At 66.8% G+C, this 57,671-nt stretch carries 59 protein-coding genes (2 of these 59 running past the window's edge); 28 read left to right on the plus strand and 31 right to left on the minus strand.

Annotation, left to right across the window (positions count from 1 at the left end; genetic code table 11):
- The 6 genes from ON40_RS29865 to ON40_RS29890 form a co-directional block, all read right to left on the minus strand.
- A protein-coding gene (locus tag ON40_RS29865) for an alpha/beta fold hydrolase (protein ID WP_040828208.1) crosses the window boundary here: on the minus strand, positions 1-140 show its 5' end (the start). The gene continues 874 nt to the left of window position 1, outside the view; only the first 140 of its 1,014 coding nucleotides appear in the window; the start codon lies at positions 138-140; its stop codon lies beyond the left edge, outside the window.
- Positions 141-220: 80 nt separating this feature from the next.
- Positions 221-1,240 (minus strand): alpha/beta fold hydrolase, encoded by a 1,020-nt coding sequence (locus ON40_RS29870; protein WP_040828209.1) that lies wholly within the window; start codon positions 1,238-1,240, stop codon positions 221-223.
- Between the two features lie 72 nt (positions 1,241-1,312).
- On the minus strand, positions 1,313-1,594 hold the full coding sequence (locus ON40_RS29875; protein WP_051193764.1) for a DUF2516 family protein: 282 nt from the start codon (positions 1,592-1,594) through the stop codon (positions 1,313-1,315).
- Positions 1,595-1,688: 94 nt separating this feature from the next.
- Complete coding sequence (locus tag ON40_RS29880) at positions 1,689-2,366, minus strand: hypothetical protein (protein WP_040828211.1); 678 nt, start codon at positions 2,364-2,366, stop codon at positions 1,689-1,691.
- Positions 2,363-2,899: a helix-turn-helix domain-containing protein gene (locus ON40_RS29885; RefSeq protein WP_051193732.1), complete on the minus strand. Its 537-nt coding sequence runs from the start codon at positions 2,897-2,899 to the stop codon at positions 2,363-2,365. The genes ON40_RS29880 and ON40_RS29885 overlap by 4 nt, the downstream gene beginning before the upstream one ends.
- 95 nt (positions 2,900-2,994) lie before the next feature.
- A complete protein-coding gene (locus tag ON40_RS29890; protein ID WP_040828457.1) occupies positions 2,995-4,257 on the minus strand; it encodes a DUF445 domain-containing protein in 1,263 nt (420 codons plus the stop codon).
- A gap of 356 nt (positions 4,258-4,613) precedes the next feature.
- On the opposite strand from ON40_RS29890, the gene ON40_RS29895 reads away from it, so the two are divergent.
- From ON40_RS29895 to ON40_RS29935, 8 genes are all read left to right on the plus strand, one after another.
- A complete protein-coding gene (locus ON40_RS29895) occupies positions 4,614-5,324 on the plus strand; it encodes a TetR/AcrR family transcriptional regulator (protein ID WP_051193765.1) in 711 nt (236 codons plus the stop codon).
- 364 nt (positions 5,325-5,688) lie between these two features.
- The gene (locus tag ON40_RS29905; protein ID WP_083896028.1) at positions 5,689-7,254 is read left to right on the plus strand and encodes an ABC1 kinase family protein; all 1,566 of its coding nucleotides are present in this window, start codon (positions 5,689-5,691) and stop codon (positions 7,252-7,254) included.
- Between the two features lie 18 nt (positions 7,255-7,272).
- Positions 7,273-8,538 carry a saccharopine dehydrogenase family protein gene (locus ON40_RS29910; protein ID WP_040828213.1) on the plus strand — a complete coding sequence of 422 codons (1,266 nt, stop codon included), beginning with the start codon at positions 7,273-7,275 and terminating at the stop codon, positions 8,536-8,538.
- A gap of 65 nt (positions 8,539-8,603) precedes the next feature.
- Positions 8,604-9,239 carry a class I SAM-dependent methyltransferase gene (locus ON40_RS29915; protein WP_040828214.1) on the plus strand — a complete coding sequence of 212 codons (636 nt, stop codon included), beginning with the start codon at positions 8,604-8,606 and terminating at the stop codon, positions 9,237-9,239.
- A 165-nt stretch (positions 9,240-9,404) separates the two neighbouring features.
- Complete coding sequence (locus ON40_RS29920; protein WP_040828215.1) at positions 9,405-10,082, plus strand: ESX secretion-associated protein EspG; 678 nt, start codon at positions 9,405-9,407, stop codon at positions 10,080-10,082.
- Positions 10,083-10,149: 67 nt separating this feature from the next.
- A complete protein-coding gene (locus tag ON40_RS29925; RefSeq protein ID WP_040828216.1) occupies positions 10,150-10,998 on the plus strand; it encodes a polyphosphate kinase 2 family protein in 849 nt (282 codons plus the stop codon).
- 185 nt (positions 10,999-11,183) lie between these two features.
- The gene (locus ON40_RS29930; RefSeq protein ID WP_245568051.1) at positions 11,184-11,972 is read left to right on the plus strand and encodes a DsbA family protein; all 789 of its coding nucleotides are present in this window, start codon (positions 11,184-11,186) and stop codon (positions 11,970-11,972) included.
- Positions 11,969-12,535: a vitamin K epoxide reductase family protein gene (locus ON40_RS29935; protein WP_040828217.1), complete on the plus strand. Its 567-nt coding sequence runs from the start codon at positions 11,969-11,971 to the stop codon at positions 12,533-12,535. The genes ON40_RS29930 and ON40_RS29935 overlap by 4 nt, the downstream gene beginning before the upstream one ends.
- A 30-nt stretch (positions 12,536-12,565) precedes the next feature.
- Here the strand turns inward: ON40_RS29935 and ON40_RS29940 are convergent, their stop codons facing one another.
- The gene (locus ON40_RS29940; protein WP_040828218.1) at positions 12,566-13,696 is read right to left on the minus strand and encodes a S1C family serine protease; all 1,131 of its coding nucleotides are present in this window, start codon (positions 13,694-13,696) and stop codon (positions 12,566-12,568) included.
- A 135-nt stretch (positions 13,697-13,831) separates the two neighbouring features.
- Positions 13,832-14,569: a ZIP family metal transporter gene (locus tag ON40_RS29945; RefSeq protein ID WP_040828219.1), complete on the minus strand. Its 738-nt coding sequence runs from the start codon at positions 14,567-14,569 to the stop codon at positions 13,832-13,834.
- Between the two features lie 101 nt (positions 14,570-14,670).
- On the opposite strand from ON40_RS29945, the gene ON40_RS29950 reads away from it, so the two are divergent.
- Together ON40_RS29950 and ON40_RS29955 are read left to right on the plus strand one after the other, a co-directional pair.
- Positions 14,671-15,723, plus strand: coding sequence for an NAD(P)-dependent alcohol dehydrogenase (locus ON40_RS29950; RefSeq protein ID WP_040828220.1), 1,053 nt, complete (start codon positions 14,671-14,673; stop codon positions 15,721-15,723).
- Between the two features lie 276 nt (positions 15,724-15,999).
- On the plus strand, positions 16,000-16,620 hold the full coding sequence (locus ON40_RS29955; RefSeq protein WP_040828221.1) for a DUF8020 domain-containing protein: 621 nt from the start codon (positions 16,000-16,002) through the stop codon (positions 16,618-16,620).
- Positions 16,621-16,808: 188 nt separating this feature from the next.
- Here the strand turns inward: ON40_RS29955 and ON40_RS29960 are convergent, their stop codons facing one another.
- The 6 genes from ON40_RS29960 to aceA all read right to left on the minus strand — a co-directional run bounded on the left by ON40_RS29960 (position 16,809) and on the right by aceA (position 24,003).
- Positions 16,809-17,711, minus strand: a complete 903-nt coding sequence (locus ON40_RS29960; protein WP_040828222.1) for an esterase/lipase family protein — start codon at positions 17,709-17,711, stop codon at positions 16,809-16,811.
- A 139-nt stretch (positions 17,712-17,850) separates the two neighbouring features.
- Complete coding sequence (locus ON40_RS29965) at positions 17,851-18,048, minus strand: antitoxin (protein WP_040828223.1); 198 nt, start codon at positions 18,046-18,048, stop codon at positions 17,851-17,853.
- A gap of 98 nt (positions 18,049-18,146) precedes the next feature.
- Positions 18,147-18,785 (minus strand): hypothetical protein, encoded by a 639-nt coding sequence (locus ON40_RS29970; protein WP_040828224.1) that lies wholly within the window; start codon positions 18,783-18,785, stop codon positions 18,147-18,149.
- 64 nt (positions 18,786-18,849) lie between these two features.
- Positions 18,850-21,177, minus strand: coding sequence for a 5-methyltetrahydropteroyltriglutamate--homocysteine S-methyltransferase (metE, locus tag ON40_RS29975; protein WP_040828225.1), 2,328 nt, complete (start codon positions 21,175-21,177; stop codon positions 18,850-18,852).
- A 274-nt stretch (positions 21,178-21,451) separates the two neighbouring features.
- Entirely contained in the window at positions 21,452-22,324 is an 873-nt protein-coding gene (locus ON40_RS29980) for a 3-hydroxybutyryl-CoA dehydrogenase (protein ID WP_040828226.1), read from the minus strand.
- A gap of 386 nt (positions 22,325-22,710) precedes the next feature.
- Positions 22,711-24,003 carry an isocitrate lyase gene (aceA, locus tag ON40_RS29985; protein WP_040828227.1) on the minus strand — a complete coding sequence of 431 codons (1,293 nt, stop codon included), beginning with the start codon at positions 24,001-24,003 and terminating at the stop codon, positions 22,711-22,713.
- A gap of 515 nt (positions 24,004-24,518) precedes the next feature.
- On the opposite strand from aceA, the gene ON40_RS29990 reads away from it, so the two are divergent.
- From ON40_RS29990 to ON40_RS30005, 4 genes are all read left to right on the plus strand, one after another.
- Positions 24,519-25,652, plus strand: a complete 1,134-nt coding sequence (locus ON40_RS29990; protein ID WP_040828228.1) for a lipase family protein — start codon at positions 24,519-24,521, stop codon at positions 25,650-25,652.
- A gap of 98 nt (positions 25,653-25,750) precedes the next feature.
- Positions 25,751-26,302, plus strand: a complete 552-nt coding sequence (locus tag ON40_RS29995) for a hypothetical protein (RefSeq protein WP_040828230.1) — start codon at positions 25,751-25,753, stop codon at positions 26,300-26,302.
- A gap of 69 nt (positions 26,303-26,371) precedes the next feature.
- The gene (locus ON40_RS30000; protein WP_040828232.1) at positions 26,372-26,992 is read left to right on the plus strand and encodes a nucleotidyltransferase family protein; all 621 of its coding nucleotides are present in this window, start codon (positions 26,372-26,374) and stop codon (positions 26,990-26,992) included.
- A gap of 13 nt (positions 26,993-27,005) precedes the next feature.
- A complete protein-coding gene (locus ON40_RS30005; RefSeq protein WP_051193734.1) occupies positions 27,006-28,007 on the plus strand; it encodes an XdhC family protein in 1,002 nt (333 codons plus the stop codon).
- A 3-nt stretch (positions 28,008-28,010) separates the two neighbouring features.
- On the opposite strand, the gene ON40_RS30010 is transcribed toward ON40_RS30005, so the two are convergent.
- Positions 28,011-28,400, minus strand: a complete 390-nt coding sequence (locus ON40_RS30010) for a hypothetical protein (protein ID WP_218008890.1) — start codon at positions 28,398-28,400, stop codon at positions 28,011-28,013.
- A 188-nt stretch (positions 28,401-28,588) separates the two neighbouring features.
- Here ON40_RS30010 and ON40_RS30015 point away from each other — a divergent pair, with 188 nt between their 5' ends.
- Entirely contained in the window at positions 28,589-29,362 is a 774-nt protein-coding gene (locus tag ON40_RS30015) for a COG4705 family protein (RefSeq protein WP_051193735.1), read from the plus strand.
- On the opposite strand, the gene ON40_RS30020 is transcribed toward ON40_RS30015, so the two are convergent.
- From ON40_RS30020 to ON40_RS30040, 5 genes are all read right to left on the minus strand, one after another.
- Positions 29,359-30,183: a class II fructose-bisphosphate aldolase gene (locus ON40_RS30020; RefSeq protein WP_040828235.1), complete on the minus strand. Its 825-nt coding sequence runs from the start codon at positions 30,181-30,183 to the stop codon at positions 29,359-29,361. The genes ON40_RS30015 and ON40_RS30020 overlap by 4 nt on opposite strands.
- A 46-nt stretch (positions 30,184-30,229) precedes the next feature.
- The gene (locus ON40_RS30025) at positions 30,230-31,180 is read right to left on the minus strand and encodes a hexose kinase (protein WP_245568052.1); all 951 of its coding nucleotides are present in this window, start codon (positions 31,178-31,180) and stop codon (positions 30,230-30,232) included.
- Between the two features lie 5 nt (positions 31,181-31,185).
- Positions 31,186-32,337 carry an N-acetylglucosamine-6-phosphate deacetylase gene (locus ON40_RS30030; RefSeq protein WP_040828464.1) on the minus strand — a complete coding sequence of 384 codons (1,152 nt, stop codon included), beginning with the start codon at positions 32,335-32,337 and terminating at the stop codon, positions 31,186-31,188.
- Between the two features lie 127 nt (positions 32,338-32,464).
- Positions 32,465-33,391, minus strand: coding sequence for an ROK family protein (locus tag ON40_RS30035; RefSeq protein WP_040828465.1), 927 nt, complete (start codon positions 33,389-33,391; stop codon positions 32,465-32,467).
- Positions 33,392-33,401: 10 nt separating this feature from the next.
- Positions 33,402-34,358 (minus strand): SIS domain-containing protein, encoded by a 957-nt coding sequence (locus ON40_RS30040; protein ID WP_083896032.1) that lies wholly within the window; start codon positions 34,356-34,358, stop codon positions 33,402-33,404.
- Positions 34,359-34,481: 123 nt separating this feature from the next.
- Between ON40_RS30040 and ON40_RS30045 the strand changes: the two genes are divergently transcribed.
- From ON40_RS30045 to ON40_RS30065, 5 genes are read left to right on the plus strand one after another with little or no spacing between them, the layout of a single operon-like run.
- Complete coding sequence (locus ON40_RS30045) at positions 34,482-35,726, plus strand: extracellular solute-binding protein (protein ID WP_040828236.1); 1,245 nt, start codon at positions 34,482-34,484, stop codon at positions 35,724-35,726.
- Positions 35,723-36,634 (plus strand): carbohydrate ABC transporter permease, encoded by a 912-nt coding sequence (locus tag ON40_RS30050; protein WP_245568053.1) that lies wholly within the window; start codon positions 35,723-35,725, stop codon positions 36,632-36,634. The genes ON40_RS30045 and ON40_RS30050 overlap by 4 nt, the downstream gene beginning before the upstream one ends.
- Positions 36,631-37,542, plus strand: coding sequence for a carbohydrate ABC transporter permease (locus ON40_RS30055; RefSeq protein WP_040828242.1), 912 nt, complete (start codon positions 36,631-36,633; stop codon positions 37,540-37,542). Before ON40_RS30050 ends, ON40_RS30055 begins: the two co-directional genes overlap by 4 nt.
- Positions 37,539-38,330: a DeoR/GlpR family DNA-binding transcription regulator gene (locus ON40_RS30060; RefSeq protein WP_040828244.1), complete on the plus strand. Its 792-nt coding sequence runs from the start codon at positions 37,539-37,541 to the stop codon at positions 38,328-38,330. Before ON40_RS30055 ends, ON40_RS30060 begins: the two co-directional genes overlap by 4 nt.
- 56 nt (positions 38,331-38,386) lie before the next feature.
- Positions 38,387-38,830: a DUF4254 domain-containing protein gene (locus ON40_RS30065; protein WP_040828245.1), complete on the plus strand. Its 444-nt coding sequence runs from the start codon at positions 38,387-38,389 to the stop codon at positions 38,828-38,830.
- Between the two features lie 415 nt (positions 38,831-39,245).
- Here ON40_RS30065 and ON40_RS30070 read toward each other — a convergent pair whose 3' ends face one another.
- Positions 39,246-40,787: an ATP-dependent DNA ligase gene (locus ON40_RS30070; protein WP_040828246.1), complete on the minus strand. Its 1,542-nt coding sequence runs from the start codon at positions 40,785-40,787 to the stop codon at positions 39,246-39,248.
- Positions 40,788-40,880: 93 nt separating this feature from the next.
- Between ON40_RS30070 and ramB the strand changes: the two genes are divergently transcribed.
- Entirely contained in the window at positions 40,881-42,290 is a 1,410-nt protein-coding gene (ramB, locus tag ON40_RS30075) for an acetate metabolism transcriptional regulator RamB (protein WP_040828247.1), read from the plus strand.
- Positions 42,291-42,531: 241 nt separating this feature from the next.
- Entirely contained in the window at positions 42,532-44,178 is a 1,647-nt protein-coding gene (locus ON40_RS48430; RefSeq protein ID WP_169541920.1) for a serine/threonine-protein kinase, read from the plus strand.
- A 13-nt stretch (positions 44,179-44,191) separates the two neighbouring features.
- On the opposite strand, the gene ON40_RS30085 is transcribed toward ON40_RS48430, so the two are convergent.
- The 3 genes from ON40_RS30085 to ON40_RS30095 form a co-directional block, all read right to left on the minus strand.
- Complete coding sequence (locus ON40_RS30085) at positions 44,192-44,653, minus strand: DUF4189 domain-containing protein (protein WP_083896034.1); 462 nt, start codon at positions 44,651-44,653, stop codon at positions 44,192-44,194.
- Between the two features lie 114 nt (positions 44,654-44,767).
- Positions 44,768-45,370, minus strand: coding sequence for a TetR/AcrR family transcriptional regulator (locus ON40_RS30090; RefSeq protein ID WP_169541921.1), 603 nt, complete (start codon positions 45,368-45,370; stop codon positions 44,768-44,770).
- Positions 45,371-45,396: 26 nt separating this feature from the next.
- Positions 45,397-45,816, minus strand: coding sequence for a hypothetical protein (locus ON40_RS30095; RefSeq protein ID WP_169541922.1), 420 nt, complete (start codon positions 45,814-45,816; stop codon positions 45,397-45,399).
- A 116-nt stretch (positions 45,817-45,932) separates the two neighbouring features.
- On the opposite strand from ON40_RS30095, the gene ON40_RS30100 reads away from it, so the two are divergent.
- The gene (locus ON40_RS30100) at positions 45,933-46,472 is read left to right on the plus strand and encodes a carboxymuconolactone decarboxylase family protein (protein ID WP_040828250.1); all 540 of its coding nucleotides are present in this window, start codon (positions 45,933-45,935) and stop codon (positions 46,470-46,472) included.
- 38 nt (positions 46,473-46,510) lie between these two features.
- On the opposite strand, the gene ON40_RS30105 is transcribed toward ON40_RS30100, so the two are convergent.
- Positions 46,511-47,368 (minus strand): SDR family oxidoreductase, encoded by an 858-nt coding sequence (locus ON40_RS30105; protein ID WP_040828251.1) that lies wholly within the window; start codon positions 47,366-47,368, stop codon positions 46,511-46,513.
- Positions 47,369-47,487: 119 nt separating this feature from the next.
- Here ON40_RS30105 and ON40_RS30110 point away from each other — a divergent pair, with 119 nt between their 5' ends.
- From ON40_RS30110 to ON40_RS52180, 4 genes are all read left to right on the plus strand, one after another.
- On the plus strand, positions 47,488-47,889 hold the full coding sequence (locus tag ON40_RS30110; RefSeq protein ID WP_085997831.1) for a winged helix-turn-helix transcriptional regulator: 402 nt from the start codon (positions 47,488-47,490) through the stop codon (positions 47,887-47,889).
- Positions 47,890-48,254: 365 nt separating this feature from the next.
- Positions 48,255-48,482 carry a hypothetical protein gene (locus ON40_RS30115; RefSeq protein WP_245568054.1) on the plus strand — a complete coding sequence of 76 codons (228 nt, stop codon included), beginning with the start codon at positions 48,255-48,257 and terminating at the stop codon, positions 48,480-48,482.
- A gap of 106 nt (positions 48,483-48,588) precedes the next feature.
- Positions 48,589-48,753: a hypothetical protein gene (locus ON40_RS52175; RefSeq protein ID WP_157186464.1), complete on the plus strand. Its 165-nt coding sequence runs from the start codon at positions 48,589-48,591 to the stop codon at positions 48,751-48,753.
- The gene (locus ON40_RS52180; protein ID WP_157186465.1) at positions 48,750-48,902 is read left to right on the plus strand and encodes a hypothetical protein; all 153 of its coding nucleotides are present in this window, start codon (positions 48,750-48,752) and stop codon (positions 48,900-48,902) included. Before ON40_RS52175 ends, ON40_RS52180 begins: the two co-directional genes overlap by 4 nt.
- 96 nt (positions 48,903-48,998) lie before the next feature.
- Here ON40_RS52180 and lpdA read toward each other — a convergent pair whose 3' ends face one another.
- Positions 48,999-50,402, minus strand: coding sequence for a dihydrolipoyl dehydrogenase (lpdA, locus tag ON40_RS30120; RefSeq protein WP_040828254.1), 1,404 nt, complete (start codon positions 50,400-50,402; stop codon positions 48,999-49,001).
- 103 nt (positions 50,403-50,505) lie between these two features.
- Here lpdA and ON40_RS30125 point away from each other — a divergent pair, with 103 nt between their 5' ends.
- Positions 50,506-52,569 carry a prolyl oligopeptidase family serine peptidase gene (locus ON40_RS30125; RefSeq protein ID WP_040828255.1) on the plus strand — a complete coding sequence of 688 codons (2,064 nt, stop codon included), beginning with the start codon at positions 50,506-50,508 and terminating at the stop codon, positions 52,567-52,569.
- 1 nt (position 52,570) lies between these two features.
- Here the strand turns inward: ON40_RS30125 and ON40_RS30130 are convergent, their stop codons facing one another.
- The 5 genes from ON40_RS30130 to ON40_RS30150 form a co-directional block, all read right to left on the minus strand.
- Complete coding sequence (locus ON40_RS30130) at positions 52,571-53,431, minus strand: alpha/beta hydrolase family protein (RefSeq protein ID WP_040828256.1); 861 nt, start codon at positions 53,429-53,431, stop codon at positions 52,571-52,573.
- Positions 53,432-53,456: 25 nt separating this feature from the next.
- Positions 53,457-55,130, minus strand: a complete 1,674-nt coding sequence (locus ON40_RS30135; RefSeq protein WP_051193738.1) for an NAD-binding protein — start codon at positions 55,128-55,130, stop codon at positions 53,457-53,459.
- Between the two features lie 29 nt (positions 55,131-55,159).
- Complete coding sequence (locus ON40_RS30140; RefSeq protein ID WP_245568055.1) at positions 55,160-55,792, minus strand: TetR/AcrR family transcriptional regulator; 633 nt, start codon at positions 55,790-55,792, stop codon at positions 55,160-55,162.
- 397 nt (positions 55,793-56,189) lie between these two features.
- Positions 56,190-57,242: a 4-hydroxy-2-oxovalerate aldolase gene (gene dmpG / locus ON40_RS30145; RefSeq protein WP_040828258.1), complete on the minus strand. Its 1,053-nt coding sequence runs from the start codon at positions 57,240-57,242 to the stop codon at positions 56,190-56,192.
- Positions 57,243-57,256: 14 nt separating this feature from the next.
- Positions 57,257-57,671, minus strand: the end of a protein-coding gene (locus ON40_RS30150; protein WP_051193739.1) for an acetaldehyde dehydrogenase (acetylating). Its footprint extends 512 nt past the window's final position; 415 of the gene's 927 nt are visible here — the last part of the coding sequence; its start codon lies beyond the right edge, outside the window; the stop codon is at positions 57,257-57,259.

The raw sequence follows: 57,671 nt of genomic DNA on the forward strand, positions 1-57,671 counted from the left end.
GGAACGACCTCCGGCGCGGGGTGCGGATCCAACGATACGGTCCGATACTTCCGCGAACGCGATTGTCCGCGATGGGCCGCGACCAGCGCATCGGCGCCGGAACGGAGTCCGGCCACCGCCTCGGGCAGCTTCGCCAGCATGAGCACTCCTTTGTGTCCTCTCGCACACTACCGCGCTAACCGCGGCGCTTGCTAGTGCAAGCACCGCAATCGAACTCCGGCTACGCCGTGGCCTCCCGCACCGTGAACGCACCGCCCAGCACCCGGTCGAGCTCGGCATTGAACGCCTCGGCCGCCTCGACATTGCCCAGATGCCCGGTCGGCAGGACCTCGAGGCGATCGAGCGAACCGGTTTCGGCGAGCATCTCCGCGATCCGCTCGGCATGCACCCGAGGCGTCAGATCGTCGGCGCTTCCGGCGATGACGGTGGTCGGCACGGTCAGCGCCGTCGCCGAACGCCCCAGCGCCAGATCCGCCAGCAACGCCCCGTACAGCGCCCGCACCCGCGTCGGACAGGACCGCACGATGGACAGCGCGAACTCGGCCACATCACCGGTCGAGGCCAGGCTCATCACCTGACGCCGGAAGATCCACCGCACCGGCGCGATCGGCGGGAAGACGAGCGGTGCGCTGAGCAGGAACTTCCCGATCGGAAGCAGTAGCGGCAACGGCAGCGCCCGCAGCGGCGGTACGACGCTCGTCTCCGCGATCAGATCACCGGCGGCGGTGTTGGTCAGCAGCACCGCGGCCGCGCGAGCGGCCACCTGGCCCGGATACCGCCCGGCCCACGCCTGGATCGTCATCCCGCCCAGGCTGTGCCCGACGAGCACGGCCCGCTGACCGGGACGCAACACCGCGTCCAGCACCGCGGACAGATCGTCGGCGAGCAGTTCGGTGCTCAGCGCGCTGGTGCCCAAGGCGCTTCCGCCGTGGCCGCGCTGGTCGTAGGCGATCACCCGGTATTGTCCGGCGAAGGCGTTGATCTGCGGGTTCCAGTACTCGATACAGCAGGTCCAGCCGTGCACGAGCACGATGACGTCGCCGTTGTCGGGCCCGTAGGAATGCACCCGCAGGGCGGTCCCGTCCGGTGCGGTGACCGGTACGACCGCACACGGGGCGCTCGGTGGATCGAAGGCTTGCTCGCCGTAGGTCCGGGCGCGCAGACCGGCGCGATGGGTGCGCATCAGCCCGCGGACGAGATCAACCAGACCCGCGATCGGGGTAGGCAACGTTGCCTGCATCGGAACACTCCCTTGTGTGTTACTTACCGATACAGTAACGCCACCGAGGGAGTGCTTGCTAGTGCAAGCGCTCTACCAGCGCGGACCGCGCTGCACTTCGTCCACCTTCGGCCGGACATCGGCCAGATATACGCCGGTAGCGACGACACCCGCGATGAGCCCGAACATCCCCAGGCTGAACCAGCCCAGCAACGGCAACCCGACCACGGCCGTGGCGACGGCCAGAATCGTGACCCAGATCGGCTTGGTGAGCTTGTCGACCGCCGTGAACGCGTCACGACGCTGACGGATGGCGTGGACCAACGCGAACAGGCAGGCACCCAGTGCGGCGATCTGAATCACCAACATGGTCATGCCGATCAGGGAGTACACACCCTCAATGATAGGAGAAACGCCCCCGCGCAGCCTGACGGTGCGCGGGGGCGTACTCGGAAAACGAGCGCGACGACTACTGCTTGGCGGTGGTCGCGGCTTTCTTCGCGGGCGCCTTCTTGGCCGGGGCGTTCTTGGCGGGAGCCTTCTTGACCTCGGCCTCGTCGGCAGCAGGGGCCTCGTCGACCGGAGCGGCGGGCTCGTGGGTCACCTGGACGACCTCGGCGTCGACGACCGGCTCGGCCTCGGCCTGCTCCTCGGTGCTGCCCAGCAGGCCGCGGGCCTGATCGGACACCTTGCCGAAGACGTCCTCGGCGCGGGTGACGACATCGGAGTAGATGCCCTCGACCTTCTCGAAACGCTCCTCGAAGGCCGGGTTGGCGCGCAGCCGATCCACGGTCTCCTCACCGCGCGAGGCCAGATCCTGGTACAGGTCCACCAGCTGGTGGTAGTACTGGTCGACAGCCTTGCGCAGCTCCTCGGCGGTGAGCCGTTCACGCAGATCGGCCAGATCCTCGGGCAGTTCGTTGGGCAGGCCGGTCAGCCGCTGCCGCAGCGTCTCGAACTGTTCCTGGGCGTCGGCGGGGAGGTTCGCGATGCGCTCGCGGGCCTCGTCCACGCGGCCGGTGACATCGACGGTGGCGGCGCGCTCGCGCACCTTGCCCACCAGGTCGTTGACGGCGGCGTAGAGGGCATCCCCGGCGCCGACGGTCGCGTAGAGCGGTTTGGTCACGGTGAGTGTTGCTTCGGTCATGGTTCGTTCTCCTGGCGTGGCGGAACGGCGGTGGTAGTGCTCGGAACGGCGTTGTCCCTGGTCCCCCCGGGAACGCCCCCCTCGGATTCCGTTGCGTCCCCTGCGAATTCGTTCCCCGCGTTCTCGCGGCAGAACGATTCGTAGATGTCCAGCAGCACCTGCTTCTGCCGCTCGGTGATCACCGAATCGGCCAGCAGTGCGTCCCGGACCGGGCTGTGCGGCCTCTGTTCGAGGTAGCCGGCCCGTATGTACAAGACCTCCGAGGACACCCGCAGACCCTTGGCGATCTGCGCGAGTACCTCGGCGGACGGGTTCCGCAGTCCGCGCTCGATCTGACTGAGATACGGATTGCTGACCCCCGCCAGCTGTGCGAGCTGTCGCAGCGAGACCTGCGCGGCCTCTCGCTGCGACCGGATGAAGCTCCCGATGTCGTGCGCCGCGCTGGCTACGCGGGCCACCTTCTCGCCGAGATCCGCGGACGTCTCCACGGACTCCTCGACTTTCTGCTCGGGACCCTCGGGATCCTGTGCCATCACTCACCTTCCGGCGGTTGTGCGGTCAATTCTAGGACAGGGTGCTAACTCTTGCAAGCACCTCTGTTAGCACTCGTTCGTGAATGCGGCCGGACCTAACCCGACCAGCCGGGGAACAGTAGATGCGACGCGGCGTAGATCACCAATCCGGCGAGCGATCCGACCACCGTGCCGTTGATCCGGATGAACTGCAGATCGCGCCCGGCCTGCAATTCGATCTTGCGACTCGCCTCGTCGGCGTCCCACCGGGCCACGGTATCGCTGATCAGCGTGGCGATTTCGGAGCCGTAGTTCGACACCAGATAGCGCACCCCGCGCTCGAGCCAGCCGTCCACCTTCGTGCGCATCTCGGTCTCGTCGACCAGACGCTGCCCGAGCTGCTGCACGTTCTCGGAGATCTTGCGCCGCAACGTGCTGTGCGGATCGTCGGCCGATTCCAGGATCAACCGCTTGGCCGCCCGCCACGTCGCGCGGGCCATTCCGGTGATCTCCTCGCGGCCCATGATCTCGGCCTTGATCCGTTCGGCCTTCGCGATCATCGCCTCGTCGTGTTGCAGATCGTCGGCGAACTGTTCGAGGAAGCGATTGGCCGCCAGCCGCACCTCGTGATCGGGCTGCGAGCGGATCTTCCAGGTGAATTCCACCAATTCCCGGTAAATCCGTTCGGACAACATGATATTCACGAATTTCGGCGCCCAGGACGGCGCTTCGGTGTTCACGATCCGATCGAGGGTCTCCTGACTGCCCAGCGCCCACTGGTGCGCGCGCTCGGCCAGCAGGTCCAGCAGCGGAGCCTGCCGGTTCTCGGCCAGCAGTTCGGTCAGCACCCGGCCGATCGGCGGACCCCACTGCGGGTCGGCGATGCGCTTGACGATGGTCTGGTCGATGACCTGCTCGACGTCCTCGTCCCGCAGCCCATCGATGGCCGCGCGCAGAATCGTCGAGGATTCCTCCGACACCCGCGCGGCGTGTGCCGGATCGGCCATCCAGCGCCCCAACCGCAGCGAGATCTGCGCCGAATCCACCTTCGCCACCACGGTTTCCGGGGACAGGAAATTCGTCCGCACGAAATTGCCGAGGCTCTCGCCGAGCTGATCCTTCTTCTTCCGGATGATCGCGGTGTGCGGAATGGGCAGCCCGAGCGGATGCCGGAACAGCGCGGTCACCGCGAACCAGTCCGCGAGCGCGCCGACCATGCCCGCCTCCGAGGCCGCGCGCACATACCCCACCCAGTTGCCGCCCGCACCGCGCGAGCCGATCCAGCAACACACCAGATAGACGATCGTCGCCGCGGCGAGGAAGGCCGTGGCGACGAACTTCATCCGGCGCAGATCGCGACGTTTGCCGGAGTCGTCCATCAGGTCGGCGAATGAGGCGGGTGAGTCCCGCCGGTCCGGTCCGGCTGTGGTGTATCCCACTCCGCGAGTCGGTCCGGACGCCCCGTCGGGACCGCTCGGAGCGGGTGCCGCGGGCAGGGTGAGCGAGGTGCCGGTAACGCCTGTCCGCACCGGATCCGGGCCCGTGGACACTGCATCGGCCCCGCGTGAGGCACTGCCGGGAGATTGCTCCATATTTCCATTCTGGTCCGCTCGTCCGAGTCGCACGGTTCGGGCCGCCTTCGGTACGTGGTCGAAGTGGCCTCGGCGAACTCGGAACATCGCCGATCGGAAGGACCTAAGCTGGAGTGGCCCCGTTCCCTACACGAGGAGTCATCCTGTCCACCGAAGCCGCCCTCAACTCCAGCCCGGCGCGTACGGTCCGGGTGGACGGCCGCAAGCGGCGCTGGCACCAGCACAAGATCGACCGCCGCGAGGAATTGGTCGACGGCACCCTGGCAGCGATCCGCAAGCGGGGTGGCGATGTCGGCATGGATGAGATCGCGGGCGAGATCGGCGTCTCGAAAACCGTTCTGTACCGATACTTCTCGGACAAGAACGATCTGACCCGCGCCACCATGGAGCGGTTCATCGAGACCACCCTGATGCCGCGAATCTACGACGCGATCAGCGACGATCTGGACGAATATCAGCTGGTCCGCAACACTTTGGCCGCGTACGTGCACACCGTGGACGCCGATACCGACGTGTACCGGTTCATCATGGGTTACGGCTCCTCCACCGACAAGTCCACGCTGGCGGAGTTCGAGAAACTCTTCGCCGACATCGTCGCCGCGGTCCTGCGCGACAAGGCATTCGGCCGCCACATCGACACCGAGGGTGTCGAGCTGTACGCGTACGTCCTGGTCGGCGGCGTCCAGCTGGCGACGGACTGGTGGATCGGCAATCGCGGCATGTCGGCGGACACCATGCTCGATCACATGACCATGATGGCGTGGAGCGCGATCGAGGGCATGGTCCGCGCGGGCGGCTCCCCCGAACGCTTCAACTCCACCCCGCACAGCCTGCCCGAACCCGACGACGCTTGACCCAGCCCCCGGCATCGGTAAATCTGATGTCGGGTGACCGCGTCGATAAATTCGCAGCAGCACTCGGGTGACATCCGAAGCATCGGCGAAACGCGCATCAACCCGGCGGCAATCCCGCCGCGCCCCACATCCGGCTTGAAGAGCGCGCAGCAGCCCGAGACCTCGGCCCGCTCGGTATCGGCGGCCCGGCGACAAACCCGCCACACACCCGACGACCGGCAGTAACGACCTATAGCAGCAGGGGAGTACATGGGTAACTCACCGGGAACGCCCGAAACCCGACCGCACTCCCAACCGCCGCCCCGAAGCACGAGTCTCCGGGCATCCCACGGCACGCTGAAGTCGCGGAGAGGCCGGCAAGCACATGGGTGAATCACCCGGCAAACCCGAGGATCAGGCGGAGACCGTATCCCCCGTACCTCCTGCGGACGACGTGGATATCTCCCCCGAAGCGGCGACGGATCTGCCCGACCCCAAGGAGCAGAAGGCCCGCAAGCGCGGTAAAGAGATCCCTACGTCCAGGATTGCCCGGGGTACCAAGCTCGGCGTCGCCGTCGCCGGAAATGTGTTGCGCGCCCAGAAGACTCGTCGTTCGATGCGCGGTCGCTCCGAAGAGGTGCGCGCCCGCATGGCCGAGGAGTCCACGATCCGCGCGACCGAGCAGATGGTCATCGTGCTGGGCACCATGAAGGGTGTCGCGATGAAACTCGGGCAGATCCTGTCGGTGCTGGACATGGACGTCGTGCCGACCGAGCACCGGGAACGCTTCCAGCATCGGCTCGCGGTCCTGCGGGACAGCGCGCCGAAGGTGTCCTTCGAGACGATGCGCGAACTCATCGAGACCGACTTCGGCCGCCCGCTGACCGAACTGTTCGCCGAATTCGAACCCGAACCGATCGCCGCGGCCTCCATCGGCCAGGTGTATCGGGCGCGACTGCACGACGGACGCGACGTCGCGGTCAAGGTGCAGTACCCGGGCATCGACGCGGCCGTGCGCGCGGATCTGAAGAATCTGGCCATGTTCCGGCGCATCCTGGCCTCGGCGATGCCGTGGGTGACCCCGGCGGTACTGGACGAGCTGCGCCTGCACCTGGAGAGCGAACTCGACTACACCACCGAGGCGACCACCCAGCGGCAGATCGCCGAGCTCTACGCCGACCACCCGTTCATCGCGGTGCCGGCCAGTATGCCGGAGCTGTCCAGCACCCACGTGCTGGTGAGCGAGTTCTTCCCCGGCCGCGGTTTCGACGAGATCCGCGAATTGCCCGCCGCCGAACGCAATCGGATCGGCGAGATCGTCTACCGCTTCTACGTGGGTTCGCTCTACAACTTCAACGAGTTCTGCGGCGACCCGCATCCGGGCAACATCCTGCTCGGCGAGGACGGCCGGGTGGCCTTCCTGGACTTCGGGCTCTACAACCTGATGCGCCCCGCCGACGTGCAGTTCGAGCTGACCTGCATCCGCGCCGCCGCCGAGGATCGCGCGGAGGATCTGCGTACGCTGATGATCGATCACGGCATCATCGATTCGCCGGAGGAGGTGACGGCCGAGGAATGTCTGGAGTACTGCCTGTCCGCGATCGAGTGGGCGCTGCTGGACGAGGATCTGACCATCACCCCCGAACTGGCCAGCGGCGCGGCCGTGCTGGCGATCGACCCGCGCGCCACCGAGCACGCCGGGATGAAGCAGCAGACCCTGCCCCCGGAACATCTGTTCTCCCGGCGCGCGGATTTCATGACGTTCGGAGTGCTCGGACAGCTACAGGCCACGAACAACTGGCATCGCATCGCGCGGGAGTGGATCTACGGCGACGCGCCGGTCACCGAATTGGGCAAGGCCCATCAGGCATGGCTCGCCCAGCGGCCCACCCCCGCGCCGACCACCAGGACATCCACGCCGAAGTCCGGAAAACGACGCAGCAAGGCGTGATTCGTAGAGGAAAGGCCCATGACCGCGGAGAACACCGAGAACACCCCGGACCGGGAATTCGACCTCGTGCTGTACGGCGCGACGGGTTTCGTCGGCACGCTGACCGCACGGTATCTGACCGAGGCGGCGCCCGCGGGCGCACGCATCGCACTGGCCGGGCGGTCGGCGGACAAACTCGCCGCGGTGCGCGCGGACCTCGGCCCGGCGGCCGCGACATGGCAACTGCTGGTTGCGGATTCGTCCGATCAGGCTGCGCTGGACGACCTCGCCGCACGCACCAAGGTCGTGGTCACCACGGTCGGCCCGTATCTGCGCTACGGCCTGGGGATGGTTCGCGCGTGCGCCGCGGCGGGCACCCACTACGCCGATCTGACCGGTGAGCCGCTGTTCATCCGCGACTGCATCGATCAGTTCCACGACACCGCGGCGGAAACCGGCGCGAAGATCGTGAATTCCTGTGGCTACGACTCGATTCCGTCGGATCTGAGCGTGTTCCGGCTGTACCGGCGCAGCGTCGAGGACAACACCGGTGAGCTCACCGACACCACGCTGGTCGCCTGGCTCAAGGGCGGTACGAGCGGCGGCACGATCGATTCCGGACGCGCGATGATGGAGCAGATCGCCGAGAATCCTTCCCGCGGAGCGATTCTGGCGCATCCGTATTCGCTGAGTCCGGACAAGACGATGGATCCGGATGTGGGCCGGCAGAGCGATCAGACGCTGCAGCGCGCCTCGACGATCGATCCGAGTCTGCGGGGCTGGGTCGCGACGTTCGTCATGGCCGGTCACAACACCAAGATCGTGCGTCGCACCAACGGTCTGCTGGGGTGGGTGTACGGCAAGAACTTCCGGTATCGCGAGGTGATGAGCGCGGGCAGCTCTGCGCTGTCCCCGCTGGTGGCGGCCGGTATCTCCGGCGGTGTGGTGGCGACGATGACCGCCGGAGCGCTGCTGTCGCGCATTCCGCTGGGCCGTCGGCTGCTCGATCGCCTGCTGCCCGCACCGGGTACCGGGCCGGACGAGAAAGCCCGCAGCAGCGGCTGGTTCACCATGAAGACGTTCGCGCACACCACATCCGGTGCGAAGTACGTGTGCACCTTCGCCGGTCAGGGCGATCCCGGCTATCAGGCGACCGTGGTGATGCTGGGCGAGTCCGGACTGTGCCTGGCCTTCGACGAGCTGCCCGAACTCGCGGGCGTGCTGACTCCCGGTTCGGCGATGGGCGATCCACTCACCGACCGGCTGCGCACCGCCGGCATCACGATCGACGTCGCGCCCGCCTGACTTCGCACAACCTCATTTCACACGACCTGTTTTCAGCACCAACAGATTTCGAAAGAGCTACCCGATTGAACTTCGCTCGACGCCTGATGAACCATCCCGCCTTCGCACTCGTCTACGAAAGAGTCTGGCGTCCGACGAGTTTCTTCCTGGTCTCCGGACGGACCATGGGGGCCGACCGCGCCGACGCGGTACGCGCCCTGCGCCTGGACCGACCTCGCACCGTGCTCGACATCGCCTGCGGGCCAGGCAATTTCACGCGCCACCTGAGCGAGAAGAACGCACCCGGCGGCCACGCGGTCGGTATCGACTTCTCGGTCCCGATGCTGCGGCAGGCCCGCGCCGACAACACCGGCCCGGATGTGAGCTACGTCCGCGGCGACGCCCGGCGACTCCCGTTCCCCGACGGAAGTTTCGACGCGGTCTGCTGTTTCGGTGCGCTGTATCTGATTCCCGATCCACTGGTCGCGGCGCAGGAGATGGTCCGGGTACTGGCTCCCGGTGGTCGCATCGCGATCAGTACCAGCTATCGCTACCGGAACCGGTTCGGCCGGGCGGTGTGCGCGGCGATCAGCGCGATCATCGGGGTGCGGTTCTTCGACAACGACGTATTTCCCAAGCTGTTCGTCGAAGCCGGGCTGGTGGACGTCGAGCAGCAGGTGCACGGCCTGCTGCAATATCTCAGCGCGACGCGTCCGGAGTGAAAGATATTCCGCGGCACCGGGATTGGACGAGTCGCAGATCACATCCGAGAGCTGTTCGCGGGAGGATTACCGTCCGGTAGTGTCCCGATGGACCCGCCGGAGCTCCGCGGAGGCAACCATCATTCTCATCCCACCACGTCCCCGCGCACGCATAGGCCGCGCCTAGTGCGCTGGGTTCTCACTCCGGACGAATTCGCCCACGTCTGGACCACCGAAACCGGCCTGGACTTCCGGCCCTACCCGGTCAACGCGGCCATCCCGGCCACACCCGCACCCGGTCTGCGTCAGCAGTACGCCCGCAACACCGATCCCGATCTGGCCGCCGCACTGCTGCTGTGCGCGCGCACCGATCTCACCACGCTCACCGTCTCCGGCGAGCGTTCCACCCCCGGCGCCGCACCAGAACGAATTCTGGCCTGCGCCGCGGTCATGCTGACCCACGCCGCGATCCTGATCGCGCGGGGCGAGTCGATCGTGGTGATGCTCGTTCCCGCACAGGCGATCGGCGAACGGCTCGTCGAGGTGATCGGCTCCGCCCCGGCCGGGCGCACCGCCGCGATGCGCGAGGCGCAGCGCGCCGTGCTGGTGAGCGGCCGCCATCCCATCCCGGCCGGTCCGGCCCGATTCCAGCGCGCGCTGCGGGCGCCGGTGGACTCGCGCGGCATCGTCACCGTGACCACGGCCCCGCACAATCCGGCCCCGCCGACGACCCGGCACCGCACCTGGCTCGACGTCGCGGGCGACGGCCGTTATCTGCTCACCACCGCCGACCAGCTGACCCTCACCCCGGTCGACGACGACGCGTTCGCCGCCCAGCTGCGGCAGCTGGCCGGTCTGCACTGAGCAGACCTCCGCACTGACACGCGCCCATCTGGGTCGACCCGCGCCCGCGGACGTTCATACTGCACATATGCCCAAGTCCCCCTGGTCCGTTCCGGTCACCGAAGCACTGCACGCGAAGGGCGTGCGGATCGCCGACCTCGACACGAATGCCACCCCAGGATTCCGCGGCGACAAGAAATCCGGCGAACTGCTGCTCGAGGAGCGCCGCGCGGTGCTGTCGGGACTGCAGGAGAAGCTCTACGCCAACGGCCGTTCCGGCGATCCGCGCAACATCCTGCTGGTACTGCAGGGTATGGACACCGCGGGCAAGGGCGGCATCGTGCGGCACGTGATCGGCTCGGTGGATCCGCAGGGCGTGGATCACGCCGCCTTCGGCGTGCCGACCGAACAGGAACGGCGGCACCACTATCTGTGGCGGATCCGCAAACAGCTGCCGCGCGGCGGGCAGATCGGTGTGTTCGACCGTTCGCACTACGAGGACGTGCTGGTGGTGCGGGTGCACGAACTGGTGCCGCCGGACGTGTGGGGCAAGCGCTACGACGAGATCAACCGCTTCGAGCGCACCGTCGCGAACGGCGGAACCACCATCGTCAAGGTGGCGATGTTCGTCTCCCTGGACGAACAGCGCAAACGCCTCACCCAGCGCCTGGACCGGCCCGACAAATACTGGAAATTCGATCCGTCCGACATCGATGAGCGCGCCTACTGGCCCGCCTACCAGAAGGCCTACCAGGCCGTACTCGATCGCACCTGCACCGATTACGCGCCCTGGTACGTCATCCCGGCCGACCGCAAGTGGTACTCGCGGCTCGCGGTCACCGAACTGCTCATCGACGCCCTCGAACGCCTGGATCTCAACTGGCCGCCGGCACGCTTCGACATCGAGGAACAACGCCGGCGCCTGGCCGAACTCTGAACGGCCGCACTTGGAGTTCGTCACCGGAAATCGGGGCCCGTCACCGAGAGTTCACACACCTCGAGGAAGAAATCTCGGGATGCTCTCAGGTTCACCCGCAATCATGTGGTCCGAACGCCCCGTGACGGCCGACGGCCCGTACCATCGGGGCGGCACGGCTGTCGGACCAACACAGGAAAGGCGTGGTGAACTCCGAGGTGAGCAAGAATCCGCGTGGTAAGAACTCACTCGCCGCGGTGAAGGGTGGCGATCGCACCCGCACGATCCTGATCCAGGTGGCCGTCGTGGTCGTCCTGCTCGCGCTCATCGCCGCCATCGCGATCAGCATCGCGATCAAGCATTCGAACAATGTGAAACGGGATGCCGCGAACCGTCCGGCGGTCACCGCGCCCGCCTCGCCCGACGGCCTGACCGGATCGATCACCGACAAGGGCGCGATCCGCATCGGCAAGCCCGGCGCGAAGGCCACCGTGCGCGTCGTCGCCGACCTGCAGTGCCCGGTGTGCAAGCAGTTCGAGGCGGCCAACGGCCAGGTCCTGAGCGACGAGGTGAACAACGGCAACATCGCAGTCGAGTACAACGTGATCTCGTTCCTGGATCAGAATTCGGGCGGCACGCGCTACTCCTCGCGCGGCGCGAACGCGGCCTACTGCGTCGCGGACGCCGACCCGTCCAAGTTCCAGGCCTGGCTCAGCGCGATGTACCAGCAGCAGCCCGAGGAGGGCGCCGGCGGCCTGCCGGACAGCAAGATCATCCAGATCGCCACGGCCACCGGCATCACCGATCCCTCGGTGGCCAAGTGCATCACCGACGACAAATTCGACGCCTACGTGCAGAAGAGCACCCAGGACGTGTTCAGCACCGGCATCAACGGCACGCCGACCGTCTTCGTGAACGGCACGAAGGTGCAGACCCAGGATGCGCTGTTCACCCCCGGCGGGATGAAGAGTTCGATCGAGGCCGCACTCAAGTGATCTCCGTACCACCTCGTACCGCGTGGCTGCTGCTGGTCGGCACCGTCGCGGGCTGGATCTCCTCGATCGTGCTGACGGTCGACGATTTCAAGCTGCTGATGAATCCGGCCTACGTGCCGTCCTGCAACATCAACCCGATCATCGCGTGTGGTTCGGTGATGGCGTCCAAGGAAGCGCACGTGTTCGGATTCCCGAATCCGATCATCGGCGTGGTCGGCTTCTCGGTCGCGGTGACGATGGCCGTACTCGCGGTCGCGGGTGTGGCGCTGCCGCGGTGGTTCTGGGGTGGGCTGTGGCTCGGTCTCGTGGCGGGCATGGTGTTCATCTGCTGGCTGATCTTCCACACGCTCTACCGGATCGGCGCACTGTGCCCGTACTGCATGGTCGTGTGGGCGTTCACGCCGATCCTGCTGGCCTCGGTGACCAGTCAGATCTGGGGTAATGCCCGGGGTGCGCTGCGGATCGTGGTGGAGTGGCGCTGGACCTTCGTGATCGTGTTCTACGCGATCGTGCTGGTGATGGTGTTCCTGCGCTTCCAGACCTACTGGACGTCGCTGATCTGAGTCGTTGCCGTCCCCTGGCCTCGATCGCCCTCAGTTGGGCGGACCCGAGGCCAGGACGACGGCGACCACGCGCCGCGAGCCGTCCGGTTCGGTCAGGTCCAGACGCACCGTGTCATCCGGTTTGCGGACGTTGAGCACGTATTTCAGCGTTTTCGCCGAGGAGACGGGATGTCCGTCGACGGCGGTGATCACCTCGCCCACGGTGAGTCCGGCGGCATAGGCGGGAAGTCCGTAGATGCTCACGTCGACCCGGGCGCCGCCGATGGCCGCATCCGAGGTCAGCACGCCCAATGTCGCGGTGGGACCGATGTGCACGGTGTCCGTGGGTGCGCCGGAACGGATCTGCCGCACGATCTCCATCGCCCGATCGATCGGCACCGCGTAGCCGGTGGCCCGCCCGTCGGTCCTGGTCAACTCCCCCGACGCGGCGGTCACCACGCCGACGACCGCGCCGCTGCGATCCACCACCGCGCCGCCGGACTGCCCGGAGGCCACCGGCGCGTCCAGTTCGAGCATTCCGGTCAGGGCCTTACGACTCAGATCGGCGGCGTCGCGCGCGACGATCGAGGTGTTCAGGGAGGTCACGGTGCCGGGCTCCGCGGTGGGATGTCCGGTGCCGCCCGCATTGCCGATGGCCATGATCTGATCGCCGAGGCGCAGAGCCGACGACGCGCCCAGGCGGACGCTCGGCAGTCCCTCGGCCCCGTTCAGCGAGAGCAGTGCGATATCGGCGGTGCTGTCGTAGCCCAGGACGGTCGCCGGGAATTGCGCACCCGTGCCCACATCGCCGACGGTGATGACCTCGGCGCCCTTGACCACGTGATGACTGGTCAGCACCTGCCCGTCCGCGGACAGCACGATGCCCGAACCCGCCGCCCCCATGCCGGTCGGCTCGATCGAGACGTTGATGTTGACCAGTTCCGGCTCCACTGTCCGGGCGATCGCGACCGGATCCATCGGCGGCAGCGGCGGCGGCGCGGTGGTGGTCTCGGTGACCTCGGGTCCGGTCACCCAGTGCGGCAGACCACCCTGTAACCCCAGCGCGACGACCACCGCGAGCAGCACGGCCAGCACGCCCGCGGCCGTACGTCCGGTCCTGCCGACCCGACCGGGCACATCAACGTTCCCCACGTCATCGTTCTGCGGCCGCTCGTCGGACATGGGCACTCCCGCCTCGTGCGCGCCCCTCGGGCGTCGGCGTTTGTGTTTTCATGTGTACCACCCAGTGTTCGAACTACGCTCCCCTTCCGCGAGAGGTATTCGGGCCATTGTGCGATCGGAACCTTCTGCGGCCGATCAGGACTGGTGATTCAAAACCGCGATGCCGAACATGAAGGCCGTGCCCGCGACCGTGCAGAACAGGGTGAGCCGGGAGGGGTGTCCGGCGTGCGCCTCGGGCAGGATGTCGGCGGTCGCCAGGTAGAGCAGGAATCCGGCGAAATAACCGAGATATAGTCCGGTCGCCTCGGGGGGAACCCGGATGAGCGTGCCGATCGTCGCGCCGGCCACCGGGGCCAGCGCGTCCAGGGTCAGCAGCAGCAGGGCGCGGCGGCGGGCGTTGCCGTAGAGGGTGGTGATGGTGAAGGTGTTGAACCCGTCGGCGAAGTCGTGACAGATCACCGCGATGGCCACCGCCGTGCCCACCCCCGTGCCCGCCTGGAAGCTCAGCCCGATGCCGAGGCCGTCCAGGGTGCTGTGGAAGATCAGCCCACCCGCCGCGAGCAGGCCCACCGACTCGAAACCGTGTGTATGCGCACCGAATTCGAATTCGTGTGCGGTGTGTATGGCCACCGCGCGCTCGATGATGTGGATGGTCAGGAAACCCACCACCGCGGCCACCAGCGCGATCGGCACCCCGGCGATGGACTGCGGGGTCTGTTCGAGCGCCTCGGGCAGCAGATCGAACGGCACCACACCCAGCATCACCCCCGCCGCCAGTCCCAGAACGGCGTGTTTGCGATCCCCGATCCGCACCGCGACGAGACCACCGATCAGTGTCGAACACATCGACACCAACGCCACCAGGATCGCCATCGGTCCAGCATGTGACATGTGCGGGCACACCCGGCGCACATGCTACCGGCGAGTTCGCCGACGTTTTGCAAAGCTAAGGATGCAAGAGTAGGCATGAATTCATGACCACTGCCGCGGCATACGCCCTCTCCACTCCTGACGGCCGGTTCGAGAAGACCTCTATCGAACGGCGTGAACTCGGCCCGCACGATGTGCTCATCGACATCAAGTACGCGGGCATCTGCCACTCGGACATCCACACCGCCCGCAACGAATGGCACCGCACCAGTTACCCCTGCATTCCCGGACACGAGATCGCGGGCGTTGTCGCCGGGGTCGGCACGGCGGTGACCCGGCACAAGGTCGGCGACCGCGTCGGCGTCGGCTGCATGGTCGACTCCTGCGGCAAGTGCGGCTCGTGCCTGGCCGGCGAGGAGCAGTATTGCACCGGCGGCGGCACCATGACCTACAACACCCGCGTCTCCGAGGAGTTCCAGCCCGGCGGCACCACCTACGGCGGTTACTCCACCCAGGTCGTGGTGACCGAGAATTTCGTGCTGGCCATTCCGGAGGGCATCGGCCTGGACGTGGCCGCGCCGCTGCTGTGCGCGGGCATCACGCTCTACTCACCGCTGCGGCACTGGAATGCCGGTCCGGGCAAACAGGTGGCGATCATCGGCATGGGCGGACTCGGACACATCGGGGTGAAGATCGCCGCGGCCCTCGGAGCCGAGGTGACGGTGCTCAGTCAATCGCTCGGCAAACAGGAGGACGGCCGTCGTTTCGGCGCACAGCACTACTACGCGACCTCGGACGAACAAACCTTCAAGGATCTGCGCGGACGTTTCGATCTGATCATCAACACCGTGTCGGCGAATCTGCCGATCGACAACTACATGCGACTGCTGAATCTCGATGGCACGCTGGTGATTCTGGGCCTGCCCGACAAACCGCTGTCGGTGCAGCCGTTCACGCTGGCGAATTTCCGGCGTTCGCTGGCCGGTTCGATGATCGGCGGTATCGCACAGACCCAGGAGATGCTGAATTTCTGTGCCGAACACGGGATCGGCGCGGATATCGAGGTCATCTCCGCCGACGGAATCGATGCAGCTTATGAGCGCGTACTGGCCAGCGACGTCCGCTATCGGTTCGTGATCGACGCCGCCACCATGTGATGTCCGGACCGGTCGAATTCTCGCCGCGTGCGGTTCGACCGGTCCACATCGCTTTCGCAACCGAATGGCTATCACTCGCGCACACGCGCTGTAATCGATTGTGGCGCAATATTTCAATACCGATGTGATGCTCATCACCAGGTTTGCGTACTCCTGATTCCTCCACTACTAATTGATGCGTTCGATTCGCACACAGCAGCTGACTGGCGATTCGCATGGGGGAGCCGAGATCTGGGGAATCCGTGGGGGATCGTCGTGTCAGGGAGGGAAATCAACATGAAATTCGGGAAGCTCACCGGCATCGTTCTCATGGCGATCAGCGCCGTCGGTATCACCGCCGGAACCGCATATGCCGCACCGGCCCCCGCGCAGCCCGCGGCCGTGCACAATGACGCGACGTCCGGCGTGGACAACGGAATCCATTACCAGACTTCGATTTCCCCGGCGAGCAGGGTCATCACCGCGCAGGTCGACGCCGGTCGTTTCGTGGCCGCTCCGGACGGTTCCACGGTCGCCTTGAAATCCGACACCGGTGCGACGCTGGATCAGGTCGCACTGCGCGGGAACATCGGCGGGCACGCCTTCACCGCCGCCGAGCGGATCAGCGCCGACGGCCACACCCTGACCCTGACCCCGCAGGTCGCTCCGCAGGAGATCGGCCAGGTCAAGGACATCAACGCGATGAACAACCTGTGGTACCAGGTGCAGAAGAACCTGCCCGGCGTGGCCATCGGGGGCATTCTGGGCGGCTTCCTCGGCAGCCTCCTGGGCTTCGGCATCCTGAGCATCATCACCGGCCCGGTCGGCGGTCTCGTCGGCGCCATCGCGGGCGGTTACGCCATGGGCGGCAAGCAGTTCCTGGACGCGGTGCAGGCGGTTGCCACCGGCAAGCCGTGATTCGCCGAGTGCCGATCAGACGTCATCGACGGGCCCGCGTACCTGGTGCGCGGGCCCGTTTCGTAGCACACACGGAAATGTGAAATACCGTAATTCGGGGTGCGATCGACACTCCGCCGCGGTGATTTCTGCGTCGCGTATTCCGGTCCGAGCAGAAATTCACCGGCACGGAAAATCCCGCGGGAACGTCAACGCCGGCAGACCCGGCCCTTATAGGACGGATCCAGCGCCCGCAGAACGAGCTGAATCGCTATCGGCGACCGCGGAAGTCCGACATGCGTGACATCGGCCCCGGCGCACACCGTCTGCAGCCAGATATTGTCGACCACCGCCCGGGGACCCGCGCGCAGAAAAGTCGATTCCGGCGGGGTCGTCGTATCGTCCATTCGGGTCGCGATCACCGTGTAGTCGACGCCGGGCACGGTATCGCCGCCCGCGTTGAGATGGGTCAGGAACTTGCTACCGCTGATCTGCTGGACCGCGGAAACCCCCAGCACACCGGTCACCGCACCGGCCACCGGCCCCGCCGCACTCGCGGTGTCCAGCGGATATCCCAGCAGAACAGATGTCGAACCGTGATTGGTGGCGCCCAGGGTCACGAGTTTTCGCACCACGTTCCGCTGCGGATCGGCCGCATCGGCGCCACCGCCGAACCGCAGGTACTGCCGGGCCACAACCCCGCCCTGGGAGTGCGCCACCAGATCCACGTGCTCGGAAGACGTTGCGGCACGGACCTTTCCGATGAAGTTCGCCAGCTCCACCGCCGACTTGCCGATATCCCCGGTGCCGTAGATGCCCGGCATCCTGCCGAGCAGACTCGCGGTGTCGCGGCCGTAGTTGAGCGCGTACACGCAATACCCCTGCGCCTTCAGCGCCGGAGCGAGCTTGTTCCAGTTGTCCTGATTGCCCCAGGTGCCGTGCACGAGCACGACCGGATCGGGATGCGCCGTCGAGGGCCTGCACCGCCAGTCGTTCGCACCGGGCGGTGGCGCGCTGCCGTCGAGTACGGGCGCCGCGGCCGCGGAGGGTCCACCGATTCCGACCGTCGCGCACAGGGCCAGAACGGCCAGGAGAACAGCCGACGCACGCATCCGCCCTCTCCTTCGCGGCGAAGTGAAGTCTCGGGACATCCATCAGATCGTAGGGCCGAATGCGAAAAAAGCCATGCAGGCGGCCTGCGAAACAGCTGTGGGGCGATGCCTCGCATCGCCCCACAGCCAGGTAGAAAGCTTATTCTCGGGTTTTTTCGCGCAGCGCCTTCTTGGCCGCTTCCTGAGCCGCGTCGACCTGACCGGAGAATTTGCCACCGGTCTTCGCATCGACGGCGTCACCGGCCTTATCGATCAGCGGATCGAGCTTGTCGGCGTGCTGCCCGGCCGCGTCCACGGCCTTCTCGGCGACATCCTTGAACTTGTCGAACATTCCCATGGGGATCTCCTGGTCAGAAAACGATAGTTCCCACACAGCTAACCCGACCGGGCGAGCGAACGGAACCCGGGCCGCGCTCGGCGGAGTCGGCCGCGAGGCTACTCGGACCGCTCCCCTCCGGCCTCCCGCGCACCCTCAGCAAAGAATTCCCGCACCCCTGCGGCGTCGCTCAGCTCGGTCAACGTGCGGGCGGCACCGAAGGGCACGTTCCAGAACGCGCCCTCGCGACGGGTCCACGGCCCGACGTAGGCGTACGGCTCGCCGATGGCGCCGTCGCCCGGCGACACGCCGTAGTTGACCTCGGCGACCGTGAGAGCGAGATCGAAATGTTCGGGCCACAGCACCGGCGTCGCCTCGGGAGCGAAGGCCCGCAGGGCGCGGTCGCCGGTCTCGAACGCCGCGGCGATCACCCGAGCGCACGCCGGATCGACCTCGATCGTGTCCTGCGGGGCCACTCCGGAGCCGTCGGCGTAGACGCCCTGCGGCGGCTCGGCGGATACGCCCGCGCTCGCGGCGAGAGCGGCGTAGGTGCTGCCGGAGAGTGCACCGATCTCCGCACCGTCGGCAGACAGGACGTCTCCGGCCACGGCCAGTCGCGGCGTCGCGGTCGTGGCGAATCCGCCGGGCGCGGCGGCCAGCCGGATCGTGCCGCTGGCCCGGTACTGCGGACCGGCCAGCAGTAGTTCGGCGACGCCGTGCAGGCTGCGCAGCGTGCGGAGATATTCCTTCGGGTCCATATCGGTCCTGTTCGTCGGTTGGGCGCGTTCGCCACCGGATCGGCCGGTGGCGAACGCGTGACGCTCAGTCCTGGGATTCCGCGCGGCGGCGCACTCGGCGAGCGGCCGCGACCAAATTGCGCAGGGCGGGCTCGAGTTGCCAGTGGTGGCGGGTCTTGAGGCCGCCGTCCGGATTCGCCCAGAGGCGTCCGGGGGTGAGGGCCGTCGCGGCGGCGGTGAGGAGTTCGTCCAGTTCGTCGATGTCGGGGATGCGGGCCGAACGGCTTTCGTACACACCGGGTCCCACGCCGTGGGACAGGCCGTGGCCCTCCTCGGTGTCATCGGCGAGCGCCTTGAGCACCCATTCGATCGAGCGGGTGGCGACGATGGCCGTGACGTCCGCGTCCAGTTCCTCGATCGCCCGGACGATCTCGGCGCGGCCGGAATAGGCGATGTGCGTGTGGATCTGGGTCTGCGCCCGCACACCCGAGGTCGCCAGCCGGAACGCGTTCACCGCCCAGCGCAGGTACTCCCGGCTCTGCGTGCCCCCGCGCAGCGGCAGCAGTTCCCGGATGGACGGCTCGTCGACCTGGATGATCGACACCCCCGCCTTCTCCAGATCGGCCAACTCGTCCCGAATGGCAAGGGCCACTTGGTCCGCGGTCTCGTAGAGCGGCTGGTCCTGCCGCACGAACGACCGCGCGACCATCGTGACCGGTCCCGTCACAATGCCTTTCACCGGTTTGTCGGTGAGCGACTGGGCGTAGGTGGTCCACTCCACCGACATCGGCTTCGGCCGCGAGACGTCGCCGTACAGCACCGGCGGACGCACACAGCGGGAACCGTAGACCTGCACCCAGCCGAAATGCGTTGTGGCGAAACCGTCGAGCAGTTCGGCGAAGTACTGGATCATGTCGTTGCGCTCGTGCTCGCCGTGCACCAGCACGTCCAGGCCGATGTCCTCCTGCAACCGGATGGTCGACTCGATCTCCGATTCGATCCGCTTGCGGTACTCGTCGTAGGACAGTTTGCCCTCGCCGAGGTCGTAGCGCGCCTGGCGCGCGGAATCGGTCTGCGGGAACGAACCCAGCGTCGTCGAGGGCACCAGCGGCAGATTCAGCTTCTCGCGCTGGGCATCTCGGCGCACCTCGTACGGCTCGCGCTCGCGCATCTCCGGGGTGATCGCGTAAACCCGTTGCCGCACAGCGTGTTTCTGCTTGAAATGCACCTCACGCGGACGCCCGTGCCACTTCGCGGCCTCACCTCCCGCAAGCCCGCCCCCGCCTTCGGTGAGCGCCTTGGCCAGCGAAACGACCTCCAGCACTTTCTGTTTCGCGAAGGCCAGCCGATCCGCGACCGGACCGTCGATATCGTATTCGACCAGCAGGTCGTAGGGCACGTGCAGCAGTGTCGTCCCGGTGGACACCACCAGATCCGGGCACACCTTGACCAGGGCGCTGAGGTAGTCCAGCGTCACGCGACGATCCGCGCGCCACACATTGGTCCCGCCGATCACGCCCGCGTACAGCCGCTTGCGCCTGATACCCGGAATCTTCGCCAGCTCCTCGGGCCGCACCCGATGGCTGGCCAGATCCAGGCCGATCGCCTCCACCTGGGTCTGCGCCAGGATCGCGGTCGCCTCGTGGAAATCGCCGTACTGGCCGGTGACCAGGATGCGCGGACGCAGCGGCGCGGTGGACAGCCGCTGGTAGGCCGTCAGGAACGCGGCCAGCTCGGCCGGGCTGCGATCACCGGTGAAGCACGGCTCGTCCAGCTGCACACAGGTCGATCCGCGCTTGGCGAGGATCTCGAACAGTTCCTCGTACACCGGCAGCAGCTCGTCCAGCAGGCTCAGCCGATCGAATTCGGTCTCACCCGGCACCTGCCCGGCCTTGGACAGCAGCAGCAGCGACAGCGGACCCAGCACCACCGGACGCAGTTCGATACCGCGCGCCATCGCCCGATCGAATTCGTCGAGCAGGGCCTCGGGATGCAGGGAGAACCGGGTGTCGGCATCGAGTTCGGGCTGCCGGTAGTGGTAGTTGGTCCCGAAGAAACGCACCAGCTCGAGCGGCGGCAGATCCGGTCGCCCGCGCGCCATCAGGAAGTAGAAGTCCAAGGGGTGCAAGTCTTCTCGGTACGGCTCGAACCGCTTGGGCACCGCGCCGAACAGCAGCGCGTTGTCCAGGACGTGGTCGTAGAAGGAGAAGGTGTTACCCGGAACCTGCGTCAGACCCGCGGCGGCCAGCTCACCGAACTGCGCCTCCTGGATCTCCCGCCCGACGGCCAGCAGATTCTCCCGCGAGAGACTCCCGTGCCAGTAGGACTCCAGGGCGCGCTTGAGTTCACGGTGCGGCCCGATCCTCGGATACCCGAGAATGCTCGACCCGAAGCCGTCGGTGACATTGACCATGAGCTGGACTCCCTATCTTTGGCCTCCGCTCCGCTCCGGCGTGTTCGCGGCCCCGAAGGCTCGCCGCTGAGCACTCGAGACTCGGGCTTCGCCCATGCGCTTCGAGTGCTCATCGGCGAGCCGGCCGCGAACGGTCGGTCGTAAGACTCCCTCCGTGCGGGGCCGGGAGAGCGGGCATCTCGCGTTGCTGTAGTTGATGTTGGCGTTGAATCGCTGGTTGATGGCCGCTGCTTCACTGCGGTGGGTTCGCACTGATTCGGTGCGATCGCAGGGTTCAGGCGCGATTGTACTGGTAGAAGCCCGCGCCGGACTTCTTGCCGAGCAGACCCGCCTCGACCATGCGCATCAGCAGCGGCGGGGCCGAGTACAGCGGCTCCTTGAATTCGGCGTACATCGAGTCCGCGATGGACTTCACCGTGTCCAGCCCGACCAGGTCGGTCAGCGCCAGCGGGCCCATCGGGTGGGCACAGCCCAGCACCATGGCCTTGTCGACGTCTTCCTTTGTGGCGAAACCGGATTCGACCATGCGGATGGACGAGAGCAGGTACGGCACCAGCAGCGCGTTCACCACGAAACCGGAGCGGTCGGCCGAGCGCACGACCTGCTTGCCGAGCACCTCGGAGGCGAAGGACTCCGCGCGTTCGGCGACGGCGGCGCTGGTCTTGAGCGTGGTCACCAACTCGACCAGCGGCAACACCGGCACCGGATTGAAGAAGTGCATGCCGACCACGCGCTCGGGCTGGGTGGTGGCCACCGCGATCTTCATGATCGGGATCGAGGAGGTGTTGGACGCCAGCACCGCATCGGGATCGGTGACGACCTTGTCGAGCTCGGCGAAGATCGAGGTCTTGACCTCCTCGCTCTCCAGCACGGCCTCCACGACCAGCTGGCGATCCGCGAAATCGCCGAGGTCGGAGGTGAACCGCAGCCGCCAGGCGGCCTGCTCGCGCTCACGCTCGGTGATCTTGCCGCTGCTCACGCCACGATCGAGCGATCGCAGGATGCGGGCGCGGCCCGCGGCGGCGAGCTCACGGGTCTGCTCGAACACGAGCACGTCGACGTGCGCCCGAGCGCACACCTCCGCGATTCCCGCGCCCATCTGTCCGGCGCCGATAACACCAACGCGTTGAATCTTTTCGCTGCTCACGTCTGTTCCGCCTCTCCGCGAATTTTGCGGGCACCTGAGTGCCAATACAGTCATGCGCTCCCCCGCCTCTCCGCGACTTCAGCGTGTCGCCACGTGCACGGAGACTTGCGCTTCGGGCCGACAGTTCGGGACGCGGTCGAGATTTGGACGTCCCCGGGGAGTTACCCATGTTCTTAGGAAATCAGTTGTCGCGTAACAAAACCGATCAGGCACGTCGGCAACGGTTGGTATTCGTAGGGGAAAAACCCTTCCCGCCGGGGCTGTTCGGACGGGAAGGGCTGGTGGGCACTCGTTGCAGGAGTGCCCGTGTCGGGTGGTGAAACCGGCGGCGAGGAGGTCGCCGCCGGTTCACATCACCGCCGCCCCGGGAGGGGCGACCGGACAACTCAGTGGAACTGGCCCTCTTCGGTGGAGCCCTTCAGCGCCGCGGTGGAGGTGTTCGGGTCCACGGTGGTCGCGATGGTGTCGAAGTAGCCGGCGCCGACCTCACGCTGGTGCTTGACGGCGGTGAAGCCACGCTCGGCGGCGGCCTTGAACTCGCGCTCCTGCAGGTCGACGAAGGCGGTCATGCCCTCGCGGGCGTAGCCGTAGGCCAGGTCGAACGCGGCGTAGTTGAGCGAGTGGAAGCCCGCCAGGGTGATGAACTGGAACTTGAAGCCCATCGCCGACAGCTCCTTCTGGAACTTCGCGATGGTGGCGTCGTCCAGGTGCGCCTTCCAGTTGAACGACGGCGAGCAGTTGTAGGCCAGCAGCTGGTCGGGGAACTCCGACTTGACGCCCTCGGCGAACTTCCGCGCGACCTCGAGGTCCGGGATACCGGTCTCCATCCAGATCAGGTCGGAGTACGGGGCGTAGGCCTTGGCACGCGCGATGCAGGGCTCGATGCCGTTCTTGACGTGGTAGAAGCCCTCGGAGGTGCGCTCACCGGTGATGAACGGACGGTCGCGCTCGTCGACGTCCGAGGTGATCAGGGTGGCGGCCTCGGCATCGGTGCGGGCGATGACGACGGTCGGGGTGTCGGCGACGTCGGCGGCCAGACGCGCGGAGGTCAGGGTGCGGATGTGCTGCTGGGTGGGGATCAGCACCTTGCCACCGAGGTGGCCGCACTTCTTCTCCGACGCCAGCTGGTCCTCCCAGTGGGTACCGGCGGCACCCGCGGCGATCATGGCCTTCTGCAGCTCGTAGACGTTCAGCGCGCCACCGAAACCGGCCTCACCGTCCGCGACGATCGGCACGATCCAGTTGTCGACCGAGGTGTCGCCCTCGACCTTGGCGATCTCGTCGGCGCGCAGCAGCGCGTTGTTGATGCGGCGCACGACCGACGGCACCGAGTTGGCCGGGTACAGCGACTGGTCGGGGTAGGTGTGCCCGGACAGGTTCGCGTCACCGGCGACCTGCCAGCCGGACAGGTAGATGGCCTTCAGGCCGGCACGCACGGCCTGCACGGCCTGGTTACCGGTCAGAGCGCCGAGCGAGTGGATGTATTCGCCCTCGGTGTTCACACCCTCCCAGAGGATCTCTGCGCCACGGCGGGCGAGCGTGTGCTCCTCGACGACGCTGCCCTGCAGCTTCACGACCTGATCGGCCGAGTACTCGCGGGTGATGCCCTTCCAGCGGGGGTTGGTGTCCCAGTCCTTCTGGATCTCCGCAGCGGTTTTCGGGGTGCCGGTGGTCGACATCTCAGACTCCACTTCATAGTTCGGGTCGGGGTGCCCCATGTGCGGACTTCGTCGGGTTCCGACTGCACGGTGGCGGTCGGGGCCCTGCGATGTCCGAACACTGCTGGAGCGGCAATTTGCAGGCTTGCTATGCCCATCGGGTGTACTTCCACACGATGGCACACCAGAAAAGTGCCGTCTACCTGTTGCTAATGTAAATCTGGGCTAGCTTTCACCACCCATTTGCTAACTCTGCAAAATTTGCGCGTGAATTGCGGAGTCATAATCTACCCACGGGTAGGTCTGACATGCGGATTTACGTAACGCCCGTACTGTTACCGTGACCCCTACCACCGACCGAATCGCGACACCCGGATTGCCGACTGTGACGACCTTCACAAGATCTCGGACCGCCGATCCGTGGCCCCGATCACTGACGGCGATCACATCCGGTGTCACGGCACGCTCCGGCCGGATCGGACTGCAAGACTGACCCAGCCGAATACGCCGCCCGAATCCACCAGCCGAGGAGCACGATGCGGAAACTCTCGATCGCCGCCGTTCTGGCCGTCGCCGCGGCCACCGCCCTGCTGCAGCAGCCGCTCGCCCAGGCCGCACCCGCCGCGGGCGGCTTCGAATCGGTTCAGCCGCTGTCCGCCGCGGCGACACTGCCAGGCTCGGTGAATTCCCAGCGGTTCTTCTACGGCACCACCACCGTCGGTGACGCGCCGACCACGGCCAGCGCGGCGGTCTACTTCCCGCCGGGTGCGCCGCCGGCCGGGGGCTGGCCGGTCATCGCCTGGGCGCACGGCACCGTCGGCATCGGCGACGACTGCGCGTACAGCGTCGCCGGACCCGCCGCGGTCGAGCGCGACTGGTCCTATCTGGGCACCTGGCTCAAACAGGGCTATGCGATCGTCGCCGCCGACTACGCCGGACTCGGCTCACCGGGCGAACATCCGTATCTGGACGGCCGGGTCGAGGCGCACAACGTCGTGGACGCGGTCCGCGCGGCGAGCAGCCACTACGGGACGCTGGCACGCAAGTGGGTCGTCGTCGGACAGTCGCAGGGTGCGGGCGCGGCGGTCTCCACCGCCCGGTACGCGACCGCCTTCGGACCGGGTCTGGACTATCGCGGCGCGGTCGCCACCGGCACACCCGCCTACATCGAGGACGTCCTGACCCTGCTGGGCCCCGGCGTCCCCCCGATCAAGCTCAGCGGCGATACCACCGCCTACGCGCTCTACATTCTCAACGGCCTGCGCACCGCGCATCCGGAACTGAACATCGCCTCCTACCTGACCCCCGAGGGCCGCTACTGGGTCGATCGTGCCCGCACCGAATGCCTCGGCCCGCTCGGCACGGCTCTGACCGCACAGAAGGTGATCGGCGGCAATCTGTTCTCCCGCCCCCTGGCCGATATCCCCGACTTCCACGGCCTCCTGCACAACTACCTCGGCCTGCCCGAGACCGGTTACGACCGACCGCTGTTCATGGGTCAGGGCCTGTTGGACACCGATGTGATCACCCCGGAAACCCTCCGCTTCGCCGCCGTGCTCACCGCCAACCGCCAGCCCCTCACCTTCCGCACCTATCCCACCGACCACAGCGGCACGGTCCTGGCCTCCCAGCCCGATTCGATCCCGTTCGTGCGCAACCTCTTCGCCTGATCCACCGCCGCTTTTCAGCGACACATCACGCCAGATCCTTCATGTACGCTTGGTATTCACATTACCTACTCTTTACCAAAGTTGATATCGAGGCGGCCATGAGACGATCAGCAACTCACTCCCGACCCGCGACGACGAATTCCAGAGCACTCACCCTGTCCGCCATCACCGCTCTGGCTACGGGCGGTCTCGCACTCGGGACCGGGACCGCGGAGGCCGAAGAACGTCTCCCCGGATCCCGATATGCGAGCTGCCTGTGGGCCGGTACCGCCCACGATCGGGGCGCGAGCGTTCACGCGGGCGGGTGGACCTTCCGGTGCGGCACCGACAATCGCGGCGCGGCGAGCTGGTCGCGCACCGCCCGGACCACCCTGCCCAGCACGGTCGCCAATCCGGGCGCACACACCGACCCCACCGATTCGTTCAGTCCCGGCGCACGCCAGCCGGGCACCAGCTACACCGACCACTGCGTCGGCAACCAGCTCATCGAGGGCACCGACGACGTATTCCAGGCCGTCGCCCACCACGACGGCCGCGTCTACTGGAAGGCGGTCTCCCCCATCACCGACTGGACCTTCCATCCGGTCGAAACCCGCCCGGAACCGACCTGGCGCTCCAGCGGCAACTGCTCCGACGGCAGCCTCATCTGAGCTCGGACCCCGCGCCCCGGTTGTTTTCAGGGGCGGCGAAGGTCGTTCGGCGCGGTTACTCTCGGCGGAGTGGAAAAAGGACGCTGCGACGGGATTCTGCTCGCCGCGGGGGCGGGCACTCGGTACGGGCGGCCGAAGGCGCTCGCGCAGGACGGCGCGTGGTTACAGGGTGCGGTGGACGCGCTGTTGAAGGGGGGATGCGTGCGGGTGCACGTGGTACTGGGCGCGACGGGTCCGGCCCGTCGCGACCCGGACGGGCGGTGGCTGGTGTGCGACTCGCCGGAGATCGCCATACCCGAAGGCGCGCAACCGGTTTGGGCGGCGGACTGGGCCGTGGGAGTGGCCGCGTCGCTGCGTGCCGGGCTGACCGCCGTGGCGAGTGCGGCGGATCCGGCCGAGTACGCGGCGATCATGCCGGTCGACACTCCGGACGTCGGCGCGGACGTCGTGGCCCGGGTGCTCGCCGCCGCGCGCAACGCGCCGAGCGGATTGGCGCGCGCGGCGTTCCACGGGCAGCCCGGTCATCCGGTTGTGCTATATCACAAGCACTGGGCAGCGGTGATCGATACCGCACAAGGAAATTCCGGAGCCAGGGAGTTTCTGGTCAAAAGACCGGATATTGTGGCCGTCACGTGTGACGATCTGGCGACGGGACGTGACCACGACTATCCGCCCACTCGCGCACGCTGATCGGGAGCTTGTGATGCGCGACATCGTCGATGATCTACTGCGGGTGTGGCACTCCGGGCGTATCGGTGCCATGGCCACCCTGGTTCGGACATTCGGTCCCACTCCCATGCCGATCGGTTCGGCGATGCTCGTCGATCCCGACGGACGCGTCTTCGGTTCGGTCTCCGACGGATGCTACGAGAGCGCCATCTACGACGCCGCGATCCACTCGGCTCGCTCCGGCCGCAAGGAATTACAGCGTTTCGATCCGAGCACCGGGATGGACAGCGCGGACTGCGGCACCATCGACGTCTTCGTGGAACCGTTCTCCCGCAACGACTTTCCCGAATTCCAAGCTGTCGCACAGGATCTCGCCGGATTCAAGCCGGTCACCGTGTTCACGGTGGTGTGGCATTCGGATCCGACGGTGATCGGCCAACATCTGGTGACCGATCGACGGCACAACACCGAACTGGTCGCACTGCCCGAATCGGATGTGTTCTGCTGCTCGTACGCGGCCGCACCGCGCCTGATCGTCTTCGGCGCCAACGCATTCGCCGCCGCACTGTGCGTGCAGGGCAAACTGCTGGGCTACCGCGTCACGGTCTGCGACGCCCGTCAGCGATTCGCCGCCGAGCAGTCCTTTCCGGGTGCGGAGGTGATCGTCGACTGGCCGCACCGCTACCTCGAGTCGCAGGCCGCCGCCGGGTTGATCGACTACCGCACGGCGCTGGTGACGGTCACCCAGGATCCGAAATTCGAGATCCCGCTGCTCACCACGGCTCTGCGACTGCCCGAATTCGGCTATCTCGGCGCACTCGGCGCGGGCCCCGCGCACAGTCAGCGCCTGGAGGCCCTGTACGCGGGCGGTTTCGACACCGGATCCCTCACCCGCCTGTACACCCCCGCGGGCCTGGACCTGGGCGCGAGCACCCCGATGGAGACGGCCGTCGCCATCGCCGCCGAACTCCTGGCCGTGCGAGCCCGCACCCCGTCACATCACACCGGCCCCTTTCCCGCGCTGACCACGCCCTGAGCGTCACTCGCCCGCGAACCACGTCCGCGCCGAACGCCGGAACAACAGCACGACCAGCACGATCGCGCTCGCCGGTCCCAGCCATCCGGGCGGACGCCCGGCCGGAATCGACGGCACGGTCCACAGCATGTTCAATACGGCCAGCAACACCGCCGTGACCCGAATTCCGTCGCCGACCGCCCCGAACGCCAGCGCCAGCAAGCCCAGCAGCCAGCTCGGCACGAACAGCAATGCGGTGATCCCCGCCGACCGCGCCCCGAACAGCCACCCCGCCGAGGCCACGCACACCAGCCCGATCACCGCCATCGCCCATGCCAGCAGCCGCGCGACCCGCACGGTCCCCGGCATCCGGGCGGCCTCGAACTCCTCTGCCTCAACCCCCTTGTCGGACATCATCTCTCCCATCCAGCAGGATCGATTCTCAGCACAGCGAACTCGAGGCGAACCCTACCGCCGGACCCGGCCGACATCCCGGCGGCACGCCACCGGCCCGCGCACCCGAACACGGGAACCACGAACCTGGGAACGCCGCCCAGGTCGCTCACAGTGAAATCTCAGCGCTGCTCGGGCACCGTGCGGACGTGACGAATCCTGTGCCAGTTGCCATTTCGCCCGCGCGTGCGCTCGCAACCAAAGTTCCCGAGATCACCGCATTGTTCTGGGTGATCAAGGTGCTCTCCACGGGAATGGGTGAGACCTTCTCCGATTTCCTGGTCTCACAGCTGCCGCCGGAGCTCGCCGTGGGCGGCGCGGGGGTGGCGCTGATCGTCGCACTGGTCGCGCAATTCCGCAGTCGGCGTTATGTGGCGTGGATCTACTGGACGGCCGTGGTGATGGTCAGCATCTTCGGCACGATGGTGGCCGACATAGTGGATTTCAAGCTCGGCGTTCCGCTACAGGCCACGACGATCGCCTTCCTCGTGCTGCTGGGCGCGGTCTTCGGGCTCTGGTACGCCTGCGAGAAGACGCTGTCCGTGCACAGCATCACCACCCGGCGGCGGGAGGCGTTCTACTGGGCGACGGTGATGATCACCTTCGCGCTCGGCACCGCGGCCGGGGATCTGACCGCGGGCAAGATGCACCTCGGCTATCTCGCCTCCACGGTGCTGTTCGCGGTGGTCATCGCGATTCCGGCGATCGCGCACCGCTGGGCCGGGCTCGGCGCGATCCCGGCGTTCTGGGCGTCCTATGTCGTGACGCGGCCGCTGGGCGCGTCGGCCACCGACTGGCTGGCCGCCGACCGTTCGGACGGACTGCGCCTGGGCACCGGATGGGTGAGCCTGGCCGTGACGATCCCGATGGTCGCGCTGATCGCCACGGTCGCACTGCGCCCCGACCCTCAGCAGGTCGACTAGCCGAGCACGCGCAGCAGGTGTTCGATCTCCTGCTGCACGGCACGGCGTCCGGGTCCGAGGTACCGGCGCGGATCGGACAGCGACGCGTCGGCGGCGAGTTCCGCGCGAACCGACTGCGCCAGAACGATATTCAGCCGGGTGGCGATATTGATCTTGCGCATGCCCGCGCGCACCGCCGAACGCAACCCGGTATCGGGCACCCCCGAGGAACCGTGCAGCACGAGGGGCACCGGCACCTTCGCGGCCAGCCGGGCGATCAGATCGTCGTCCAGAACCGCGTCGCGGGTGTGCATGGCATGTGAGGAGCCCACCGCGACGGCCAGCGCGTCCACGCCGGTGGCCGCCACGAATTCGACCGCCTCGTCCGGATCGGTGCGCACACCCGGCGCATGCGCACCGTCCTTACCGCCCACCTCACCCAGTTCGGCCTCGGCGAAGACCTCGCGCGCCCGGCACCAGGACGCGATTTCCGCGGTGCTGCGGACATTCTCGTCGTAGTCGAGCCGCGACCCGTCGTACATGACCGATCGCACGCCGACCTCTACTGCCGCGCGGATCAATTCGTGCGAGGTGGCGTGATCCAGATGCACCGAGAGCGCGGCCGTACTGTCCGCGGCGATCTGCAGGCACGCTCGCGCCAGCGGCCGCAGCCCACCGTGATACCGCGCGGTGTTCTCCGAGATCTGCAGGATGGCAGGACGTTTCGCCGCCTCCGCGGCAGCCGCGATGGCCTCGGCATGTTCCAGGGCGATCACGTTGAACGCCCCGAGCCCACCCGGTTCGGCGGCGGCGAGCAACTCCGGCACGGGAATCAGGGTCATGCGGCAACCTCCTGCGATGCGACCCCCGATGCGAAGACGACGAGTTTCACGACGCGGTCCCCCCGGACACGACCTCGACCTCGGTGACGACGACGTCCGGCGCGAGCCGCTCCCGCAACGCCCGATCGATCTCCCCGGCCACCGGAATCACCACGGCCGCAGCGGAAGTCGCGACAGCGTCGGCGACGAGCGCGGCCCAGTCCGGTTCCGGCGCGGCGGCGAGCGCGGCGATGACGGCGGCGGCCGCGGCATCACCCGCACCGGTGGGATTGCCCGCCATCGGCTCCGGCGACACCGCCGACCAGGCCCCGGACGCGGTGACCGCGACCATGCCCTGCGCACCGCGCGTGGCGACCACCGCGCGCACCCCGCGCTCGATCAGCGGCCGCACCGCGGCCACCACCTCCTGCGCGGTGCCCGCCGACGCCCCGGTCAGCCGCTCGAGCTCGTCGCGATTGGGCATCAGGACGACGCCGGGCACCTCCGCGGCCAGCTCCAGCGCCCGCCCGTCCACATCGCAGATCGTGGGCACCCCGGCCGCGAGCGCCGTGCGCGCCAGTTCGGCCGGAACTCCGTCGGCCACCCCACCCGGCAGCGATCCGGACACCACCATCCCGCCGGAATCGTTCAACATGCCCGAGACCCTGACCTTCAGTTGATCGACCGCGTACGGTTCGTTCAGCCGCGCGCCCGGCTCCCACAGCGAGGTGGCCGTCCCGTCGCCGGATTCGCTGATCACCACGGTGCGCCGGATCCACGGCAGCGCGTGCACGAAATCCACCGGCAGCTCGAGCTCGGCGGTCGCGGAGAACATGTGATCGGCGAAACCGGTTGCCCGCGAATACTTTCCCAGCTGATTGAGCACGCGCGAGACGTTGATCCCCTTACCGCCGATGCGCTGCTCGACCGACAGCACACGATGCTCCCGGCCCCGCTCGAAACGCTCCACACGATAGGTCATGTCGTAGGCGGGGTTCATGGTCACGGTCAGGATCACGTCAACTACCTTCCTCGTCGCAGGGTTCGACGCAACCCCATGTCCTCGTCGAGCACCAGGACGTCCGCGTATCGTCCGGGCTCGAGATCACCGACGTCGTCCAGCCCCACCGCCGCGGCCGGAGTGCGGGTCGCGGCGCGCACCGCATCGGGCAGGGCGACGCCGCATTCGCGCACCGCCCAGCGCAGGCAGTCCAGCAGCGTCGACGTGCCGCCGGCGATCGACCCGCTCGCGACCCGCGCCACCCCGCCGCTGACCCGCACCGCCTGCGGGCCGAGCCGGTACTCCCCGTCGGGCAGTCCGGCAGCCTGCATCGCATCGGTGATCAACGCCACACGCTCGGGCGCGGTCGCGAAGGCCAGTGCGCCGAATCCGGCGTCGACGTGCACGCCGTCCCCGATCAACTCCACCACCACATCGCCGTGCGCCGCGGCCACCAGCGAGGCGGCGACGGGGCCCGGGGCGCGGTGGTGCAGCGCCGGCATACCGTTCGCCAGGTGAGTGACCAGCGTTCCGAATCCGTTGGGCGACAGTGCGTTCCGAAACTCGTCGAACTGCGCGTCGCTGTGCCCCAGCGCGACGACGACCCCGTCGGCGACGAGCCGTTCGACCGCCGCGCGGAATCCGGCACGCTCCGGGGCGATGGTCATCACGCGCAGCCATCCGCCCCCGGCCGCGAGCAGCCGATCGATCAGGGCCGGATCCGGATCCAGCAGATATCTCGGATCCTGCGCGCCGCAGCGCACCTCCGACAGAAACGGCCCCTCGGCGTGCACGCCCGCGATCACCCCCGCGGCGGCCAGCTCGCTCAGCATCGCGGTCTGGGCGACCATCTCCTCCGGCGGGGCCGTGACGATCCCGGCCAGTACGGTCGTGGTGCCGTTACGCAGGTGGTATTGCGCCGCAGCGCGCGCCTCGTCCGGATCGGTCGTATCGAACCGATGCCCGAATCCGCCGTGATTGTGGATGTCGACCAGGCCCGGAATCACCGTCCCGTCGAAGGGCGGCGGCGAGATGTCCGGATGCGCGGCAGACCAGGACGCGAAGGATTCCACCGCGACGATTCGCTCGTCCCGGAACGTGACAACGCCGTCGTCGAACGAATTCGACGCCGCGACGATCCGGCCCCGCAGCCGGGTCTGCGGCTCTCGGTTCACACCATCACCTCGTCCATCACGCACTCGCGCACCACCTGCCTCGATGCCCGCGCTCGAACCGTACCCGCCCGGACTCCCCGTACCGCAACCATTCGGCAATTTCGACCGGGGCGGTTGCGGCGGTGGTTCAATCCAACGTGCCCGAGCGGGCATATCGGGCGGCCCCGACCAGCCCGGCGCGCGCGCCGAACTCCCCCAGCACCACCCGGGGCACTGGGGCCACGCGCAGCAGTTCGGTCAGCCGATCCTGTAGCGCACCGGTCAGCACGTCGCCCGCGCGGGCCAGACCGCCGCCCAGCACTACCAGTTCCGGACAGGTCGCGTGGATGACGCCGAACAATCCCTCGGCGAGGGCGTCGATGGCGTCCGCGACCACCGCGCGCGCATCCGGATCGCTGTCCAGAGCCGCGAAAACTGTTTCGGCTCCAGCTGTTTCACGCCCGGTACGAGCGGTGTAGGCACGGGCGATGGCCGCCCCCGAGGCCACTGTCTCCACGCACCCGACATTCCCGCACGGGCAGCGCAGCCCGTCCCGATGACGCACCGGAATATGCCCGTACTCCCCGGCCTGACCGGCCGCACCGCGCACCAGCCGCCCGCCGACCGACAGGGTTCCGCTGATTCCCGTGCCCAGAATCAGGACGCACACGTCGTCACAGCCGCGGCCCGCGCCGTATCGCCATTCGGCCCAGCCGGCCACCGCGACATCATGTTCGATCAGTACCGGCATATCCCAGCGATCGGTGAATCGACTGCCCACCTTCACATCCCGCCACCCGACGTTACTGCTGAACACGGCCAGCGAACGGGCGGGATCCACGATTCCGGGCAGGATGACCGCGGCCCGCATCACCCGATCACGTTGTACGGCAGGTAGTTCCGCGAGCAGACGATCGCCCAGCGCACCCACCGCATCGAAGGCCGCCGCACCGGGCGGCGTCGCGACGGTTCCGCTGCTGAGCACTTCGCCTGCGCCATCGGTGATTTCGGCCTTGATCGTCGTCCCGCCGACATCCACGGCCAGGACCGGATCCGCCGGACCGGGAGTGCGCACCACTGACCCGTCAGCCCAGGATCACCGAACGGTTCAGGCTGCGCGGGTGATCGGGATCCAGCCCCAGATCGGCCGCGCGCACCTGGCACAGCCGGTGCACACGCACCAGATCGGCCATCGGATCGATATCGCGATGTTCGAAATGCGCACCGGTGGCCGCGACGTCCTGCGCCAGACCGGACGGCACCGGTCCGAACGCCCACACCGCGCGCCCCGGCGCTGCGATGCTGACCGGACCGTGCCGCCATTCGGTGGCCAGATATCCCTCGGTCCAGGACTGACAGGATTCGCGCAGTTTCAGCCCGGCCTCGTCGGCGACGGCCGCCGCGAAACCCATTCCGACGAAACTGATCTGCTCGGCCGAGCGCACCGCGGCCAGCGATTCGGCGAGATCCTCGGCGAGCACCTCGCGCGCCTGCGCGATCACCGGTGCGAGATCCTCGCCCAGATGCCACCGCAGAATCGCCAGCGCCGTGGTGGCGAAACGGGTCTGCACCACCGACTGCTCGTCCACATCGGCGATCAGGATCGGATCGGCCAGCTCGAGCACGGGCGTGCCCGGACTCGAGCAGATCACCGTGCGCGGCACGCCGTCGGGCAGTGCGCGCATCGCCTCGAGCACCTCGGTCGTGGTGCCCGAACGGCAGATCACCAGGTAGCGGTCGTACTCCCGGCTGCGCACCTGCCCGGCGGGCCAGGCGTCGGTGAGTCCCTGCCCGGCGGATTCACGCAGTGCGGCGATCGCCCGCGACATGAAATACGAGGTGCCGCAACCGATCACGGCCACTCGCTCACCCGGCTGCGGCAGCAGCGCGGCATGGTCGGCGGCGGTCCGCGCGGCGCGCGTCCAATCGTCGGGCTGGGTGACCACCTCGGCGGCCAGATGGGTCTCGGGAAGCGGCGGAATTTGGGGGATTCGATCGGCGGAGGTCGGCACGTCACCAGAATCACCCCGATGATCGTTCATGTCAACTTTACATTCGAAACGGTCACATTCGATCACCGAGTGGGCTAGATTCGGACCAATCGACCCGTTCGCTTCATCATCCGCGTTCGTCCCGCCGGGTGTGCAGCATTGAAAGGTTCTCTCGTGAAACGTCCACTCCGCGGCGCGTTGTCCGCGATCGCGCTGGCCACCGGCCTAGCGCTGACAGTCTCGTCCTGTGGGTTCGGCGGAGGTAAATCCAACTCCGACGATCCCAATACGATCACCTTCCTGGCGCCGATCTACAGCGACGGCACGAAGGCCGAATGGGATTCGATCATCGCCGATTTCGAGAAGCAGAACCCGGGCATCAAGGTCGACCTGCAGATGGAGTCGTGGAAGCAGATCCCCGACGTCGTCCGCACCGACCTGCAATCCGAGTCCAGCACGCCCGATCTGCTCAACATCGACGCCTACTCCACCTACGCCTCGGACGGAAAGCTCTACCCCGCAAGCGATATCGCCGACGCGCCGGTGCTGGGCGATCTGCAGCACAGCTTCGTCGAGAACGCCTCGATGAACGGAACCCAGTGGGCCCTGCCGCTGTTCGCCTCGACGCGCACGCTGTTCTACAACACGGACCTGTTCACGAAGGCGGGTATCGGCGCGCCCCCGAAGACCTGGGCCGAGCTGACCGACGACGCGAAGAAGATCCAGGCCCTCGGCGGCGGCATCTCCGGCTACGGCCTGCCCCTGGGCCAGGAGGAGACCCAGGCCGAGACGTCGCTGTGGACGTTCGGCGCGGGCGGCAACTGGTCCGACGGTAGCAACCTCACCATCGACACCCCGCAGAACCTCGAGGGCGTCCAGGCGATCAAGGCGATCTCCGATGCCGGTGCGACACAACCGAATCCGGGCGCGACGGATCGAACCCCGCTGATCAACGTCTTCATCCAAGGCAAGATCGGCATGATCGAGGGCCTGCCGCCGGTGATCAACATGATCCAGCAGAAGAACCCGGGCCTGAAGTACGCCACCGCGCCGACCCCGACGAAGGACGGCGCGCCGGTCACCCTCGGCGTCGCCGATCATCTGATGGCGTTCAAGAAGAAGGTCGACAAGCGTCCGGCGATCAAGAAGTTCCTGGACTTCTTCTACCAGCCGAAGAACTACGCCACGTTCGTCAAGGCCGAGCACTTCATCCCCGTGACCACCAGCGGCGCGCAGGCCATGGCCGATGATCCGGTCGTGAAGGCGTTCGGCGCAACGCTTCCGGTGGCCAAGTTCTACCCGAGCAACAACCCGAAGTGGGCCAAGGTGGAGGGCGCGATGAAGCAGCAGCTGGGCACCGTCACCCAGGGCGCCGATCCCGCGACCGTGCTGAAGGCCATTCAGCAGGCGGCGAGTTGACCAGCGCCCCGGCGGCATCCACGCCGCGCCGATCCATGGCAACGCTGCGTGCGTTGCCGTGGATCGGCCCGGCACTGGTGCTGATCGCCGCGATCGTGGCGTTCCCCGCCGCCTACATGATCTGGACCTCCACCCGCAAGCTCACCTCGTACGGGCAGGATCTGGGCCCGGCGGGAATGGCCAACTACCGCAGGCTGTTCGGGATCAGCGCGCTGGGCAGCGTGCTGGGGCACACGGTCGTGTGGGTGGTCGCGGTCGTGCTGATCACGCTGGTGCTGTCCGCGGCGCTGGCGCAATTCCTGAACAAGGAGTTCCCGGGCCGCACCGCGGTCCGGCTGGCGGTGCTGGTGCCGTGGGCGGCCTCGGTGGTGATGACCACGACGGTCTTCGCGTACATGCTCGATCCGGACGTCGGGATCGCCAACCGCTTCCTGGTCGACATCGGGGTGCTGCACCGGGGATTCGGCTTCACCAAACAGGCGGGGCCGGCCTTCCTGGTCGCGATCGGGGTCGCGGTGTTCGTATCGATCCCGTTCACCACCTACACGATTCTCGCCGGGCTGCAATCGATTCCGGCCGAGCTCGGTGAGGCCGGCCGGGTGGACGGCGCGGGCGCGTGGCAGCGGTACCGCTACCTGACGCTGCCGCAGTTGCGTCCGGCGATCGCGGTCGCGGCGATCATCAACATCATCAACGTGTTCAACTCGCTGCCCATCCTGCAGGTGCTGACCGGCAGTATCGCCGGATTCGGCGCGGACACCACGACGACGTTGACCTTCAAACTGATTCAGCAGAATCAGGAGCTGAACACCGCCGCCGCGCTGAGCGTGCTGAACTTCGCGCTGATCGCGGTGATCATCGTGATCTACATGAAACTGATCCGTCCGGCCGGGGAGGAAGCGCGATGACCTCACAATCACCGACCGCGACGACAGGATTCGAGTCCACCGAATCCTCTGCCGCACAATCTGTTTCGACCACCAAGACGAAAAGCCCGCGGCGGCGCTGGGATCTCACCGTCGTCGGCATCGTGATCGCGGTGATCTTCCTGATCCCGTACATCGTGATGGTGCTCGGCTCGCTCAAGCCGCGTTCGGAGATCCTGCACATCCCGCCGAGTTATCTGCCGCACCAGTGGAGTCCGGGTAATTACGGCAGTATGTGGCACACACCGGAAACTCCGCTGCCGTTCAACATGGTCAGCACCATCGTGATCTCGGTGTGCGCCACGGTGATCGTGCTGCTGGTGGCGATCCCGGCCGGGTATTACACCGCGCGACGGCGCTTTCCGGGCAAACTCGCCTTCCTCGGTCTGGTCCTGGTCACCCAGATGCTGCAACCCGTGGTCCTGGTGACGGGCCTGATCCGGGAGTTCTTCGCGCTCGGCATCAACGACACCTGGCTGGCGATGATCCTGGTCAACGCCGCGTTCAATCTGTCCTTCGCGGTGTGGATCCTGCACAGTTTCTTCGCCTCGGTGCCGGTGGAGATCGAGGAGGCCGCACAACTGGACGGGCTCAACCGAATACAGACTCTCACCCGGGTGAGCCTGCCGCTGGTGTGGCCGGGCATCGTCACCGCGACCATCTTCGCCTTCGTCTCCTGCTGGAACGAATTCGCCGCCAGCCTGGTCATTCTCACCACGCCGGAGAATCAGCCGCTGTCGGTGGCGCTGACCAAGTTCATCGGGCAGTACGACACGGCTTGGCAGTACGTGTTCGCCGTCTCTACTGTCGGCGTGGTGCCCGTCGTCATCCTGTTCGCGTTCATCGAGAAGCGCTTGGTCGCGGGTCTGACCGCGGGAAGCGTGAAATGACCGCCGCGGCAGACCGTTCTCAGCGCTGGAATCGATTGCTGGAGTTGCTGTCCGAGTCCGGGCGGCTGACGGTGGAGGAGGCGGCGGCGATCCTCTCGGTCTCCCCCGCCACCATCCGCCGCGACTTCACCTCGCTGGCCGATCAGCAGCTGGCCACCCGCACGCACGGTGGCATCGTGGCGACCTCGGTCGCCTACGATCTGCCCGCCCGCTATCGCGGCAACGGCGACGAGCCCAAACAGCGTGTCGCGGAATATGCTGCGGCACTGGTCAATCCGAGCGAGGTGGTGGGCCTCAACGGCGGCACCACCACCACGGCGGTGGCCCGCGCCCTGGCCGGTCGCCCGGATCTGCCGACCTCGGCGGACAATCCGATGACCATCGTCACCAACGCGCTGAACATCGCGGGCGAACTTGTCCTGCGCCCGCACCTGCGCACCATCTGCATCGGCGGCCAGGCCCGCCGGGAATCCTACGAACTGCACGGTCCGCTGGCCGAGCGCGCCATGGCCCAATTGCATTTGGACACCTTGATTCTCGGCGTCAACGCCATCACCGCCGCGGGCGGTGCCCAGGGACGTCACCTGGACGAGTCCGGTATCAACGCGGAAATGGTGCGTCGCGCCGACCGCGTCGTCGTCGTGGCCACCGCCGAGAAACTCGAAACCACCGCCCTGGCCCGCATCTGCCCCATCGAGGACATCGACATCCTGGTCATCGATACCGCGGCGGATCCCGACGCCATCACCGCCATCCGCGAGGCAGGCGTCCGCGTCGACCTGGTCTGACCACGTCCCACCCTCCGTTGCTATTCGGAAATATTTGGCGGGCAATATAAACCGGCGTGGAACCACTCCCACCCAAGAACCTGCTGCTGGACGCCTGCCGGGGTCTGCCACACGGGGAAAACCTCGTGCTGCAGTCCGCGTGCCGGCTGGCCGAGTTGCACGAACAGCGGCTCGATGCGAGTCCCGGGGTCGCCGCCGATATCGATCGGCGCAGAGCGCACCTGGTGCACGAGATAGACCGCTGGGTCGCGCGGGAGCTACCCCACGCCCATCGCGGTGTGCGATTGCACACCGAGACGGTGGGCACGGTGGTCGACCGGCTGGCGCAGTTCTCGGCGCTGGCCTACCTGACCCTGACCACCGCACCCGAATGGGTGATCAGCGATGCCTGGCGACGCCTGAGTCAACTGGCCGTGGCCTACGACGATCTGGCGGCGGAGGTCGTCGCGGGACGCTGCCGGCTACCGGATCTGAGCGACCATCACGAATACGAGCCCTAGGTGACGTAGCGCGCTCGAACACACCACGATGCGATACCGAAAAGTTGCTGCCGGCGCCGCGGCCAAGGTTCAACGGCGCCGGCAGCGGGAAAATGGTCTGTCCCCCACCAGTGATTGTGCCTGCGAACAGCACCGACGACCAGGGCTTTCACCTGAGAAGACACTGATAAGTTTGCCAAGAGATGGCCGAGGGCGCCGAACGGCGGCGCTGGCGAGGGTGTGCAGCGCCGCCGATGGCTGGGATGACGGATCAGGGCAGTTGATCCGCGCCGGTCGAACCCGACAACTACTGATCCTGCGCCTACTACCTCGAGAACGACCGCGAGAAATCTGTGAATAAACTGGCAATAAATACCCGCAGGTCAAGCCACTGATTTGGGCTGTGTACCCCGCGCGGTTTTCTCCAACCGAGAAGTTACAGCAGAGCTCGCACGGCATCCATGGTGTCGGCGTCGGCGGGCTCCTTGTCGGGGCGGTATCGCACCACCCGGGCGAAACGCAGTGCCGCGCCGCCCGGGTAGCGGGAACTGACCTGCACCCCGTCCAGGGCGATCTCCACGACCAGCTCGGGCCGCAGGTAGACGGTGTGTTCGTCGCGGGTGCGCTCGTGCCGGGGGAATTCCTCGGTCTGCCAGCGCAGCAGTGCGTCGGTGAGGCCCTTGAAGGTCTTGCCGACCATGACCGGCTCGCCACCGTCGGGGTCGCGGGCACCCAGATGCAGATTGGACAGGTAACCGGTGCGGCGGCCGTATCCCCATTCCGCACCCAGCACGATCAGATCCAGTGTGTGCGTGGGTTTGATCTTCTGCCAGGCGCGGCCGCGTCGTCCGGCGGCGTAGGGCGCGGCGAGTGATTTGATCACGATCCCCTCGTGCCCGGCGGCCAGGGCAGCGTCGAAATAGTCGGCGGCAGCCTCGGCATCCGGCCGGGCCAGTGCCGGAATACTGTGTGCCGCAGCTACTTTCGACAACATCTCGCGACGCTCGGACAACGGCGCATCGAGCAGATCCACACCGTCCAGATGCAGGCAGTCGAAGAAATAGGGATGCAGCAGCAGATCGCGCGTCGAGGTGATCGGCTGCCCAGCGACGGTCGGCGCCGCATCCGAGGTCGCGAATCTGCTCATCGTCTGCTGGAACGGCCGCGGTCGACCCGAATCGTCCAATGCCAGCGTCTCACCATCGAGAACGACACTGTCACAGGGTAATTCGGTGACCAACCGAACCAGCTCGGGCACCCCGGCGGTGATATCGCGCAATGTCCTGGTGAACACCCACACCTGGGATCCGCTGCGATGCACCTGAATTCGCGCGCCGTCCAGCTTGTACTCGACGCTCACCTCGCCGTCGAACTCGGCCATTGCTCCATCCAGCATCGCGCCGGGCGAGGCGAGCATGGGCCGGATCGGCCGCCCGACCTCGAGGCCGAACTCCGCGAGCGCCGCCGCACCACCGGTCATCGCCGCCATCGCGGTCACCGGCAGCCGCCCGGACAGCATGTACGCCCGCCGCACCTGCTCCACCGGCACCTCCGCCGCCCGCGCCACCGCTTCCGCGACGAGTGCGGCCAGTGCTCCCTGACGCAGCTCACCGGTCAGCAGCCGCACCAGAAACTCGCGTTCGGGCTCGGTGGCCGCGCGCAACAGCGAGGTCAGCAGTTCCTGGCGACGGGCCGAGGATCCCTTGCCTGCCGCGCCCGCCAACTCGTCCAGCACATGCTCCACCTCGACGACCGTCAGCGCCGATTCCGCGGCCCGGGCGGCCTCGATCGTGGACAGCGTGCGCCAGCCCGCACCGATCCGCCCCTGCGTCGGCTCACCCGAAACCCATGCGACGACCGGGGCCAGCTCATCGGCGCCCGCCCGGACGAGCAGCTCGGCCAGGGTGGCGATCTTGAGTTTGCGCGAGGAAGTCGCCCGCACTGTCCGCGAGGCTTCCACGACATCCGAGAGCAACACGACTCAGACCGTAACCCGGGGCTGTGACATATAGCTCAGCGGTTTTGTTAATCGACTATTGGCAATGCTGCGAAGGCTTCCTAAACTGGACATATGGCCAAGACTTATGTCGGGTCGCGGCTTCGTCAGCTGCGCGCAGAGCGGGGCATGAGCCAGGTGTCGCTCGCCAAGAAGCTGGAGATCTCGGCGAGCTACCTCAACCAGATCGAACACGACGTGCGCCCGCTGACGGTCCCTGTACTGCTGCGCATCAGCGAAGTCTTCGGCGTCGACACCAGCTTCTTCTCCTCTCAGGACGATACCCGGCTGATCGCCGAGCTGCAGGAGGTGGTGATGGACCAGGAGCTCGCGATCGAGGCCGACGCGCAGGAGATCGCCGATATGGTCTCCGCACATCCGAGCCTGGCGCGCGCGATGGTCAACATGCACCGCCGCTACCGCAACACCACCGCCCAGCTCGCCGCGGCCACCGAGGATCGCTTCTCCGACGGCAGCGGTTCGGGCGCGATCTCCCGCCCGCACGAGGAGGTTCGCGACTTCTTCTATCAGCGGCAGAACTACATCCACGAATTGGACACCGCCGCAGAGGAACTCACCAACCGCATGCGCTTCCACGGCGGAGATCTCAAGCGCGAGATCGCCCGGCGGCTGTCCACCGTGCACGGCGTGCAGATCATCGAGCGAATCGACCTGGGCGAGGGCGTATTACACCGTTTCGACGCCGAGGCCGGGCGACTCGAGATCGCCCCGCACCTCTCGGGCGGGCAGCGGGTGTTCAAACTCGCCGCCGAACTGGCCTATCTGGAATGCGGTGAGTTGATCGACAAACTGGTCGAAGAAGGCAATTTCGCGTCCGAGGACACCCGGATCCTGGCGAAATTGGGGCTGGCCAACTACTTCGCCGCCGCCACCGTGCTGCCGTATTCGCATTTCCACGAGATCGCCGAGGATTTCCGCTACGACATCGAGCGTCTCTCGGCGCATTTCACGCAGAGCTACGAAACCATCTGCCATCGCCTGTCCACCCTGCAACGCCCGAAACTGCGCGGTGTGCCGTTCTCCTTCGTGCGCGTGGACCGCGCGGGAAATATGTCGAAACGGCAGTCCGCCACCGGATTTCACTTCTCCTCCTCCGGCGGCACCTGCCCGCTGTGGAACGTCTACGAGACCTTCGCCTATCCCGGCCGGATCATGACCCAGATCGCGCAGATGCCCGACGGCCGCCGCTACCTGTGGATCGCCCGCACCGTCGAACGTCGCGCCACCCGCTACGGCGAACCCAGCAAAACCTTCGCCATCGGCCTGGGCTGCGAACTCCGCCACGCCGGACGCGTCGTCTACGCCGACGGCCTGGACCTCAACGATCCGCAGGTGACCCCGATCGGCGCGGGCTGCCGAGTCTGCGCCCGCGCCAACTGCCCCCAGCGCGCCTTCCCACCCCTGGGCAAATCCCTCGACATCAGCGAACACCGCAGCTCCATCTCGCCGTACGTGCTGCGATAGGACCGTTTCCCGCCCCGAGGTCATTCCCGCTGAGCTGCAATACAGTTCACGAGCGCATTGACGCATGCATCAGGAGATCGAACACCGCGACTCGATCTCGCGCGCCATCGCAACAGTCGCGGTGGCCGCTGCCGCCGACCCGAATTGCCGAGGACAGTGCCAGGTCGATTGCGCTACATTCCCTCTGGGCCGCAGCACAGTTCACCAGCGCGGTCGGCGTGTGCGTCGGGGAGGTTCGGCAGTGGGTTTGCAGCCGGGGGCTGTGTTCAACGAGTTCACCATCGAACGCCTGCTCGGCTCCGGTGGGATGGGCACGGTGTACCTGGCCGAACACCCGCGTCTGCGCCGCCGGGTGGCGCTGAAGGTGCTCACCGACACCTTCACGCTGGATCCGAAGGCGCGCTTCGCCTTCGATCGCGAGGCGAACCTCGCGGCCGGGCTCGATCACCCCAATATCGTCCCCGTCTACGACCGCAATGCCGCCGACGATCCGGATCTGTGGCTGGCGATGCGCTATGTCGACGGCGGTGACGCGGCCGCACTGCTGAGCGATCATCCGGACGGCCTGGCTCCCGAGCGCGGTGTGCGGCTGATCGACGATGCCGCGCGCGCACTGGATTACGCGCACGAGCAAGGGGTGCTGCACCGGGACGTGAAACCGGCGAATCTGCTGATCGAGACCGATCACCGGCACAACGAGCGCGCGGTACTCACCGATTTCGGCATCGCCCGCACCCTCGACGACACCGTGACCATGTCCGGAATCGCCGCCAGCTTCGCCTACGCCGCTCCCGAACGATTCACCGATTCACCCGCCGACCGCCGCGCCGACATCTACTCCCTCGGCTGCACCCTGTACCAGTTGCTGACCGGACGCCCTCCGTTCCCGCGCAAGGACCAAGCGGCCGTGATCGGCGCACACCTCACCGCCCCACCACCCGCACCACGCGCCCTGCGCCCCGAACTCCCCACCGAAATGGACGCCGTGATCGCCACGGCCCTGGCCAAATCACCACAGGACCGCTACGCCACCTGCACCGCCCTCGCCGAGGCGGCCACCCGTTGTCTGGCACCGGCCGCAGTGACCGTGCGTTGGGAATCCTCACGGCCACTTGCGTTTTCCACCGACCCGACACCTCAGCCACCGGCGGCCGCGCCGATGCCTCAACAACCACCGGTCGCCACACCGACCCACCAGGCACCAGCCAGCGCCCCGACACCCCAGCCACCAGCCGCCGACCCGACACCTCGGCAACCGGTTGCTGACCCGACGCCCTCGCCAGCAGCCGCAGACCGGGCATCCGTACAACCGGATGCCGCCCCGGCCTCTCCGCAACCGGCTGCAAGCTCAGCGTCCCCACGACCGGTCACGGATCCAGCGCTCGCCGTACCCACACTCCCGCGCCCGGTAGGCGAGTCGACGCCCCGGCCGTCGACCGCCGGTCAACCAGCAGGCGACGTGAAACCTCCGCCACCGACTACCGCCCCGGGCCCACCGCACCCGGACCATGCCCCGGAGCCACCGCACCCGACGGAACCGAGCATCGGCACCGACCGCTCGGCCCGGGCCCGACGCCTCGCGATTGCGGCGGGCTCGGGCGTTCTGGTGGCAGCCGTCGGCGTGGCAGGCGTGGTCTACACGATGCGCGACAACTCGACCACACCCGCCACAAAGCCGACGTCTTCGGTTGTCTCACAACAAGTTACGCCGACTACAACACCCGTCCCCAGCACCACACAGCCGGTCCTGACACCTCCGACCGTGGCAACCTCGCTCGTCACCGCCGACTCACCCACCGAACAGGCTCAGCCCACAGCGCCCGCCGGGCAGCAGCACACGTACCCGCCCGAGGCCCCACAGGTGGTCCCGCATTCGAAGTCGTACTAGCCGACCGGCCGATTCACCCGGCGTTGGCGGTGCACACCGTGTCCACCACGAACGCCGGCCTGACGACCCGCAAGACCCACGGCTCATCGAGTTGGTGGTCGGGGGCGAATTTCGCCTTCTGCTCCGCGGCAGCGCGCGTCGGACCGGTTCCCGTGTAGAAGGAGCGCTGCGTGGACGAGACGACGAATGGCCCCACGGCGTTCTGCACGTCCTTTTCGACCAGTGAGCCGCATTCGTTGTGCATCCGAGTCATCACAACGCACGCGCGCCCGCCCGTCCGAGAGCACGCGGCCAGAGCGGCCTTCTCCGCGGCAGCCTGGTTCGGGTAGTCGACCGCCGAACCGGCATGGCCCATTCCGGAGGCGATCGCGCCGTACAGATCTCCGGCGGCATTCGCGGTCCCCGCGCCAACCACGACAATGGCCCCACTGGTCGCAATCACCATGGCCGCCAAAGACTTTCCCAACAATGACATGTGATCGACCCCGATATCGGACGACAGTACCGGGCGATCATCGCGGCATTCATCTCGCTTGTCCAGCCACTATTTCCATGCCGGTTGGGCGGTAATAATTTCCGCCTCGGATGGTTATCCGGAATCGTGTCGGCGACCGACTTGCAGACCTTCGAGAAATGCCGTGGCGAACTGTGCGGCATAGTGGTGCGGGTCGACCGAGGGGTGGGCGTCCAGATAGGCGAGCATGCCGTCCACGGCGCCCTGATAGCTGACCGCCAGGATCCGCGGGTCGAGGTCGGAGCGGATATCGCCGGAGTCCTGGCCGCGTCGGAACATCTCCTCCTGGGAGGCGTAGGTGTCCTCGTAGTCGTGCACGGTCAGGATCTGCGCGCCCTCGGAGTCTCTGAGGTTGAGCACGATCTGCTGGAGCGCCCGCAGTCGCGCGGTGTGGTTCTGCGATAGGAGCGCTGCGGCGAGGATCGTCTCCCGTAGCACTTGCGGAAGCGGCGCGTACATGTCCACCGAATCGGCTACGGCTCTGCGGATTTCGCCGAGCGCTTCCTCCGCCGTCCGGCGCATGAGCGTCTCGCGACTGCCGAAATAGTGCGAGATCAACCCTTTCGAAACCTCCGCGACCTCGGCGACGGCCTCGAGACTCGCTGCGGCGTAACCACGTTCGGCAATGATCCGGATGGTGGCCTGAATGATCTGGTTCTCGCGCTCGCTCTGGCTCAAGCGCCGCCTCGCCGGACGCTCCGCCATCAGCGGTCCGCCAGAATGTTCTCGTCGCGCCGCGTGGCATGCATCGACACGCAGGTGACCACCGCGGCCATGAGTACGGCGATGGCGATCATCTCGATCCGCATCCACATCGGAAACATCTCCGGCACGAGCGCTTCGACGACATTGACCAGCAACAGGACCGCGGAGATCAGCCCCACCGCACGCAGGGCCCAGCGACTGCCCGAGCGCGCGGAACGCATCCGCAACGGCAGTAGTACGGCGAACAACATCACGATCACAGCATGACCCCAGGCATCTTTCGTCGCCTGGGCGGCATCGACAACCGACAGAACCACCAGTACCACGATCGTGGCCAACACGATGACGACGTAGCCCCGAACGAGCACGTCGGCACGGCGAAGCCACGGGAGATCACGAACCTCAGAGCTATTGACCATGCAGCCAATAATATTGGCTGCATGGTCAATAAGCAACGCAGATCACTGGACACATCTGCGAACGCCGCTGTACATCACCTCTGGCCGCCGATCCCGGACACCTGTTAGCGTGAGGCATGGTGACGACGAAGCCGCGTATCGAACCGGGCCGCCTGCGTGAACTCGGACCAGTGAACTGGGTTGCCTGGCAAGTACTTTCGCGTGCGGCGGGCACTCCCGACGCCCATCTGTTCAGCACGCTGGGCCGCACCGGCGGCCTGTTCCGCGGCTGGCTGCACTTCTCCGGCCGCCTGATGCCCGGCGGCAAGCTCCGTCGCTACGAAACCGAACTGGTCATCCTGCGCGTGGCCCACCTGCGCGACTGCGAATACGAGACCGACCACCACATCCGCCTCGGCAAACGCGCCGGAGTCACGCGCGAGATCCTGGCCCGCCTGCACGAAGGCCCCGAGGCCCCCGGCTGGTCCGACAAGGAACGCGCCCTACTGACCGCCGTCGACCAACTGGTGCTGACCCGCGACATCGACGAGGCCGCCTGGTCCGCGCTGTCCACCCACTACGACGAGCGGCGCCTCATCGAAATCGTCCTGCTCACAAACCAATACGAGGGCCTGGCCAGCACCATCACCACCCTGCGCATCCAAACCGACCACTGAGCCGGCCCGGGACGTTCGGACGATAGCGGGCGCGGAAATTACCGTGCGATCGCGGCGCGGAGGACCTCGGCGGGCGGTGTGGCCGGACGGCCGATCAGCGCGGCCAGGTCGCCCGTGGTGACGTCGAGCCAGCCGTCGCGGATGCCGGTGTCGGCGTTGGCGAGGACGTGGGCGACCGGGGTGGGCAGGCCGTTCCGCTCCAGGGCTGCGGCGTATTCGGCCTCGGAAACGTCCGAGTAGTCGACCGATTTGCCGGAGACCTCCGAAATCACCTGCGCCAGAGCGGGATAGGTCAGGCTTTCGCCGCCCAGTTCGTAGCTTCGCCCCGCGTGGCCGTCGGTGGTGAGCACGGCCGCGGCCGCCTCGGCGTAGTCCGCGCGGGCGGCGGCGGAGACCCGGCCTTCGCCCGCGCTGCCGTGCAGCACGCCGTGTTCGGCTGCCGCGGCGGCGCGATCGGTGTAGTTCTCCCAGTACCAGCCGTTGCGCAGAAAGACGTGCGGCACGGTCGATTCGGCCAATACGGCCTCGGTGTCGCGATGCTCCTGAGCGAGGGCCATCGGGTTCTCGTCGGCCCGCGGAATGCTGGTGTAGGCGAGCAGTTGCACCCCGGCGCGCTCGGCGGCGCGGATGACGCCGGTGTGCTGGGCGACCCGGTCACCGAAGTCGGTACCGGAGATGAGCAGCAGCCGATCGACCCCGGCGAGCGCACGATCGAACGCCTCGTCATCACCGTAGGACGCCTGCCGAACCTGCACGCCCCGCTCGGCCAGATCGGCCACCTTGGCCGGATTCCGGACGATCGCGACGATCGGCCCGGCATTCCTGCGCAACAAGGCTTCGACCACGAGACGACCCAGCTGACCACTGGCTCCGGTGACGGCGACGGTCTCAGTCATATCTACCTCCTGAATAGGTACGAATCATCATGCACTAACTAATAGTAAGTACCCAGCATTCCCCAACTACTGTGCTTCATGTCACTACAGTGCCGATGGGTAGTATTACTGTCATGACCATGCGGGATGCCCAGCCGACCGAAAGCGCCGATGACGCGCTGGATTCGCTGGAACCCGACGTCTTCGCCCGAAACTGCACCTCCCGCCCCGTCCTGCAGAACGTCGCGAGCCGCTGGGGCATCCTGGCCCTGGCCGCCCTGCGCGAGGGCCCCTACCGCTTCAACGCCCTACGCCGCCGTGTGGACGGCGTCAGCGAACGCATGCTCTCGCAAACCCTGCAGACCCTCGAACGCGACGGCCTGGTCCACCGCGAGGCCCACCACACCATCCCCCCGCACGTCGAGTACACCCTCACCGACCTAGGCGCCCAGGTAGCCGAGAAAATCCACGACCTGATCGTCATCCTGGAAGGCAACATGGACACCGTCCGCGCAGCCCAAGCTGCCTATCACCGCGAGTGAGATCGCCAGCGGCGCAATGCCGTTGACAACCCGACGGAGATGGCCCGACCTGACGATGACCAACTTCACGCCCGTAGGACATGAGGGTGTAGGTACCGCTTTCGCGCGGTCGGGCCCCGCTGTCGTACCGAGCGCTCGGTTCAGCGGATGCGACCTCACCGCTCGACCGGCCCTTGCGCGAGCTGACCGCAACGGAAGGTCAACGCAGCCGCAACCGCAGCGCATCCCATCCGACCACTTTTCGGTGCACGGTGGACGAAGCTGCCGATACCGAACAGCCGAAGCGGAAAGTGCAGTCCGTATTCCAATCGAAAGTGTTGCAGCACAAGGGAACTAGGAACAATTAACCGAAACGGAGGGGTTCGATGATTTCACCGATCCTCAGGACGAGTACCTCCATGGACACCAGCGTCTGGATGCCCCGCTTCCCGCACGACGCACTCGACGAGACGATGAGCCTCGCGGCCGCACACTTCGCTATGCAGCGGCATCGCGACTGCAGCATCACCGACTGCGCCCGCAAGCGCACAGCCTGGAAGGTGCTGGTCGCGGCCGGACGCATCCACCCCGGCACACATCGGATCGGAAAATGAGCGGCCCGTCCGCCCGGCCGCTCGCGGTTCGCAAGCGATACCGGGCACGCGACAAGCCCGAGCGCACGCGATGCGGCCGGAACCTCGCCAGGCAGCCGGTACTGCCATGACGATTTCCCCGGACGATCTGTGGTGCGACTGGTGCGGCCACCGCAACCTCGAGATCCACCGGTACGACGACCACGTGTTCTGCAGCGTCATCTGCGTCCGGCGATACCGGACGCAGACACCCCGACCAGCGGTGATCGATCTGCGCGAGCGCCAGAAATGAGCGACGAGCTTCCCCGCCGCACACCGGGCGCACACCACATCCCGCGCTATCGGACCACGCTTCCCGCGGCGGCGCTGCTCATTCGCGTCGCAACCGGACTGGACGATTGGGCCGAACGCGACCGCGTCACGAGAGATATGAACCCATGACGACAGCGAATAGTATTGCGCACGAACGGAAGTACTAGATGTTGTCACCAAGGTGCCCTCCGGTTCGAAAACCGGAGGGCACCTTGGTGACAGCAATCAGAAGTTGATCATGTGGCCGGCGAGGCCGTGGATCGCTTCCTGCAGCGCCTCGCTCAACGTCGGGTGGGTGTGGACGTTGCGGGCCAGTTCGTTGACGGTCAGGTCCCACTTCTGCGCGAGGGTCAGTTCGGGCAGGAGTTCGGAGACGTCGGGGCCGATGAGGTGGCCGCCGAGGAGTTCGCCGTACTTGGCGTCGGCGATCAGCTTGACGAAACCGGTGGGGTCGCCCAGGCCGTGCGCCTTGCCGTTCGCGGTGAACGGGAAATTCGCGACCTTGACGTCGTAGCCCTCGGCGCGGGCCTGCTCCTCGGTGAGGCCGAAGCTGGCGACCTGCGGCTGGCAGAACGTCGCGCGCGGCATCATCCGGTAGTCGCCCAGCGTGAGGGTCTCCGCACCGCCGATGGTCTCGGCCGCGACCACGCCCTGCGCCTCGGCGACGTGCGCGAGCTGCAGTTTCGCGGTGACGTCACCGATCGCGTAGATGTGCGGGACGCTGGTGCGCATGTAGTCGTCGATCGCGATCGCGCCGCGGTCGGTGAGCTGCACACCCGTGGTCTCCAGGCCGTAGCCCTGCACGCGGGGTGCGAAACCGACGGCCTGCAGCACCTTGTCGACCGTCACGGTCTCGATCGAACCGGACTTGTTGTCCTTGATCGACACCGAAACCTTCGAACCGTTGTCCTCGATGGACTGCACCGACGCGCCGGTGGTGATCGTGACACCCAGCTTCTTGTACGCCTTGGTGATCTCCTTGGAGACGTCGGCGTCCTCGTTCGGCAGCGCGCGGTCCAGGAACTCCACGATCCGCACGTCGACGCCGTAGTTCTTCAGAACGTACGCGAACTCCATGCCGATCGCGCCCGCGCCGACGATCAGGATCGACCCCGGCAGATCGCGAGTGAGGATCTGCTCCTCGTAGGTGACCACGTTCTGCGACAGCGACGTGCCCGGCAGCAGCTTGGTCTCGGTGCCGGTGGCGATGATCGCGTTGTCGAACGTGATCGTCTCGCTGCCGCCCTTGCTCAACGCGACCGAGAGCGTGTGGGCGTCGGTGAACGTACCGGCCCCGTCGTACTCATCGATCTTGTTCTTCTTCATCAGGAAGTGCACGCCCTTGACGCGGCCGTCGGCGACCTTGCGGCTGCGGTCGAACGCCGCGCCGAAGTCGAAGCTCGCCTCGCCCGAGATTCCGAACGTCCTGGCTTCCTTGGTGAAAATATGCGCGAGCTCCGCATTGCGCAGCAGGGCCTTGGACGGAATGCACCCGACGTTCAGGCACACCCCACCCCAGTATTTCTGCTCGACGATCGCTGTTCGCAATCCGAGCTGTGCGGCGCGGATCGCGGCGACGTAACCGCCGGGCCCGGCGCCGAGAACGACGACATCGTAGTGGGAAGTCACGGCGACGAGTCTAGTCACGGCGTGGTAACTCGCAGCCGTGGGTGGTGATCCACAACCGCAGTTCGCCGCGAGGACCGCGGTGTCCTCGGTAAGAATGTCAGCTATGAGTGGTGCGCAGGAACAGCAGACCGACCCCTACCTCTGGCTCGAGGAGGTCACCGGCGATCGGGCCCTGGACTTCGCCCGCGCGCACAACGACGTGGTCGTCGAGCGGTTCGCCACCACGGACCGGTTCAACGAGCTCGAGCATCGCATCCTGGACATGCTCGACACCGACACCCGCATCCCGTATCCGACTCGGCGCGCGCAGTGGCTGTACAACTTCTGGCGCGACGCCGAACATCCCAAGGGCCTCTGGCGACGCACCACCTTCGCCGAGTACGCGACCGACAGGCCCGAGTGGGAGGTGCTGATCGATCTGGACGCGCTGGCCGCGGCCGAGGAGGAGAACTGGGTGTGGGCCGGTGCGGCGGTGCTGCGGCCGGCGCAGTCCCTGGCGCTGATCAGCCTGTCCCGCGGCGGCGCGGACGCCAAGGTGGTGCGCGAATTCGATCTGCGGACCAAACAGTTCCGCGCACCCGAGGACGGCGGCTTCCACCTTCCCGAGGCCAAATCGCAGCTGAGTTGGATCGATGCCGATTCGGTCTATGTCGGCACGGATTTCGGCCCCGACTCGCTCACCGACTCCGGCTATCCGCGGATCGCCAAGCGCTGGCCGCGCGGCACCCCGCTCGAGCAGGCGCACACCATCCTGGAGGGTGAGGCGAGCGATGTCGCGGTCTCCGCCGGATACGACCGCACTCCCGGTTACGAACGCCATTTCGTCTCTCGCGCAACAGATTTCTACAACGAGATCGCCTATCTGATCGAGGACGACGGCACCCTGCGCCGCCTGGAGACACCCACCGACGCCTCGGTGTCCTGGTACCGGGACTGGCTGCTGCTGCGCCTGAAGACACCGTGGGAGGTGGGCGGCGTGACCTATCCCGCGGGTGCGCTGATCACCATGAGTTTGACCGAATTCCTGGACGGCGCGAGGAATTTCGAGACGATCTTCACCCCCGACGAGCACACCGCACTGCACGGCTACGGCTGGACCGAACACCATCTGCTGCTGATCACCCTCGAGGATGTGCAGACCAGGCTCTACGTGCTCACCCAGACCGAGGGCGGCTGGACGCGCGAAACCCTCACCGACGTCCCGCCGATGGCGACCACCAATGTGATGAACCTCGACCCGCTCGAGGGCGGCGACGAATTCATGCTCACCTCGAGCGGTTTCACCACACCGGCCACCCTGCTGTCCGGTTCGGTGGGCGGGCCGACCACGCTGCTCAAACAGGAACCCGGATTCTTCGACACCGAGGGCATCGAGACCGAACAGTTCTTCGTCCGGTCCGATGACGGAACGATGGTGCCCTACTTCGTGATCCGGCATCGCGATCGGCGCGGGCAGGCCGGTCCGACGGTGATGTCCGGCTACGGCGGCTTCGAGATCTCCCGCACGCCGGGCTACAACGGCGCGTCCGGGATGGGCTGGCTCGAGCGCGGCGGCACCTGGGTGATGACGAATATCCGCGGCGGCGGCGAATACGGGCCGCAGTGGCACACCCAGGCGCTCAAGGCCGATCGGCACCGGGTCTACGAGGACTTCTCCTCGATCGCGAAAGATCTCGTGGCTCGGGGCATTACGACCGCACCGCAGCTGGGCGCGGTGGGCGGCAGCAACGGCGGGCTGCTGATGGGCGTGATGCTCACCCGGTATCCGGAACTGTTCGGCGCGATCGTCTGCCAGGTGCCGCTGCTGGATATGCGGCGCTATCACCTGCTGCTGGCCGGGGCGTCCTGGGTGGCCGAATACGGCGACCCGGACAAGCCCGAGGAATGGGAGTACATCAGCAAGTACTCCCCCTACCAGAACGCGCGCGCCGACCGGCCCTATCCGCCGATCCTGCTGACCACCTCCACCCGCGACGACCGCGTCCACCCCGGCCACGCCCGCAAGATGGCCGCACTGCTCGAGGAACAGGGCCACACCCTCTGGTACCACGAGAACATCGAGGGCGGGCACGGCGGCGCGGCCGACAACAAGCAGATGGCGTTCCAGGCGGCCCTGATCTACGAGTTCTTCACCCAGATGCTCATGGAGGACCGCAAGCAGGTGTGAATCACCGGTCCCGCAGCCAGGTTTCGATGCGATCGACCGTGCTGCCGGGATCGGTGATCCAGCCGTTGTGCCCCAACGGTTTCGGCTCGTGCCAGGTCGTCACCGCGGCGTTCGGCAGCTTCTCCAGCAGGTGCGCGGCCGAACCGCGCGGGGTCAGATCGTCGCCCTCGATGGTGATCGACAGCACCGGCAGTTTCAGGCGCGCGATGCGTTCCTCGTAGTCTATATCCGCACCGACGGGGACGAATCGGCCGGTGCGGGCCAGCCGCGCCCAGTCGGAGATGAGTACCTTGGACTGGCGGCCGAATCCTCCGGCGGTGATGCGGTCGCCGGGCCAGAAGCCCGCGAGATTGGCCGTGAGCGAGATGGCGGCCGGACCCAGCAGCATTCCGGACCGGAAGATTCCGCTGTAACCGCGGAAATACGGTGTGCCGGAGGCGATCAGGATCAGCCCGCCCAGGCGGCCGCGGATCCGCGCGGCGTACATCGTGGCGAGTTGCCCACCCATGCTGTGCCCCAACAGAATCGGCGTGCTGTCCGGGAAACGTTCGCGCACCACCTCGAAGATCGCCGGGAAGTCCACCGAGACGAGTTCGTGGTAGCCGTAGGTGCTGTCCGCATCCGGTTTCGGACTGCTGTCGCCGTTTCCGCGCAACTCCCCGATCGCCACGTCCACTCCGCGTCCGGCCAGCTCCCGGGCGAAATCGCCGTAATAGATCCCCGGCACCCCCAGCCCGGGAATGATCACCACCACCGCCCGCGGCGCATCCGGTGTGATCGGATGCCGATGCTGCCCGCGGGCCGCAACCAACCGCACCGGCACGGTACTACCATCGGGCACCTGAATCGGAACAGTCTCCATGCGGGCACGCTACCGCGCGCACGTCTCAGGCACTGACCGTGTCCGGCTCGGGGGTATCCCTCTCGACGCCTTCGCTGCGCTGCAACAACTCGCCCAGTCCGGTGCGGGTGGTGACCACGACGATCTGATTGCCTTCGGCGAGTTCGGTATCCGGGGCGGGCTGCCATTCGAGTCCCGCGCCCCCGCTGTGCTGCATGGCGATGACACGGGTGTGTTCGGGCAGGTCCGCGGTGTCCAGCGGCTTGCCGACCAGGTCCGAACCCGCTTGCACCGGAACCTCGGCGACCATCAGGTGGGCCGCGCCGACCGACAGCGTCGCGATCACCCGCCGTTCACTCATCGCCGCCGCGAATCCGTCGGCGGCGAGCTGGAAGACGCTGCGCACCACGGCTTTGCGCAGACTGCGCTGCACCCGGTCGGCGAGATCGTCGTCGGACAGGCGCAGCACCACCTGCAGATCGTCACGATAGGACTGGCCGAGCATGGCGGCCTCGAGATTCACCGCATCACTGCTGGTGGCCAGCACGAGGGCCCGCGCCCGCGAAACACCGGCCGCGCGCAGCGAATCGTCCCAGGTGGCCTGGCCGATGACGACCGGCGCCCCCAGCGCGCGAGCCTGCGCGACACCGCGCGCGTTCTCGTCGTGATCCAACCCGACCACGCGAACACCGAGGTCGCTGAGCTGTTCGAGAACGCGTCGACCGACATTGCCGAGCCCGGCCACGATGACGTGATCGGTGAAGCGGGCCGGATCGGGCGCGCTGACATCGGACAGTTGCGCCCGCAAAACCCCGCCCACCACCAGCGCGGTCACCACCGGCGTCATCGTCAGGCCCAGGAAGGTGATGGCCAGCTGCACCACCTTGAACGTCGTACTCTTCTCCGGCTCGGGTGCGGCCGCCCCCGCCGCATCCAACATCGTCTCGTAAACCGCTGTGCCCCAGCCAGTTCCAACCATGACTAACAGACAGCAGCCGAACGCTATCATCGCGATCAGCCCCAGCAGCAGCCGAATCAGGGCGTGGCGCGCCAGATACCGGATCAGGCTCAGCCAGACTCGCGGCGCACCAGGCGAATACGGCTCCCGGCCGGACAGTGCGAGCACCCGCCCGGTCGCGGGCGCGACGGGTGTCAGCGCGATATCCGATCCGGGCCCCTCCACGAGTCCGCACACCACCCGGTCCGCGGGCGTCTCGGCCGAACTCCCCACATACAGGGTGCGATCGGCCAGCCGCAGATAGTCGAAGGCATTCTCACTGACCGCCGCCGCGATGAACGAGGGCGCGGCCATCTCCGACATGGACAGCACCACACAGTCGGCGAACAACGTCCGAATGCGAAATCCCAAGCCGGTGTTGAACATTCGGATGACCAGCCGGATCCCCGGATTCAGCTCGTTCGCCCGCAGCGCCGCGTGAAAGTTCTCCACATCGGCCTGATCCACCAGCGCCAACGCGCGCGCCTCGGCCACTCCGGCGGCCCGCAACGTCTTCTCGTCGATCCGCGACGCACACTGGATCCGAACCCGCTCCAACCGCTCGAGCTGCGGAATGTAACTCCCCTCGAGGTTCGGCACCACCACCGTCACCGTGGCCCGCGCGAACCGAGTCACCAGCCGCAACGCCAACTGATAAACGAGCGGATTATCCCCGCAGACAACGAAACCCGGCCCCACCGCATGCTCCTGCCCCGAACTCACCAGCCGATGCTAGCGCGCTCGGGGGCATTTCAAGCTCCTACTGCACCTATGATGATTCTGCGTAACACGCGGATGATGTCGTCCAGGCTGGGGCGGGGGTCGGTGCCGCTCCAGGCGTCGACGACGTAGTTGACCGCGCCGATGATCGCCAGGACCCGCATCTCGTAGTCGCCGGTCGGGATTTCTCCGTGTAGCGCAGCGTCTTCCGCGGCGCCGGCCAGCAGGGCGCCCCAGGCGCGGCGCAATTCCAGCCGAAACTTTTCCACCTTCGGGCCCGCGCCGACCACTTCGACCAATGCCACCCGGGCCTTGCGCGGATCGCGGCCGATCGCCTCGATATAGGAACGCACACAGGCGTCGATGACCTCGACCGCGGGACGATCGGCATGAGAGGCCAATGCGGCGGCGACCGCGTCTCGCGATTGCCTGTCGATCTGTTCGTAGAGCTCGAGTAACAGCGATTCGCGGCCGGTGAACTCCTCGTAGAACTGTCGCGAGGAGAGGCCGGCGTCTTTGCAGATCGCACCGACCGAACTATTTCCATACCCGTCTCTGGCGAACACCGTCAATCCGGACTCCAGAAAACGCGCACGTCGTTGTCGCTGCCGGTCTTCTACGGGCTGCCCGGCGTACATTCTGCCCGCATTAGTCTCCTGTGACATTGCGCCAGACAATACAGAAGGGCCCGATCCCCTCGTCATGGATCGGGCCCTTCGTTTTCACCTTCGACCAACCGGGCATTAGCCGAAAGTTGGCTGTATTACCGGCAATACCGATGACCTACCGCACCGGGCCGGTGTCCAACCGTTAGCCAACTCGGAGCATTCCGAGCGGCCCTCGCAATCATAACCGTTTTATAGGATTTTTCTAGAGTTAATTTGAATCGTCTCACTGAACGCGCGCAGGACCGCCCGCCATTCTCCGGAACGTCCGGTACGGCCCCATCCACTCATCGCCCGCAAGCTGACACTCGTTACAACACCCGGCGAACACTCGTGACGGCACAACGAGAAAGGGCCGCGGACGGTGATCCGTCCGCGGCCCCTCGGGCAGCTGTGGTCAGGCGGTGACGGCCTGCTGCTCGCGCTGAAGTTCCAGCGCGATATCGATCAACTGGTCCTCCTGCCCGCCGACGAGCTTGCGCTTACCCGCGCGCACCAGCATCTCCGCCGCGGAGACCCCGTACCGCTCGGCTTGGCGCTCAGCATGTTTGAGGAAGCTCGAGTACACACCCGCGTAGCCCATCATCAGAGCCTGACGATCGAGCAGACATTCCTGCGGCATCGCCGGACGCACCACGTCCTCGGCCGCATCGGCGATCGCGAAGAAGTCGATCCCGGTCTTGATGCCGATCTTGTCGGCCACCCCGATGAACGCCTCGACCGGCGTATTGCCCGCGCCCGCGCCGAACCGCCGTGCGCTCCCGTCGATCTGCTTCGCACCCGCGCGCACCGCGTAGATCGAATTCGCCACGGCCAGATCGAGATTCTCGTGCCCGTGGAAACCGACCTGCGCATCATCACCCAGCTCGGCGACCAGCGCGGAGATGCGATCGGAGACCTGATCCAGCACCAGCGCACCCGCCGAGTCGACGACGTACACGCACTGGCATCCGGCATCGGCCATGATCCGGGCCTGCTTGGCCAGCACCTCCGGCGGCTGCGAATGCGACATCATCAGGAAGCCCACGGTCTCCAGACCCAGATCCCGCGCATAGCCGAAGTGCTGGATGGACACATCCGCCTCGGTGCAGTGCGTGGCGATGCGCACGATCGACGCACCGTTGTCCTGCGAGATCTTGATGTCCTCCTTGACGCCCACACCGGGCAGCATGAGAACCGCGATCTTGGCCTGCTTCGCGGTCTGCGCCGCGATGGTGACCAGTTCCTGCTCGGGGGTCTTGGAGAATCCGTAGTTGAACGAGGATCCGCCCAGGCCGTCGCCGTGCGTCACCTCGATCACCGGAATACCCGAGTTGTCCAGGGCCGCAACGATATCGCGCACCTCGGTCGCAGTGAACTGATGCCGCTTGTGGTGCGATCCGTCCCGCAGCGAGGTATCGGTGACGCGAACGTCCAACTCCTGCGAATAGGGCTGCTTCACGTAATTCATGATGGTGCTCCCTTCTACACCCGGGCCGAGAGGATCTGATCGGCGACGACCTCGCCGACCCGCGTCGCGGCGGCGGTCATGATGTCCAGGTTGCCCGCGTACGGCGGCAGGAAATCACCCGCGCCCTCGACCTCCACGAACACCGAAACCTTCGCCATGCCACCGGAAACCACGCTCGGCTCGTCGAACTGCGGCTCGTTGAGCAACCGGTATCCCGGCACGTACTGCTGAATGTCCGCGACCATCCGATGGATCGATTCCGCGATCGCCGCGGTGTCGGCGTCCTCGGGAATCGCGGCGAAGATGGTGTCGCGCATGATCATCGGCGGCTCGGCCGGGTTCAGGATGATGATCGCCTTACCCCGCTTCGCTCCGCCGATGGTCTCCACGCCCCTGGACGTGGTCTTGGTGAATTCGTCGATGTTCGCG

Origin of the sequence: Nocardia jiangxiensis NBRC 101359 (assembly GCF_000308615.1) — a bacterium.
Lineage (GTDB): Bacteria > Actinomycetota > Actinomycetes > Mycobacteriales > Mycobacteriaceae > Nocardia > Nocardia jiangxiensis.

Coding starts and splice junctions, on each gene's coding strand:
- ON40_RS30140 (WP_245568055.1), bottom strand. CDS start 55,792: ATGTCACAGGAGACTAATGCGGGCAGAATGTACGCCGGGCAGCCCGTA.
- ON40_RS30020 (WP_040828235.1), bottom strand. CDS start 30,183: ATGACCCTGATTCCCGTGCCGGAGTTGCTCGCCGCCGCCGAACCGGGT.
- ON40_RS52180 (WP_157186465.1), top strand. CDS start 48,750: ATGAGCGACGAGCTTCCCCGCCGCACACCGGGCGCACACCACATCCCG.
- ON40_RS29885 (WP_051193732.1), bottom strand. CDS start 2,899: ATGGCACAGGATCCCGAGGGTCCCGAGCAGAAAGTCGAGGAGTCCGTG.
- ON40_RS30055 (WP_040828242.1), top strand. CDS start 36,631: ATGACCTCACAATCACCGACCGCGACGACAGGATTCGAGTCCACCGAA.
- ON40_RS29965 (WP_040828223.1), bottom strand. CDS start 18,048: ATGGGAATGTTCGACAAGTTCAAGGATGTCGCCGAGAAGGCCGTGGAC.
- ON40_RS52175 (WP_157186464.1), top strand. CDS start 48,589: ATGACGATTTCCCCGGACGATCTGTGGTGCGACTGGTGCGGCCACCGC.
- ON40_RS29880 (WP_040828211.1), bottom strand. CDS start 2,366: ATGACCGAAGCAACACTCACCGTGACCAAACCGCTCTACGCGACCGTC.
- ON40_RS30060 (WP_040828244.1), top strand. CDS start 37,539: ATGACCGCCGCGGCAGACCGTTCTCAGCGCTGGAATCGATTGCTGGAG.
- ON40_RS30105 (WP_040828251.1), bottom strand. CDS start 47,368: ATGACTGAGACCGTCGCCGTCACCGGAGCCAGTGGTCAGCTGGGTCGT.
- ON40_RS29970 (WP_040828224.1), bottom strand. CDS start 18,785: ATGGACCCGAAGGAATATCTCCGCACGCTGCGCAGCCTGCACGGCGTC.
- ON40_RS30130 (WP_040828256.1), bottom strand. CDS start 53,431: ATGGAGACTGTTCCGATTCAGGTGCCCGATGGTAGTACCGTGCCGGTG.
- ON40_RS30095 (WP_169541922.1), bottom strand. CDS start 45,816: ATGGTCAATAGCTCTGAGGTTCGTGATCTCCCGTGGCTTCGCCGTGCC.
- ON40_RS29995 (WP_040828230.1), top strand. CDS start 25,751: ATGAGACGATCAGCAACTCACTCCCGACCCGCGACGACGAATTCCAGA.
- metE (WP_040828225.1), bottom strand. CDS start 21,177: ATGGTCAATGTCACCGACGGCTTCGGGTCGAGCATTCTCGGGTATCCG.
- ON40_RS30010 (WP_218008890.1), bottom strand. CDS start 28,400: ATGTCCGACAAGGGGGTTGAGGCAGAGGAGTTCGAGGCCGCCCGGATG.
- dmpG (WP_040828258.1), bottom strand. CDS start 57,242: ATGAATTACGTGAAGCAGCCCTATTCGCAGGAGTTGGACGTTCGCGTC.
- ON40_RS29960 (WP_040828222.1), bottom strand. CDS start 17,711: ATGCGTGCGTCGGCTGTTCTCCTGGCCGTTCTGGCCCTGTGCGCGACG.
- ON40_RS30040 (WP_083896032.1), bottom strand. CDS start 34,358: ATGAACGATCATCGGGGTGATTCTGGTGACGTGCCGACCTCCGCCGAT.
- ON40_RS30100 (WP_040828250.1), top strand. CDS start 45,933: ATGGTGACGACGAAGCCGCGTATCGAACCGGGCCGCCTGCGTGAACTC.
- ON40_RS29990 (WP_040828228.1), top strand. CDS start 24,519: ATGCGGAAACTCTCGATCGCCGCCGTTCTGGCCGTCGCCGCGGCCACC.
- ON40_RS29910 (WP_040828213.1), top strand. CDS start 7,273: ATGACCGCGGAGAACACCGAGAACACCCCGGACCGGGAATTCGACCTC.
- ON40_RS29955 (WP_040828221.1), top strand. CDS start 16,000: ATGAAATTCGGGAAGCTCACCGGCATCGTTCTCATGGCGATCAGCGCC.
- ON40_RS29940 (WP_040828218.1), bottom strand. CDS start 13,696: ATGTCCGACGAGCGGCCGCAGAACGATGACGTGGGGAACGTTGATGTG.
- ON40_RS30125 (WP_040828255.1), top strand. CDS start 50,506: ATGAGTGGTGCGCAGGAACAGCAGACCGACCCCTACCTCTGGCTCGAG.
- ON40_RS29870 (WP_040828209.1), bottom strand. CDS start 1,240: ATGCAGGCAACGTTGCCTACCCCGATCGCGGGTCTGGTTGATCTCGTC.
- ON40_RS29945 (WP_040828219.1), bottom strand. CDS start 14,569: ATGGCGATCCTGGTGGCGTTGGTGTCGATGTGTTCGACACTGATCGGT.
- ON40_RS30115 (WP_245568054.1), top strand. CDS start 48,255: ATGATTTCACCGATCCTCAGGACGAGTACCTCCATGGACACCAGCGTC.
- ON40_RS29890 (WP_040828457.1), bottom strand. CDS start 4,257: ATGGACGACTCCGGCAAACGTCGCGATCTGCGCCGGATGAAGTTCGTC.
- ON40_RS29875 (WP_051193764.1), bottom strand. CDS start 1,594: ATGACCATGTTGGTGATTCAGATCGCCGCACTGGGTGCCTGCCTGTTC.
- ON40_RS30110 (WP_085997831.1), top strand. CDS start 47,488: ATGCGGGATGCCCAGCCGACCGAAAGCGCCGATGACGCGCTGGATTCG.
- aceA (WP_040828227.1), bottom strand. CDS start 24,003: ATGTCGACCACCGGCACCCCGAAAACCGCTGCGGAGATCCAGAAGGAC.
- ON40_RS29950 (WP_040828220.1), top strand. CDS start 14,671: ATGACCACTGCCGCGGCATACGCCCTCTCCACTCCTGACGGCCGGTTC.
- ramB (WP_040828247.1), top strand. CDS start 40,881: ATGGCCAAGACTTATGTCGGGTCGCGGCTTCGTCAGCTGCGCGCAGAG.
- ON40_RS30005 (WP_051193734.1), top strand. CDS start 27,006: ATGCGCGACATCGTCGATGATCTACTGCGGGTGTGGCACTCCGGGCGT.
- ON40_RS29925 (WP_040828216.1), top strand. CDS start 10,150: ATGCCCAAGTCCCCCTGGTCCGTTCCGGTCACCGAAGCACTGCACGCG.
- ON40_RS30085 (WP_083896034.1), bottom strand. CDS start 44,653: ATGTCATTGTTGGGAAAGTCTTTGGCGGCCATGGTGATTGCGACCAGT.
- ON40_RS29905 (WP_083896028.1), top strand. CDS start 5,689: ATGGGTGAATCACCCGGCAAACCCGAGGATCAGGCGGAGACCGTATCC.